General features: G+C 61.3%; 55 protein-coding genes, 1 tRNA gene and 1 other RNA gene (1 of these 57 only partly in view). 30 read left to right on the forward strand and 27 right to left on the reverse strand.

The features are described from left to right. From IB244_RS09630 to IB244_RS09660, 7 genes are all read left to right on the forward strand, one after another. A protein-coding gene (locus IB244_RS09630) for an ABC transporter substrate-binding protein (protein WP_025659755.1) crosses the window boundary here: on the forward strand, nucleotides 1–342 show its 3' end. 945 nt of this gene lie to the left of the window's left edge; only the last 342 of its 1,287 coding nucleotides appear in the window; the start codon falls outside the window, past its left edge; the stop codon is at nucleotides 340–342. Nucleotides 343–347: 5 nt separating this feature from the next. Next, nucleotides 348–1,304 (forward strand): carbohydrate ABC transporter permease, encoded by a 957-nt coding sequence (locus tag IB244_RS09635; protein WP_192304061.1) that lies wholly within the window; start codon nucleotides 348–350, stop codon nucleotides 1,302–1,304. Next, on the forward strand, nucleotides 1,297–2,181 hold the full coding sequence (locus tag IB244_RS09640) for a carbohydrate ABC transporter permease (protein WP_018855354.1): 885 nt from the start codon (nucleotides 1,297–1,299) through the stop codon (nucleotides 2,179–2,181). Before IB244_RS09635 ends, IB244_RS09640 begins: the two co-directional genes overlap by 8 nt. Nucleotides 2,182–2,202: 21 nt before the next feature. After that, entirely contained in the window at nucleotides 2,203–3,276 is a 1,074-nt protein-coding gene (locus IB244_RS09645) for a Gfo/Idh/MocA family protein (protein WP_192304063.1), read from the forward strand. A 24-nt stretch (nucleotides 3,277–3,300) separates the two neighbouring features. Continuing rightward, nucleotides 3,301–4,380, forward strand: coding sequence for an ABC transporter ATP-binding protein (locus IB244_RS09650; RefSeq protein WP_018855356.1), 1,080 nt, complete (start codon nucleotides 3,301–3,303; stop codon nucleotides 4,378–4,380). 66 nt (nucleotides 4,381–4,446) lie between these two features. Next, entirely contained in the window at nucleotides 4,447–5,322 is an 876-nt protein-coding gene (locus tag IB244_RS09655; protein WP_192240686.1) for a phosphotransferase, read from the forward strand. A 1-nt stretch (nucleotide 5,323) separates the two neighbouring features. After that, nucleotides 5,324–7,774: an FAD-dependent oxidoreductase gene (locus IB244_RS09660; RefSeq protein ID WP_192304065.1), complete on the forward strand. Its 2,451-nt coding sequence runs from the start codon at nucleotides 5,324–5,326 to the stop codon at nucleotides 7,772–7,774. A gap of 275 nt (nucleotides 7,775–8,049) precedes the next feature. On the opposite strand, the gene IB244_RS09665 is transcribed toward IB244_RS09660, so the two are convergent. Further along, nucleotides 8,050–9,504: a mannitol dehydrogenase family protein gene (locus tag IB244_RS09665; RefSeq protein WP_192304067.1), complete on the reverse strand. Its 1,455-nt coding sequence runs from the start codon at nucleotides 9,502–9,504 to the stop codon at nucleotides 8,050–8,052. Further along, nucleotides 9,501–10,916 carry a glucuronate isomerase gene (uxaC, locus tag IB244_RS09670; RefSeq protein ID WP_169679515.1) on the reverse strand — a complete coding sequence of 472 codons (1,416 nt, stop codon included), beginning with the start codon at nucleotides 10,914–10,916 and terminating at the stop codon, nucleotides 9,501–9,503. The genes IB244_RS09665 and uxaC overlap by 4 nt, the downstream gene beginning before the upstream one ends. A 181-nt stretch (nucleotides 10,917–11,097) precedes the next feature. Between uxaC and IB244_RS09675 the strand changes: the two genes are divergently transcribed. Continuing rightward, on the forward strand, nucleotides 11,098–11,307 hold the full coding sequence (locus IB244_RS09675; RefSeq protein ID WP_112658148.1) for a SlyX family protein: 210 nt from the start codon (nucleotides 11,098–11,100) through the stop codon (nucleotides 11,305–11,307). A 118-nt stretch (nucleotides 11,308–11,425) separates the two neighbouring features. After that, nucleotides 11,426–11,869 (forward strand): PACE efflux transporter, encoded by a 444-nt coding sequence (locus IB244_RS09680; RefSeq protein ID WP_169679517.1) that lies wholly within the window; start codon nucleotides 11,426–11,428, stop codon nucleotides 11,867–11,869. Nucleotides 11,870–11,941: 72 nt separating this feature from the next. On the opposite strand, the gene IB244_RS09685 is transcribed toward IB244_RS09680, so the two are convergent. Next, complete coding sequence (locus tag IB244_RS09685; RefSeq protein ID WP_192240689.1) at nucleotides 11,942–13,423, reverse strand: NAD-dependent succinate-semialdehyde dehydrogenase; 1,482 nt, start codon at nucleotides 13,421–13,423, stop codon at nucleotides 11,942–11,944. Between the two features lie 32 nt (nucleotides 13,424–13,455). Continuing rightward, nucleotides 13,456–14,733: a 4-aminobutyrate--2-oxoglutarate transaminase gene (locus IB244_RS09690; RefSeq protein WP_062375558.1), complete on the reverse strand. Its 1,278-nt coding sequence runs from the start codon at nucleotides 14,731–14,733 to the stop codon at nucleotides 13,456–13,458. Between the two features lie 200 nt (nucleotides 14,734–14,933). On the opposite strand from IB244_RS09690, the gene IB244_RS09695 reads away from it, so the two are divergent. The 3 genes from IB244_RS09695 to IB244_RS09705 all read left to right on the forward strand — a co-directional run bounded on the left by IB244_RS09695 (nucleotide 14,934) and on the right by IB244_RS09705 (nucleotide 18,211). Further along, the gene (locus IB244_RS09695; RefSeq protein WP_192304069.1) at nucleotides 14,934–15,740 is read left to right on the forward strand and encodes a MerR family transcriptional regulator; all 807 of its coding nucleotides are present in this window, start codon (nucleotides 14,934–14,936) and stop codon (nucleotides 15,738–15,740) included. Nucleotides 15,741–15,813: 73 nt separating this feature from the next. Beyond that, a complete protein-coding gene (locus IB244_RS09700) occupies nucleotides 15,814–16,437 on the forward strand; it encodes a ribonuclease D (RefSeq protein ID WP_025659742.1) in 624 nt (207 codons plus the stop codon). A gap of 229 nt (nucleotides 16,438–16,666) precedes the next feature. Further along, nucleotides 16,667–18,211, forward strand: coding sequence for a hypothetical protein (locus IB244_RS09705; protein WP_192304071.1), 1,545 nt, complete (start codon nucleotides 16,667–16,669; stop codon nucleotides 18,209–18,211). An 84-nt stretch (nucleotides 18,212–18,295) separates the two neighbouring features. Here IB244_RS09705 and rpsA read toward each other — a convergent pair whose 3' ends face one another. The 3 genes from rpsA to IB244_RS09720 form a co-directional block, all read right to left on the reverse strand. Further along, nucleotides 18,296–19,999, reverse strand: coding sequence for a 30S ribosomal protein S1 (gene rpsA / locus IB244_RS09710; protein ID WP_018855368.1), 1,704 nt, complete (start codon nucleotides 19,997–19,999; stop codon nucleotides 18,296–18,298). Nucleotides 20,000–20,165: 166 nt separating this feature from the next. Further along, nucleotides 20,166–20,813, reverse strand: coding sequence for a (d)CMP kinase (cmk, locus tag IB244_RS09715; RefSeq protein ID WP_192304073.1), 648 nt, complete (start codon nucleotides 20,811–20,813; stop codon nucleotides 20,166–20,168). A gap of 8 nt (nucleotides 20,814–20,821) precedes the next feature. Beyond that, entirely contained in the window at nucleotides 20,822–21,463 is a 642-nt protein-coding gene (locus tag IB244_RS09720) for an FMN-binding negative transcriptional regulator (protein WP_113162079.1), read from the reverse strand. Between the two features lie 227 nt (nucleotides 21,464–21,690). On the opposite strand from IB244_RS09720, the gene IB244_RS09725 reads away from it, so the two are divergent. From IB244_RS09725 to IB244_RS09740, 4 genes are all read left to right on the forward strand, one after another. Further along, nucleotides 21,691–22,077: a TIGR02300 family protein gene (locus tag IB244_RS09725; RefSeq protein WP_169679525.1), complete on the forward strand. Its 387-nt coding sequence runs from the start codon at nucleotides 21,691–21,693 to the stop codon at nucleotides 22,075–22,077. Nucleotides 22,078–22,227: 150 nt separating this feature from the next. Continuing rightward, nucleotides 22,228–22,303, forward strand: a tRNA-Ala gene (locus tag IB244_RS09730). Nucleotides 22,304–22,491: 188 nt separating this feature from the next. Continuing rightward, complete coding sequence (locus IB244_RS09735) at nucleotides 22,492–23,202, forward strand: YoaK family protein (RefSeq protein WP_192240692.1); 711 nt, start codon at nucleotides 22,492–22,494, stop codon at nucleotides 23,200–23,202. 64 nt (nucleotides 23,203–23,266) lie between these two features. Then, entirely contained in the window at nucleotides 23,267–24,052 is a 786-nt protein-coding gene (locus tag IB244_RS09740; RefSeq protein ID WP_192240693.1) for a YdcF family protein, read from the forward strand. 5 nt (nucleotides 24,053–24,057) lie between these two features. On the opposite strand, the gene IB244_RS09745 is transcribed toward IB244_RS09740, so the two are convergent. Beyond that, nucleotides 24,058–24,540 (reverse strand): hypothetical protein, encoded by a 483-nt coding sequence (locus IB244_RS09745; protein WP_018855374.1) that lies wholly within the window; start codon nucleotides 24,538–24,540, stop codon nucleotides 24,058–24,060. A gap of 123 nt (nucleotides 24,541–24,663) precedes the next feature. Here IB244_RS09745 and IB244_RS09750 point away from each other — a divergent pair, with 123 nt between their 5' ends. After that, nucleotides 24,664–25,299 (forward strand): trimeric intracellular cation channel family protein, encoded by a 636-nt coding sequence (locus tag IB244_RS09750; protein WP_025659736.1) that lies wholly within the window; start codon nucleotides 24,664–24,666, stop codon nucleotides 25,297–25,299. A 2-nt stretch (nucleotides 25,300–25,301) separates the two neighbouring features. Here IB244_RS09750 and irrA read toward each other — a convergent pair whose 3' ends face one another. Then, entirely contained in the window at nucleotides 25,302–25,721 is a 420-nt protein-coding gene (gene irrA, locus IB244_RS09755; protein ID WP_018855376.1) for an iron response transcriptional regulator IrrA, read from the reverse strand. Nucleotides 25,722–26,026: 305 nt separating this feature from the next. Between irrA and fabA the strand changes: the two genes are divergently transcribed. Genes fabA through fabI form a run of 3 tightly spaced genes read left to right on the forward strand, consistent with a single transcriptional unit; the run spans nucleotide 26,027 to nucleotide 28,635 of the window. Beyond that, complete coding sequence (fabA, locus tag IB244_RS09760; RefSeq protein ID WP_016552232.1) at nucleotides 26,027–26,542, forward strand: 3-hydroxyacyl-[acyl-carrier-protein] dehydratase FabA; 516 nt, start codon at nucleotides 26,027–26,029, stop codon at nucleotides 26,540–26,542. Nucleotides 26,543–26,600: 58 nt separating this feature from the next. Next, on the forward strand, nucleotides 26,601–27,824 hold the full coding sequence (gene fabB, locus IB244_RS09765; RefSeq protein WP_018855377.1) for a beta-ketoacyl-ACP synthase I: 1,224 nt from the start codon (nucleotides 26,601–26,603) through the stop codon (nucleotides 27,822–27,824). 4 nt (nucleotides 27,825–27,828) lie between these two features. Further along, the gene (fabI, locus tag IB244_RS09770) at nucleotides 27,829–28,635 is read left to right on the forward strand and encodes an enoyl-ACP reductase FabI (RefSeq protein ID WP_025659735.1); all 807 of its coding nucleotides are present in this window, start codon (nucleotides 27,829–27,831) and stop codon (nucleotides 28,633–28,635) included. Nucleotides 28,636–28,685: 50 nt separating this feature from the next. Here fabI and IB244_RS09775 read toward each other — a convergent pair whose 3' ends face one another. The 11 genes from IB244_RS09775 to rimP form a co-directional block, all read right to left on the reverse strand. Beyond that, nucleotides 28,686–29,093 (reverse strand): ester cyclase, encoded by a 408-nt coding sequence (locus IB244_RS09775; protein WP_025659734.1) that lies wholly within the window; start codon nucleotides 29,091–29,093, stop codon nucleotides 28,686–28,688. Nucleotides 29,094–29,123: 30 nt separating this feature from the next. Further along, nucleotides 29,124–30,140 (reverse strand): class I SAM-dependent methyltransferase, encoded by a 1,017-nt coding sequence (locus IB244_RS09780; RefSeq protein ID WP_192304075.1) that lies wholly within the window; start codon nucleotides 30,138–30,140, stop codon nucleotides 29,124–29,126. A 75-nt stretch (nucleotides 30,141–30,215) separates the two neighbouring features. Next, entirely contained in the window at nucleotides 30,216–32,366 is a 2,151-nt protein-coding gene (pnp, locus tag IB244_RS09785) for a polyribonucleotide nucleotidyltransferase (RefSeq protein ID WP_018855381.1), read from the reverse strand. A 319-nt stretch (nucleotides 32,367–32,685) separates the two neighbouring features. Then, nucleotides 32,686–32,955 carry a 30S ribosomal protein S15 gene (rpsO, locus tag IB244_RS09790; protein WP_025659731.1) on the reverse strand — a complete coding sequence of 90 codons (270 nt, stop codon included), beginning with the start codon at nucleotides 32,953–32,955 and terminating at the stop codon, nucleotides 32,686–32,688. Nucleotides 32,956–33,112: 157 nt separating this feature from the next. Then, a complete protein-coding gene (locus IB244_RS09795) occupies nucleotides 33,113–33,964 on the reverse strand; it encodes an alpha/beta fold hydrolase (RefSeq protein WP_169679533.1) in 852 nt (283 codons plus the stop codon). 124 nt (nucleotides 33,965–34,088) lie between these two features. After that, nucleotides 34,089–35,021, reverse strand: coding sequence for a tRNA pseudouridine(55) synthase TruB (truB, locus tag IB244_RS09800; RefSeq protein WP_018855384.1), 933 nt, complete (start codon nucleotides 35,019–35,021; stop codon nucleotides 34,089–34,091). 12 nt (nucleotides 35,022–35,033) lie between these two features. Continuing rightward, nucleotides 35,034–35,444, reverse strand: a complete 411-nt coding sequence (gene rbfA / locus IB244_RS09805) for a 30S ribosome-binding factor RbfA (protein ID WP_169679535.1) — start codon at nucleotides 35,442–35,444, stop codon at nucleotides 35,034–35,036. Between the two features lie 75 nt (nucleotides 35,445–35,519). Then, nucleotides 35,520–38,243: a translation initiation factor IF-2 gene (infB, locus tag IB244_RS09810; RefSeq protein WP_169679537.1), complete on the reverse strand. Its 2,724-nt coding sequence runs from the start codon at nucleotides 38,241–38,243 to the stop codon at nucleotides 35,520–35,522. A 101-nt stretch (nucleotides 38,244–38,344) separates the two neighbouring features. After that, nucleotides 38,345–39,034, reverse strand: coding sequence for an RNA-binding protein (locus IB244_RS09815; RefSeq protein WP_018855387.1), 690 nt, complete (start codon nucleotides 39,032–39,034; stop codon nucleotides 38,345–38,347). Continuing rightward, nucleotides 39,034–40,638 carry a transcription termination factor NusA gene (nusA, locus tag IB244_RS09820; RefSeq protein ID WP_007798988.1) on the reverse strand — a complete coding sequence of 535 codons (1,605 nt, stop codon included), beginning with the start codon at nucleotides 40,636–40,638 and terminating at the stop codon, nucleotides 39,034–39,036. The genes IB244_RS09815 and nusA overlap by 1 nt, the downstream gene beginning before the upstream one ends. A 60-nt stretch (nucleotides 40,639–40,698) precedes the next feature. Beyond that, entirely contained in the window at nucleotides 40,699–41,304 is a 606-nt protein-coding gene (gene rimP / locus IB244_RS09825; RefSeq protein WP_018855388.1) for a ribosome maturation factor RimP, read from the reverse strand. A gap of 228 nt (nucleotides 41,305–41,532) precedes the next feature. Between rimP and IB244_RS09830 the strand changes: the two genes are divergently transcribed. Next, a complete protein-coding gene (locus IB244_RS09830; protein ID WP_018855389.1) occupies nucleotides 41,533–43,164 on the forward strand; it encodes an MFS transporter in 1,632 nt (543 codons plus the stop codon). A gap of 8 nt (nucleotides 43,165–43,172) precedes the next feature. After that, nucleotides 43,173–43,628 (forward strand): GNAT family N-acetyltransferase, encoded by a 456-nt coding sequence (locus IB244_RS09835; RefSeq protein WP_169679539.1) that lies wholly within the window; start codon nucleotides 43,173–43,175, stop codon nucleotides 43,626–43,628. Between the two features lie 7 nt (nucleotides 43,629–43,635). Here the strand turns inward: IB244_RS09835 and IB244_RS09840 are convergent, their stop codons facing one another. Both IB244_RS09840 and recR read right to left on the reverse strand, forming a co-directional pair. Continuing rightward, nucleotides 43,636–44,889, reverse strand: coding sequence for a lytic murein transglycosylase (locus IB244_RS09840; RefSeq protein WP_169679541.1), 1,254 nt, complete (start codon nucleotides 44,887–44,889; stop codon nucleotides 43,636–43,638). 8 nt (nucleotides 44,890–44,897) lie between these two features. Next, the gene (gene recR / locus IB244_RS09845) at nucleotides 44,898–45,503 is read right to left on the reverse strand and encodes a recombination mediator RecR (RefSeq protein WP_112642260.1); all 606 of its coding nucleotides are present in this window, start codon (nucleotides 45,501–45,503) and stop codon (nucleotides 44,898–44,900) included. A 56-nt stretch (nucleotides 45,504–45,559) separates the two neighbouring features. On the opposite strand from recR, the gene IB244_RS09850 reads away from it, so the two are divergent. Continuing rightward, entirely contained in the window at nucleotides 45,560–46,183 is a 624-nt protein-coding gene (locus tag IB244_RS09850; RefSeq protein WP_113471381.1) for an MOSC domain-containing protein, read from the forward strand. On the opposite strand, the gene IB244_RS09855 is transcribed toward IB244_RS09850, so the two are convergent. Next, nucleotides 46,180–46,716 (reverse strand): RBBP9/YdeN family alpha/beta hydrolase, encoded by a 537-nt coding sequence (locus IB244_RS09855; RefSeq protein ID WP_192304077.1) that lies wholly within the window; start codon nucleotides 46,714–46,716, stop codon nucleotides 46,180–46,182. The two genes, IB244_RS09850 and IB244_RS09855, sit on opposite strands and share 4 nt — an antisense overlap. 109 nt (nucleotides 46,717–46,825) lie before the next feature. On the opposite strand from IB244_RS09855, the gene IB244_RS09860 reads away from it, so the two are divergent. Then, nucleotides 46,826–47,308, forward strand: coding sequence for an Lrp/AsnC family transcriptional regulator (locus IB244_RS09860; RefSeq protein WP_169679543.1), 483 nt, complete (start codon nucleotides 46,826–46,828; stop codon nucleotides 47,306–47,308). An 83-nt stretch (nucleotides 47,309–47,391) separates the two neighbouring features. Continuing rightward, nucleotides 47,392–47,919 carry a DUF992 domain-containing protein gene (locus IB244_RS09865; protein ID WP_169679546.1) on the forward strand — a complete coding sequence of 176 codons (528 nt, stop codon included), beginning with the start codon at nucleotides 47,392–47,394 and terminating at the stop codon, nucleotides 47,917–47,919. A gap of 1 nt (nucleotide 47,920) precedes the next feature. Here IB244_RS09865 and IB244_RS09870 read toward each other — a convergent pair whose 3' ends face one another. The 4 genes from IB244_RS09870 to ffs all read right to left on the reverse strand — a co-directional run bounded on the left by IB244_RS09870 (nucleotide 47,921) and on the right by ffs (nucleotide 50,962). Then, nucleotides 47,921–48,532 (reverse strand): LysE family translocator, encoded by a 612-nt coding sequence (locus IB244_RS09870; protein WP_018855397.1) that lies wholly within the window; start codon nucleotides 48,530–48,532, stop codon nucleotides 47,921–47,923. Between the two features lie 72 nt (nucleotides 48,533–48,604). Further along, entirely contained in the window at nucleotides 48,605–48,928 is a 324-nt protein-coding gene (locus tag IB244_RS09875; protein WP_018855398.1) for a YbaB/EbfC family nucleoid-associated protein, read from the reverse strand. 22 nt (nucleotides 48,929–48,950) lie between these two features. Then, a complete protein-coding gene (locus IB244_RS09880; RefSeq protein WP_192304079.1) occupies nucleotides 48,951–50,819 on the reverse strand; it encodes a DNA polymerase III subunit gamma/tau in 1,869 nt (622 codons plus the stop codon). Nucleotides 50,820–50,865: 46 nt separating this feature from the next. Further along, an RNA gene (gene ffs / locus IB244_RS09885) (signal recognition particle sRNA small type) lies at nucleotides 50,866–50,962 on the reverse strand. Between the two features lie 88 nt (nucleotides 50,963–51,050). On the opposite strand from ffs, the gene IB244_RS09890 reads away from it, so the two are divergent. The 5 genes from IB244_RS09890 (at nucleotide 51,051) to IB244_RS09910 (ending at nucleotide 53,897) form a co-directional block, all read left to right on the forward strand. Then, a complete protein-coding gene (locus IB244_RS09890) occupies nucleotides 51,051–51,461 on the forward strand; it encodes an HIT domain-containing protein (RefSeq protein ID WP_026371535.1) in 411 nt (136 codons plus the stop codon). Then, complete coding sequence (gene nudC, locus IB244_RS09895) at nucleotides 51,458–52,426, forward strand: NAD(+) diphosphatase (RefSeq protein WP_018855401.1); 969 nt, start codon at nucleotides 51,458–51,460, stop codon at nucleotides 52,424–52,426. Before IB244_RS09890 ends, nudC begins: the two co-directional genes overlap by 4 nt. A gap of 18 nt (nucleotides 52,427–52,444) precedes the next feature. Next, the gene (locus IB244_RS09900; protein WP_018855402.1) at nucleotides 52,445–53,128 is read left to right on the forward strand and encodes a helix-turn-helix transcriptional regulator; all 684 of its coding nucleotides are present in this window, start codon (nucleotides 52,445–52,447) and stop codon (nucleotides 53,126–53,128) included. A gap of 69 nt (nucleotides 53,129–53,197) precedes the next feature. Then, the gene (locus IB244_RS09905; RefSeq protein WP_018855403.1) at nucleotides 53,198–53,425 is read left to right on the forward strand and encodes a hypothetical protein; all 228 of its coding nucleotides are present in this window, start codon (nucleotides 53,198–53,200) and stop codon (nucleotides 53,423–53,425) included. A gap of 103 nt (nucleotides 53,426–53,528) precedes the next feature. Beyond that, entirely contained in the window at nucleotides 53,529–53,897 is a 369-nt protein-coding gene (locus IB244_RS09910) for a VOC family protein (RefSeq protein ID WP_018855404.1), read from the forward strand. Nucleotides 53,898–54,167 lie beyond the last annotated feature (270 nt).

Here is a 54,167-nt window from a genome sequence, read left to right on the forward strand (position 1 = left end):
CAGTCGAAGGTGATCGACCAAGCTGTCGACTACGTCAACTTCTTCGTCACCAACCCCGATGCCGCTCTCGCGCTCGACGTCGAACGCGGTATTCCGGAATCGAAGGCGATGCGCGACGTCGTGGCTGCCAAGCTTGATGCAACAGGCAAGATCGCGCTCGACTATGTCAGCGGCCTTGGTGACCTTGCCGGCAAGTTGCCGCCGCCGCCGCCCTCCGGTGCCGGTGAAGGCCAGGTCGTGCTTCGCACGATCGCCGAGCAGATTGCCTTCGGCCAGCTTTCGCCGAGCGACGGTGGCAAGCAGTTGGTCGACGAACTCAGCCGCATTCTCGCCAAAGGCTGACGCGGATGAGTGATGTGATGCGCACGACCGCCCCGGACGGTATCAAGAGTGAATATGGGGCGGCAGCCCAGGGGCGTTTCCAACGCCTCTGGACCGCCAATGCCCCAGGCTATCTCTTCCTTTTGCCGTGGCTGATCGGCTTCTTCGGGCTGACGCTCGGACCGGCCGTCATCTCGCTCTACCTCTCGTTCACGGATTTCGACATGATCCGGTCGGCCGAGTGGGTGGGCGCGGCAAACTACGTGCGCATCGCAACCGCCGACCCGAAATTTGCCGCAGCGATGCGGGTCACGCTGACTTATGTGGTGCTGTCGGTGCCCTTCAAGCTGACCTTCGCGCTCTTGGTCGCAATGGCCCTTAACAAGGGCGTTCGCGGCCTGCCGCTCTACCGCGCGATCTTCTATCTGCCGTCGTTGTTGGGCGGCAGCGTGGCGATCGCCGTCCTCTGGCGGCAGCTGTTTGCCGGCGACGGACTGGTCAATGCCGCACTTGCCCACTTGGGCATCCAGGGACCGAGCTGGATCTCGCATCCGAGCTACTCGCTCTACACGCTCGTGGCACTCAGCGTCTGGCAGTTCGGCTCTCCGATGATCATCTTCCTGGCTGGTCTGCGGCAGATTCCGACCGACATGTATGAGGCGGCCAGCCTCGACGGAGCATCCAAGTTCCGGCAGTTCTACAAGATCACCCTGCCGCTCCTGACGCCTGTCATCTTCTTCAATGCCGTCGTCCAGACGATCGACGCCTTCAAGGCCTTCACGCCGGCCTTCATCATCTCGGGTGGGACGGGCGGGCCGATCAATTCGACGCTGTTCTACACGCTCTATCTCTATCAGGAGGCTTTCGGAAATTTCCGCATGGGCTACGCCTCGGCGCTTGCCTGGATCCTCGTGCTGATCATCGCGATCTTCACTGCCTTCTCCTTCCTGACCTCGCGTTATTGGGTGCACTACGATGACTAACGGGATCACCACTGCTGTCACGGCGCCGCCGTCTGATATCACCAAGCGCAGCTTTCCGACGTCAATCGCGATCCACACGCTGCTGATCCTTGGTTCGCTGCTGATGCTCTATCCGCTGCTGTGGATGGTGTCCGCTTCGGTCCGCCCAGAAAACGAGATCTTCTCGTCTACGTCGCTTATTCCGTCGTCGATCGACTTCTCGTCCTACCTGCGCGGCTGGATCGGGCTCGACATCACTTTCGGCCGCTTCTTCTGGAACTCGCTCGTCATCTCGATTTTGACAGTCATCGGCAATGTCGTTGCCTGCTCGCTGGCAGCCTATGCCTTTGCACGCCTGCGCTTTGCCGGCCGGAACTTCTGGTTTGCGATCATGCTCGGCACGCTGATGATCCCGTATCACGTGACGCTCATTCCGCAGTATGTGCTGTTCCTCAACCTCGGGTGGGTGAACACCATCCTGCCGCTTGTCGTGCCGAAGTTCCTGGCAAGCGATGCCTTCTTCATCTTCCTGATGGTTCAGTTCTTCCGCGGTATCCCGCGCGAGCTCGATGAGGCCGCCATGATGGACGGCTGCAGCGCCTGGCGCATCTATTGGAAGATCATGCTGCCGCTGTCGCTGCCGGTGCTTGCGACCGCCGCGATCTTCTCCTTCATCTGGACCTGGGACGACTTCTTCGGGCCATTGATCTACCTCAACGATATGAACACCTACACGATCCAGCTCGGTCTGCGCACATTCGTCGACTCGACCAGCGCATCGGATTGGGGCGGCCTGTTCGCCATGTCCACGCTGACGCTGGTGCCGGTGTTCTTCTTCTTCCTGTTCTTCCAGCGCCTGCTGATCGAGGGCATCGCCACGACCGGCATGAAGCGCTGATGCAATTACGGACATAGGTCAATGAGTATCAAGCGAGTTGCGATCGTCGGCTGCGGCATCGGCCGTTCACACATCGTCGAAGGCTACCTGCCGCATCCCGACAAGTTCAAGGTCGTGGCGATCTGCGACCTGAACGAGGAACGCCTGCGGGAAATCGGCGACGAATTCGACATCGCCAAGCGCACGACCTCGTTTGCCGATGTGCTTGATGACGCGAGTGTCGACATCGTCGATATCTGCACTCCGCCCGGCATTCACCTTGAGCAGGTGGTGGCAGCTCTCGCCGCCGGCAAGCACGTCATCTGCGAGAAGCCGCTAACCGGATCGCTTTCCGGCGTCGACACGATCATAGAGGCGGAGAAGACGGCCAAGGGCACGCTGATGCCGATCTTCCAGTATCGCTACGGCGACGGCATCGAGAAGGCGAAGCGGATCATCGAGGCGGGTATCGCGGGCAGGCCTTATCTGGGCTCGGTGGAGACTTTCTGGCGCCGAATGCCCGAATATTACTCCGTGCCCTGGCGCGGCAAATGGGCGACAGAGCTTGGGGGCGTGTTGGTAACCCATGCGCTGCACCTGCACGATATGCTGTTGCATCTGATGGGGCCGGTATCGAAGGTGTTCGGTCGCGTTGCAACTCGCGTCAACGACATCGAGGTCGAGGACTGTGCGTCGGCAAGCCTATTGATGCAGAGCGGCGCCTTCGTGTCTCTCTCCTGCACGCTGGGCTCCCAGGAGGAGATCAGCCGTTTGCGGCTGCACTTTGAAAACGTCACCTTCGAAAGCAATCATGAACCTTACTCGCCAGGCAAAGATCCATGGAAGATCATCGCCGCGAATGACGATGTGCAGGCGCGCATCAATGCCATCATCGGTCATTGGCGACCGGTCGCGCCGCGCTTTACCACGCAGATGGAGCATTTCCACGCCTTTCTCAGCGGCATTGGACCGCTGCCGGTGACAACAGGGGACGCGCGCCGCGCGCTGGAACTCGTGACCGCCATCTACCAATCGTCCGATACCGGCAGCGAAGTCATCCTGCCAATCGGATCGGACAGCCCGAAGTACGCCGACTGGCGTGCTCGCACGAAATAATGGACCAGGGAGGATCCTGAGATCATGGCAACAAGCGTCGTTCTCCAGAAGGTCGAGAAGCGGTACGGCTCCCTGGACGTCATTCACGGTATCGACCTGAAGATCGATCCCGGCGAGTTCGCGGTCTTCGTCGGCCCGTCAGGCTGTGGCAAGTCCACCCTGCTGCGCATGATCGCGGGGCTCGAGGAGATTAGCGGCGGCGCACTTCTGCTCGACAACGAGCGGATGAATGAAGTGGCGCCGGCCAAGCGCGGCATCGCGATGGTCTTCCAGTCGTATGCCCTCTATCCCCATATGTCGGTTTACAAGAACCTTGCCTTTGGATTGGAGACTGCTGGCTACAAGAAAGCCGAAATCCAGCCGAAGGTGAAGCGCGCCGCCGAAATCCTGCAGATCGAAAAGCTGTTGGAGCGCAAGCCGAAGGCACTCTCCGGCGGCCAACGCCAGCGCGTGGCGATCGGCCGCGCGATCGTCCGCGAGCCGCGCATCTTCCTATTCGACGAACCGCTCTCCAACCTCGACGCGGAACTGCGCGTGCAGATGCGTGTGGAGATTTCCCGGCTGCACCGCAGCCTCGGCAACACGATGATCTACGTCACCCACGATCAGGTGGAAGCCATGACCATGGCCGACAAGATCGTCGTGCTGAACGCTGGCCGCATCGAGCAGGTCGGTGCACCGCTCGATCTCTACAACAATCCGGCCAACCGTTTCGTGGCAGGCTTTATCGGCAGCCCGAAGATGAACTTCCTGCAGGCGCGCGTCGAGCAGGTCGGCGAAGCCGAGACGACCATCAACGTCTGCGGCAATTCCGTTCGCCTGCCGCGCAGGCTCAAGGCCGACGCCGGACAAACCGTCACTTTCGGCATCCGCCCGGAGCATCTCTCCGTGCTTGAAAACAGCGGTATCACGCTCGCGACCGTCAACGTGGATCTTGTCGAGAACCTCGGCGGCGCGACGATGCTCTATGCAACGACGCCGGATGGGCAGCAACTGACGATCGCGCTCGACGGGCAGCAGAAGGTCGAACGGGGGACGAACGTGAAGGCCTCGTTCGACCCGGCGCGGTGTCACGTCTTCGACGCCTCGGGTGCTACCATCTAGCACGCTTGACAGCCGATCCCGCTCTGGCCATGATTTCAATAGGATAGGCCGCGAGGGGAGACTAGCGTGACGCCTGAAGATCGGATTTATGCACTCGGCATCTGGCAGGGTCCGATCGAGATTGAGCCTATCACCGGCGGCATCACCAACCGGAATTATCTGGTGCGGGATCGCGCGGTTCGCCGTGTCGTTCGGCTCGGAGAAGACATTCCCGTTCATCACATCAGCCGGCAAAACGAGCTTGCCGCCAGCCACGCCGCACACGCAGCCGGGCTTTCGCCGGCCGTAATCCATCATCAGCCCGGCGTACTGGTCCTTGATTTCATCGAAGCCAGGGCGCTGACACCTGACGACATAAAGAATCCCGCAATGCTCAAGCGCGTGGTGCCGCTCGTGCTCGCTTGTCATCGGGAGATCGCCCGACACTTCCGCGGCCCCGCCGCAATCTTCTGGGTGTTTCACGTCATTCGAGACTATGCGGCGCATCTCGCTGCCACCGGCAGCACCTATGTTGCGCGCCTGCCAGCCGTGCTTGAAAAAGCGGAGCGGCTCGAGAAGGCGGCCGGTCCCTTTGACATAGCCTTCGGCCACAACGATCTACTTGCGGCAAACTTCCTCGATGACGGCAAGCGCCTCTGGCTGATCGATTGGGACTATGCCGGCTTCAATACACCGCTCTTCGATCTCGGGGGGCTCGCCTCCAACAACCTGCTTGGCGAGGAGGACGAACACCAAATGCTGGAGATCTACTTCGGTCAGGCAGTGACGAGCGATCTCTGGTACCGCTACACGGCGATGAAATGCGCTTCGCTGTTGCGTGAGACGCTGTGGAGCATGGTCTCCGAGATCCATTCCACCATCGATTTCGACTATGCCGGCTATACGGCCGAGAATCTTGCGCGCTTCGAGCGCGTCTACGACCTTTTTGAACAGGATCGATAATATGACGAAGGAATTGCCAAAGACCGCCAAGGCGGTCGTCATCGGCGGCGGCATCATCGGCTGCTCGACGGCCTACCATCTCGGCAAGCTCGGTTGGACGGACACGGTTCTCCTCGAGCGCAAGAAGCTGACCTCGGGTACGACCTTTCATGCCGCCGGCCTCGTCGGCCAGCTGCGCACCAGCGCCAACATCACCCAGCTGCTCGGCTATTCCGTCGATCTCTACAAGAAACTGGAAGCCGAGACGGGGTTGGGCACCGGCTGGAAAATGAATGGCGGTCTCAGGCTTGCCTGCAACGAGGAACGCTGGACCGAAGTCAAACGGCAGGCGACAACGGCGCAATCCTTTGGGCTCGATATGCAGCTGCTGACACCGCAAGAGGCTTTCGACCTCTGGCCGCTGATGACGATAGACGACCTCGTCGGCGCCGCCTACCTGCCGACCGATGGCCAGGCCAATCCGTCCGATATCACGCAGGCGCTTGCCAAGGGCGCACGCATGTCGGGCGTCTCGACATTCGAGGATACCGAGGTTCTCGATCTCGAGATAGACAACGGCCGGATCCGCGCCGTGATCACCGAGCACGGGCGGATCGAGTGCGAGCGCGTCGTTGTATGCGCTGGCCAGTGGACGCGATCCTTTGCTGCGCGCTTCGGCGTCAACGTGCCGCTCGTCTCCGTCGAGCACCAATACATCATCACCGAATCCTTCGGCGTTCCGTCGAACCTGCCGACGCTGCGCGATCCGGACCGGCTGACCTATTACAAGGAAGAAGTCGGCGGCATCGTCATGGGCGGATATGAGCCGAACCCTATCCCCTGGGCGGTGAAGGGCATTCCCGAGGGCTTCCACTACACCCTGCTCGACAGCAATTTCGACCATTTCGAGCAGATCATGGAGCAGGCGCTTGGCCGCGTTCCGGCGCTCGAGTCTGTCGGTGTCAAGCAGCTGCTGAACGGACCGGAGAGCTTTACGCCTGATGGCAACTTCATTCTCGGCGAGGCCCCGGAGCTGAAGAATTTCTTCGTCGGTGCCGGCTTCAATGCCTTTGGCATCGCATCCGGCGGTGGTGCCGGCATGGCGCTGGCCGAATGGGTCGCCAGGGGCGAGCCGCCCTACGATCTCTGGCCGGTCGATCTCCGCCGCTTCGGCAGGCCGCATTTCGATACCGACTGGGTGCGAACCCGCACGCTCGAGGCCTATGGCAAGCATTACACGCTGGCCTTCCCCTTCGAGGAATATTCGAGCGGCCGGCCGTGCCGCAAATCGCCGCTCTACGACCGGCTCAAGGCACAGGGCGCCTGCTTCGGCGAAAAGCTTGGCTGGGAAAGGCCAAACTGGTTTGCCGATCTCTTCGCCAACGAGGAACCGAAGGATGTCTACACCTATGGCCGCCAGAACTGGTATGATGCCGTCGGCCGCGAGCACGAGGCTGTGCGCGAGGCCGCCGTCATCTTCGACCAGACCTCCTTCGCCAAGTTCGTGCTGAAGGGGCGCGATGCCGAGGCGGCGCTGTCGTGGATCGCCTCCAACGATGTTGCCAAACCGATCGGATCGCTGATTTACACGCAGATGCTGAACGACAAGGGCGGGATCGAATGCGACCTGACCTGTGCGCGCATCGCCAACGACGAATACTACATCGTCACCGGCACTGGCTTTGCGACCCACGATTTCGATTGGATAGCGCGCAGTATTCCGAGCGGAATGCATGCGGAACTTGTCGATGTCACCTCAGCCTACTCCGTGCTGTCTCTGATGGGGCCGAATGCGCGCGCAGTGTTGGAGAAGGTGACCAGCAGCGATGTTTCCAACGCGGCGTTCCCGTTCGGCCGCGTCAAGACGATCGGCATTGCCGGCTGCCCGGTCCGGGCGCTGCGCATCACCTATGTCGGCGAACTCGGCTACGAACTTCATATGCCGATTGAATATGCGACGACCGTTTATGATGCGCTGATGGCGGCGGGCGGTCCGCTACAGCTTGTCAATGCCGGCTATCGCGCCATCGAGAGCTGCCGTCTTGAGAAGGGCTATCGCGCCTGGGGCTCGGATATCGGTCCGGATCATACACCTGTTGAAGCCGGGCTTGGCTGGGCCGTGAAGACGAGGAAGAACACGCCGTTTCGTGGCCGCGAGGCGATCGAACGGCAGCTCGCGTCGGGCGTCAAGAAGATGCTCGCCTGCTTCGTGCCCGAGGATCCCGATGTCGTGCTGCTTGGCCGCGAGACCATCTATCGCGACGGCAAACGTGTGGGTTGGCTTTCCAGCGGCGGCTTCGGCTACACGATCGGGAAGCCGATCGGCTACGGCTATGTGCGCAACCCGGACGGTGTGAGCGAAGACTTCGTGCTGTCCGGCAGCTACGAACTCGACGTGGCACGCGAGCGCGTGCCATGCAGCGTCTCGCTGCAGCCGCTCTACGATCCTGCTATGGCGCGCGTGAAGGCATAGGCATAGGCGTAGGCACTGAGCCTAATAGACCGTCATTCCTGCGCTTGTCACAGGAATCCATTCACCGCGCGTCGGCGCGGTGAATGACCATAACCCGTGGAAAGAGTCTCCTGCGCCCAAAGGATTGGGCGCGCTGGATTCCTGTGACAAGCGCAGGGATGACGGGTTAGGAAAGGGCAACGCGCGCCAAAACCCAGCCCTCGCCGCAGATGCAAGGGCCTCGATGGTCCTGTAAGATCCACACTGCGACAGCCACATCCGTCACAGCACCCTTCTCAGAACAGCGGCAGCTTGTTGTCCTGGATCAGGATCTCAAGCTTGTTCGCCACATCCTCGGTCCAGCCGATATTGCCAGTCAGCGCCGCCGGGAAAAGGCCCGCCAGCCCGAACAGGGCTTTCGACACCGCGCCGCCATTGCACGGCACGTCGGCCAAGAGCGCAGCAATTTCCCCCGCGCGGGGATCGCGCAATTCGTAGCGTTCGCCATCCCGGTTAACGCCAAGGGCATAGCGCATCCAGGCAGCCACTGCGATCGCATAGGTTTCCGCCTTGCTGCCGTTCGCCAAGGCTTCGGCGGCCGGCTCGAGGAGGCGCTGCGGCAGCTTCTGCGTGCCGTCCATGGCGATCTGATAGGTGCGGTGGGCAATCGCCTTGTTCGCAAAGCGCGCTATCAACTCGTCGGCATAGACTTCAAGATCGATACCGGGCACGGGATCGAGCGTGGCGGCGGCCGCGTTCATGTGGCGGCGCGCAAGCGCCGCAAGGCCGACGTCATCCATGACGTCGCGGATAAATTCATAGCCGCCTATGTAACCGAGATAGGCGAGCAGCGAGTGCGCGCCGTTCAGCATCCGCAGCTTCATCTTTTCGTAAGCGGAGACTTCCTCGACCATCAGCGCGCCGGCCTTTTCCCACTCCGGACGGCCGTTGGCGAAGTGATCCTCGATCACCCATTGCGTGAAGGGTTCGGTCTCGATCGCCACCAGATCCTGCCTGCCGGTGAGTCTTTCGGCATCGCGATAGGTGGCATCGGTACTTGCCGGCGTGATGCGATCGACCATGGTCGATGGGAAGGGCACGTTCTTTTCGATCCACTCGCGAAGCTCCGGATCGATGCAAGCGGCGAACTCGAGCACGAGCCGCTTCAGGACGGCGCCGTTGCTCGGCAGGTTATCGCAGCTGAGCGGTGTGAACGGCGCGATACCCTTGGCGCGGCGGCGTGCAAGCCCCTCGACGATGTAGCCGATGACGCCACGGGGCGCATGGCGGTTGGCAAGGTCGGCGGCAATGTCGGGATGCTTCAAGTCCAAGCCGCCGGTCGCGGAATCGAAGCCATAAGCCTTCTCCGTGACCGTCAGACTGACGATCTTGATCGCGGGATCCTCAAACCGGGCAAGGAGATCGCCGGGATTGCGGGTCGCCACATGCGCGCGCAGGATCGGACCGATGACATTCGCCGTCGTGCCCGATGTATCGCGCACGAGCATCGTATAGAGGCCGTTCTGCTCATTCAGGTGATCGGCGACGTCGGCTGTCCGCAGGCTCGCAACCTCGATGCCCCAATCGCCACCGGCGGCCGCAATCGCGGCATCCGTGAACGGCGCGAAATGGGCGCGAAAGAATGCGCCGGGACCGAGATGCAGGATACCCGGCTTCAACCCGTTGCGATTATAGCCGGGAAGCTTGGCAGTCGGCGCGAGGTCGGAAAGGCTCGTCAGACGTTCGGTCACAGCTTGTATGCCTTCTTCGCATTTCCGTAGGAGAGCTCGCCGGCGACGATCTCGGCTTCCTTGCGGGACATGCGGTGTTCGGTCACGAACTGCGCCAGGAAGCGGCAGACCTCGCGGCGCCAGACATCGTGGCGCGCCGGGATCGACAGAAGCGCGCGCGTATCGTCGTTGAAGCCCGCCAGGTTGGCGAAACCGGCCGTCTCCACCACCTGGTCGAGATAGCGGCGAATGCCGTTCGGGCTGTCGTGGAACCACCAGGGCGGACCGATCATCAGGCAGGACCAATGGCCGGCCATCGGTGCCAGCTCGCGGGCATAGGTCGTCTCGTCGAGAGTGAAGAGGAGCACTCGCAGGCCCGGCGCATTGCCATACTTGGCGAGCATTGCTGAAAGCCCGCCGACCCAATCGGTCGGCGTCGGGATATCCGCGCCCATGTTCGGGCCGCGGGTCTGGAACAGTTCGCGATCGGTGTTGCGGCGCGAGCCGGCATGGATCTGCATCGTCATGCCGTCTTCGGCTGAAAGCCCGGCCATTTCGGTCAGCATCTGGCCGCGGTAAAGCTCCGTTTCCTCGGCGCTCAGCGTCCCCTTGTGCGCCTTGTCGAGCAAGCGCTGCTTGTCAGCCAGCGGCAGGTCGGCCGTGAAGGCCGTCGGCACGCCATGGTCGGTGGCAGTCGCGCCGTACTGGCGGAAATAGGCGCGGCGCTTGCGGTGGGCATCGATCAGCCCATCCCACTTTGTCACGTCGCAATCGGTCAGTTCGCCAAGCCGAACCAGGTTTTCGCGGAAGCCGACGGCATCCGGGTCGGTGACGCTGTCCGGCCGGTAGGTGGTGCGGACGCGGCCGATCCAGCCGTCTTCCGCCATCTTCTGGTGATGCACCAGCGGGTCGAGCGCGCCCTCGGTCGTGGCGATCGTCTCGATACCGAAGCGCTTGTGCAGGGCGCGCGGGCGGAACTCCGGCAGCGCCAGCTGCGCATTGATATGGTCGTAAAGCGCATCCGCATTTTCAGGCGTCAGCGGCTCTTCACAGCCGAGGACGGCCGACATCGCATGATCGACCCAGAGGCTGGAGGGCGTACCGCGGAAGAGATGGTATTGCGCGGCGAAAGCGCGCCAGATGTCACGGCCCTTGGCGACCGGCTTGCCGTCGAGGCGAGGCACGCCGAGATCGTCGAGTTTGACGCCAACGCTGTGCAGCATCCGGAAGAGATAATGGTCCGGAATGACAAGCAGCGAGGACGCATCCTCGAACGGCTTGTCGTCGGCAAACCACGAGGGTTCCGTATGCCCGTGTGGGCTTACGATCGGCAGGGCCCGAACCGTCTCGTAGAGGTCCCGCGCGACCGTGCGGGTTGCCGGATCGGCCGGAAAGAGCCGGTCTGGATGAAGAAAGCCGTTACCAAGATCCATGAGAATTCCTCCCTGAAGGGCTACCGCCCTACCCCACAACGTGGGGCGCGGCAAGGGCTTTTAGTAACCAAACGGTTCACTTTTGCAAATCGCACGTCACCGCCCTCGAAACGATTGACCGCGCGGACTATTTCCGCTTTTCAGATGGCATGACATTGGCCGGTTGCGGCGAGGAGGTTCCATGTCCGAAGAGACGAACCGCATTACAAAGCTCGAGGAAATCGTTGCCCATCAGGCAAAGACGATTGAGGAGCTGTCCGACCAGCTGGCCGAACAATGGAAGGCCGTGGAGCAGACGCGGGCCAAGCTGGACAGGCTGACGGAACGGTTTCTGTCGCTTGAGGAGCAATCGCTGGAAGCGCCGGCGAATACACGGCCGCCGCACTACTGAGCAGGGTGCCGCCCTTGTCTTCGGCTGCCAGAATACCTATTAAAAGGGAGTGAGGACGACCTCCCCCTCTATGGGCATCAACTCGGGACGACCCGAACATTCCCACTAAGGGTAGACCATGCGTAAAACCGCAGACCGTGTCCGTCACGCCATCAGCTTCGAAATCATTGGACTTTCCCTTGTCACGCCGCTCGGCGCGCTGGCCTTCGGCATGCCTATGGCCGATATCGGCGTGATCGGCGTCGCCGGCGCGACGCTCGCGACAGCCTGGAACTATCTCTACAATCTCGGCTTCGACCATCTGATGCAATACCTCACCGGCGGCACGCAAAAGAGTGTTGCGGTCCGCGTCCTGCATGCGGTCATGTTTGAGGTCGGGTTGCTGCTCGCGCTACTGCCGATGATCGCCTGGTACCTCGACATCAGCGTCATCCAGGCGCTGACGATGGATGTGTCCTTCGCGCTTTTCTACGTGGTATACGCGTTCGTTTTCAACTGGGCCTATGATCGCATCTTCCCGCTGCCGGATTGGCAGCTGGGAGGGCAAGCACAGCAAAGCTAACCGAAAAAGACGGGACCGCCGCGGCCGGCGATCCCGTTTGCAATGCCTCAACTGTCGTGAGCGACGTGTCGCTCAGACATTGCCCATGCAGAGATACTTCATCTCCAGATAGTCATCGGCACCGTGGCGCGAGCCTTCGCGGCCGAGGCCAGACTGCTTGATGCCGCCGAAGGGTGCCGTTTCCGTCGACATCAGGCCGGTATTGATTCCGACCATGCCGTATTCCAGCGCCTCTGCGACACGCCAGACCTTTTTCAGGTCGCCGGCGAAGAAGTAGGCGGCGAGGCCGAACTCGGTGTCGTTGGCCTGGGCGATCACATCCTCGACCGTATCGAAGCGGAAGAGCGGCGCGACGGGACCGAACGTTTCTTCGCGCGCGACCTTCATCTCGCGGGTGACGCCGGTGAGCACGGTCGGTGTGAAGAAGGTGCCGGCACCCTCGACGCGCTTGCCGCCCGTCAGAATCCTCGCTCCCCTCGAAACAGCATCTGCAACGTGGCTCTCCACTTTGGATAGGCCCTGCTCGTCGATCAACGGGCCGATCGTCACGCCAGCCTTGAAACCGTCACCGACGGCCATCGTCTCGACTTTGGCCGCAAGTTTGGCGGCGAAGGCATCATAGACTCCTGACTGGACATAAAGGCGGTTTGCGCAGACGCAGGTCTGGCCGGCATTGCGATACTTGGACGCCAGAGCGCCCTCGACCGCTGCGTCCAGATCCGCATCGTCAAAGACGATGAAGGGCGCGTTGCCGCCAAGCTCGAGGCTGATCTTCTTGATCTGATCGGCGCACTGGCGCATCAGAATGCGGCCGACCTCCGTCGATCCGGTGAAGCTGATCTTGCGCACCTTGTCGTTGCCGCAAAGCTCCTTGCCGATTGCCGGGCCGTCTTCTCCGACGATGACGTTGAAGACGCCGGCCGGAATACCGGCCTGCTCGGCGAGAACGGCAAGTGCCAGCGCCGACAGCGGCGTCTGCTCGGCAGGCTTTGAGACGACCGCGCAGCCGACAGCCAGCGCCGGGGCGATCTTGCGAGTGATCATCGCGGCCGGAAAATTCCAAGGCGTGATCGTGCCGACGACGCCAACCGGCTGCTTGATGACGATCATGCGCTTGTCGCTCGACGGCGCAGGGATTGTCTCGCCATAGATGCGTTTGGCCTCTTCCGCATACCATTCGACATAGGCTGCAGCGTAAAGGATCTCGCCGCGGGCCTCGGGGAAAGGCTTGCCCATTTCAGCGGTCAGGATGGCGGCCAGTTCATCGGCATGAGCGACCATCAGGTCATGCCATTTGCGCAGAATCCCGGCGCGCTCCTTTGCGGGCCGCGCGGCCCAGGCCGGCTGAGCAGCGTAGGCGGCGTCGATTGCTTCCCGCGTCTCGCCAGCCCCCATGTCGGGCAGCGAGGCGAGAACCTCGCCGGTGGCAGGATTGAGGACGTCAAAGGTCTTGGTCGCGCCGCCGGCCGTCCAGCTACCGTTGATATAGCCGGCATCGCGCAGGAACGGCGAGGAAAAGGGAACGTGTTTTGTCAATGCAGTTGTGAATGCCATGTCATGTAACTCCAGGCAAAGAAGGGCTGGCCCTACTTACCGCTTGCTTCGAGGATCGAGGCTTCCAAAATGTCGAGCGCTTCGCCAAAGACACTATCCTGGATCGTGATCGGGGCGAGGAAACGGATGACGTTTCCATGCACGCCGCACGTCAGCAGGATCAGGCCTTTCTCAAGCGCAATCAGGCGAACCTTGTTGGCGAAATCGGCGCTCGGCAGCTTCGTCGTCTTGTCGTTGAACTCGACAGCGTTCATGAAACCCGGACCGCGGATATCGACGATTTCAGGCACCTTTTCGCGCAGTGATTCCAGGCGCTGCTTCAACCGGTTGCCAAGCTGATTGGCGCGATCGCAGAGATCTTCGTCCTTGATGACGTCGAGGACTGCGTGAGCCGCAGCTATGCCAAGCGGATTGCCGCCATAGGTACCGCCGAGACCGCCCGGTCCGGGCGCATCCATGATCTCGGCACGACCCGTGACGGCGGCCAGCGGGAATCCGCCAGCGAGGCTCTTTGCCATCGTCATCAAGTCGGGTGCGACCTCATGATGATCCATCGCGAACATCTTGCCGGTACGAGCAAAGCCGGTCTGCACCTCATCGGCGATCAGGAGGATGCCGTGTTGGTCGCAGAGTTCGCGCAGCGCCTTCATGAAGGCGACCGGCGCCGGGTAGAAACCACCCTCGCCCTGAACTGGCTCGATAATGATGGCGGCAACGCGCTGCGGATCGACATCGGCGGCAAACAGCTTCTTCAGCGCGGCCAGCGACTGATCCGGCGTCACGCCATGCAGCTCGACCGGGAACGGGACATGGAAGACATCGCCCGGCATTGCGCCGAAACCGACCTTGTAGGGCACGACCTTGCCGGTCAGCGCCATACCCATGAAGGTGCGGCCATGGAAACCGCCGCCAAAGGCAATCACGGCGGAGCGGCCGGTCGCGGCACGGGCGATCTTCACCGCATTCTCGACGGCTTCGGCACCTGTTGTGACGAAGATCGTCTTCTTCTCGAAGTTGCCGGGCGTCAGCGCATTCAAGCGCTCGGCCAGATGCACGTAACTCTCGTAAGGCACCACCTGGTGGCAGGTATGGGTGAAATGATCGAGCTGATCCTTGACGGCGGCGATCACGCGCGGGTGACGGTGACCGGTGTTGAGGACGGCAATGCCGGCCGCGAAGTCGATATAGCGTCGACCTTCCTTATCCCAGATCTCGGCATTTTCTGCGCGATCGGCATAGATCTGCGTCGTCATGCCAACGCCACGCGAGATTGCGGCATTCTTTCGGTCTGTGAGGGTGGTCGCGGCCATCGGTGCGTTCCTGCTCTGGAATGGATGAACTATCTTGCATAACTTCGGCAAGACATGTAGAAAATTCCTACATTTTTCCTGCAAGAAATCAAGCGGCATTTGCCGCTTCAAACTGCTGTCGTTTTCAGCGATGGTCGTTCAAGAAAAATCAGGGTCGGATAAGGCCTGAAGAAGACAGACGAACCGGGATTATTTGGCTTATGAACAACGGTACGCCCGTGCGCTACAAAGTGGCGGAGGCGGCAAAATCAGCAGGCGTTTCCGCATCGACCTTGCGCCTTTGGGAAAGCCAGGGCCTCGTCGTTCCGGACCGGTCGGAAACCGGGCACCGGCAATACAGCGCCGAGGACGTCGCACGGTTAAAAAAGATAGCCTGGTATCGAACCGAGCGCGGACTCAATCCGGCCGCCATTCGCGAGGCATTGGAAAGCGAGGAACCATCTGAAAATTCGGATGCGTCTGACGCCTCGGATCTAGGTCGGCGGCTGCGCAGTCTGCGCCACGGCGCCGGCAAGACACTGGATCAGGTTGCCGGTGACATTGGCATTGCTGCCTCGACACTGTCGACGCTCGAACGCACCTCCCAGGGGGTGAGTTTCAAGACGTTGCACGACCTTGCGGCATATTATGGCACCACGGTTTCCAGGCTTTCTGGGGAAGAGCGCGACGACATGCCCGAGGTCGTCCGCGCCGGCGCTTGGCGCACATGGCCGGAAACGACGCCAGGTGTCACGGTGCAGCTTCTGGCCGAGGGCCGCACGATGATGGATTGCCACCGTTTCGTGCTCGCACCCGGTGCGGCGAGCGAAGGCGCCTACCGACACGAAGGGGAGGAGTTCATGCACGTACTCTCCGGGAGGCTGGAGCTGGTCCTCGATTCCGATCAGTTCTTCGATCTCGGACCCGGCGATTCGCTCTATTTCGAAAGCCGTCGCTATCACTCCTGGCGCAACCGTCACGATGGCGAAACCGTCCTCATCTGGATCAATACACCGCCGACATTCTGAGCCTTGGCGGTATCGCCCGCCATGGCTTTGCGCTATAGGCCACAAGTGACAGTTCGAGTGTGAGATGAGATCGATGGCAGCCATCATACGTTACCATGAAGGTGATATTTCCGCGGCAGATGCCGCCCGCTATACCGGAGCGATTGCCATCGACACCGAAACGCTGGGCCTTGTGCCGCGCCGCGACCGGCTGTGCGTGGTGCAACTCTCACCGGGCGACGGCACGGCCGACGTGATCCGCATCGCCGCCGGGCAGAAGGAAGCGCCGAACCTCGTGGCGCTGCTTGCCAATGGGCAACAGAAGATCTTCCACTATGGCCGCTTCGACATTGCCGTCTTGTTCCACACCTTCGGCGTCACCATGCAGCCGGTGTTCTGCACCAAGATCGCCTCACGTCTCTGCCGAACCTATACCGATCGGCATGGACTGAAGGACAATCTCAAGGAAATGCTCGACGTCGATATTTCCAAGACGCAGCAATCCTCCGACTGGGCTGCCGCAACTTTGTCCCCTGCGCAGCTGGAATACGCGGCCTCTGACGTGCTTTACCTGCACGCGCTGCGCGACAAGCTGACCGAGCGGCTGGTGCGAGACGGCCGCATCGATCATGCCAACGCCTGCTTCCAATTCCTTCCGACGCGCGCCAAGCTCGATCTGCTCGGCTGGGAAGAAGCCGACATTTTCGCCCACAGCTAAGACGTTTCTGGATTTTGCACGTATTGAACCGGGCGCGGCGATGCGCGTACCGGCCATTAGTAATTCGTTAACGCCGCTTCGATAGATTATTTGCCAATTTTTATGCATTCGACGGCGCGATGGAGCGCCGCGTCGGGCAGACCGAACTGCCGGGGAATGCAACGGGCCGGATGAGCGCGGCCTTCTTGTAGCCTGCCTTCACCGCACTTTACGAAAGAAGGAGCATGACATGTTGTCTCCGGTTCGTGCAGCGTCAAATGGAAGCCTTTCCTCCCAGAGCCAGACCGCGGCCGTCAGTACCGATGGCCTGGTGCGCGCGGCCAGCGCCGTTGCTCCCGTGCATCAGATTCAGGGCGCCGATCTCAATTCTTCTGTTGCCGGCAAGCTCAGCATTCTTCTGCTAGCTGTCCGGGCGCGGATGGTCGACGCCCTTCTCGATGTGCTCAGTGCCACGAGCGAGGCGCTTGCGATCCCGCGCGAGGACGACGAAACCGACCTAGCCTTTGCCTCCCGCATGGCAGCTGCGATCGAGAAGCTGCCGCCGGCGAAGATCGAAAAAGTCGAGCGGCAGCTTGCGATGCAAGGCCACGCAGTTCCGCTTCGCCTGCTTGCAGAGGCGCTCCGGAACCCGGCTGGACCGGAGGCTGCCCGCATCGCCACCTATCTTGAAACGATCCGCGACAAGGATCGCGATCTCGCCGCCCGCGCCGTGGTTCGCTCCTACGGCCAGAACGACGCCTCGCCGACGCGCCAGGAACAGCGGACGGAAATTCGCATCCATCGGGACAATCTTGCTGGGACTGCGCAGGTACCTCTGCCGACAAAGCAGGAACCGGAATCTGCACGGCCGCAGACCGCACTGGTTGCCGCGGCCCATATCGATGGCGGCGACGAGCGGACCGAACTCATCAAGAACGATGCAGTCGCTGACGAGCCGATCGTCAATCCGACCGCCAAGGCGTCCGCCGAAGAAACGCTCGCGGAGCCTAATCAAGATGTGCAGGAGAGCGTGCCGCCCAGGCACGCCGCGGATCCGGCACGGGAAACCGTGCAAGCCGAGACCGCTCGGACAACGTCCAAGGGCGACCCGATCATTCCGAAGAGCTGGCCGGCGATATCAGCCTCGCTGTCGAACGATACCACGAAGCTGATCGTTACAATCATTCAGGACCAGGAAACAGAAGTGCTGCTGGAAGCCGCCGATCCCGATCCTGCGGTCGAGATCGATATCATCCTCGACGAAACGGTCCTCGCCGATCTGCCGGAGGAATTGACCACCCTGCCCGATCTACATCCATTGCCGGAGGGCATTGCGCGCCAATCGCCCCTCATCGCGGTACAGCCGGCAACCGAAGCGGCCGCAGCGGCTGCAAAAAGACACCCTGCCGCGGAACCGCCAGCACCCTTGACGGTGCAGCAGGCGATCGACGAGACCTATGCGCCGGTGCTCATGAAAATCGTCGAGGGCGTGCCGTACGCCACGCAGCCTTACGAGTTCTCGAAGGACGAGGCCGACGATAGTGGCGCCCACGCGATGTACCGCGAGGACCACAACGGCGGCGAGCCGTCGGAAGAGGAAGAGCGGCAGGGCGAGCCGTCGGACGACGACGAAACGGACATCCTGATGGACAGTGAGGCGGCTGCAGCGATTGCCGCCCGAGAAAGTCTGATCAAGGCCGGCACGCCGCCTCACCGCCCGGCGCCGGCCCTGCCAATCGCCGTGAGTGGCGACGAAGCCTATTCGCTCTACCGACGCAAGGTCGACTGGGAATAGCTCGCCATTGCAACGACAGTACAGAAACGAAGAACCCGCCGGATCGCTCCGGCGGGTTCTTTTGTTCTTCAAGCCTGCTGGCGATTATTCGCCGCCGCGGTTCTTCAGAGCCGCGCCGAGAATGTCGCCGAGCGAAGCGCCGCTGTCGGACGAACCGAACTGAGCAACAGCTTCCTTCTCTTCCGCGATTTCCAGAGCCTTGATGGACAGCATGATCTTGCGGTCCTTCTTGGAGAAGTTGGTGACGCGGGCGTCAACAACCTGGCCAACCGAGAAGCGTTCCGGACGCTGCTCGTCGCGATCGCGCGACAGGTCTGCGCGGCGGATGAACGACGTGATGTCTTCGTGGTCGACGAGCTTCACTTCGATGCCGCCGTCGTTGACTGCGATGACTTCGCAGGAAACGACTGCATTCTTGCGCAGGTCGCCCGAAGCTGCGGCTTCGCCGACAGCGTCCTTGCCGAGCTGCTTGATGCCGAGCGAGATGCGCTCCTTTTCGACGTCAACATCGAGAACGACCGCCTTAACGACGTCGCCCTTGTTGAACTCTTCGATGACCTGTTCGCCTGGACGGTTCCAGTCGAGGTCGGAGAGGTGCACCATGCCGTCAACATCGCCGTCGAGGCCGATGAACAGGCCGAATTCGGTCTTGTTCTTGACTTCGCCTTCGACTTCAGTGCCAGCCGGATGGTTGCGAGCGAATGCCGCCCACGGATTTTCCAGCGTCTGCTTGAGGCCGAGCGAAATACGGCGCTTGGACGGATCGACTTCGAGAACGACGACTTCGACTTCCTGGCTCGTGGACAGGATCTTGCCGGGGTGTACGTTCTTCTTGGTCCAGGACATTTCCGAAATGTGGATCAGGCCTTCGATGCCCGGCTCCAGCTCGACGAACGCACCGTAGTCGGTGATGTTCGTGACGGTACCGGAAATCTTCTTGCCTTCCGGATACTTGGCCTGGATGCCATCCCACGGATCCGACTCGAGCTGCTTCATGCCGAGCGAGATGCGGTGGGTTTCCTGGTTGATGCGGATGATCTGAACCTTGACCTGCTGGCCAATGGACAGGATTTCCGACGGATGGTTCACACGGCGCCATGCCATGTCGGTGACGTGCAGCAGGCCGTCAATGCCGCCGAGGTCAACGAACGCACCGTAATCGGTGATGTTCTTGACGACGCCGTCAACAACCTGGCCTTCTTCGAGGTTCTGAACGATTTCAGAACGCTGCTCGGCACGGGATTCTTCCAGAACCGTACGACGCGAAACGACGATGTTGCCGCGGCGCTTGTCCATCTTGAGGATTTCGAAGGGCTGCGGGTTGTGCATCAGCGGGGTAACGTCGCGGATCGGACGGATGTCGACCTGCGAACGCGGCAGGAAGGCAATCGCGCCGTCGAGGTCAACCGTGAAGCCGCCCTTGACCTGGTTGAAGATAACGCCTTCAACGCGCTCACCAGCTTCAAACTTGGCTTCGAGCTTGACCCAGCTTTCTTCGCGGCGAGCCTTCTCGCGCGACAGAACTGCTTCGCCAAGAGCGTTTTCGATGCGCTCGACGTAAACTTCGACTTCGTCGCCGACCTTGAGCGAGCCGTCCTTGGCCTTGGCGCCGAATTCCTTGAGTAGGATGCGACCTTCGACCTTGAGGCCGACGTCGACAACGGCAGAGTCCTTCTCGATTGCCGTTACGATGCCCTTGGTGACATAGCCTTCAGCCAGGTCGTGCTTGGCAAAGGATTCTTCGAGAAGGGCCGCGAAATCTTCGCGAGAGGGAGTAGCTACTGACATGTAATCTCCTGCATATCCGAATCCGGATACGTATGCGCCGGTTGGTTCGTGTTGAACGGGCCTGAACCCAGTCCGCTTCCAGTCGGGAAGCAATCCGGCGCTTGGACGGAATTTCAGGCTTAGTCTTCGGAAGCAGCCCAGGCAAAGCTTGGGCAAATCGCTCGAATTAGGTATTTCGGCTCAAAGCTGCATCGATGATCGATTTCGCAGCTTGAAACGCGGCCTCTATACTCATTTCCGACGTATCAAGCAAGTGCGCGTCTTCGGCTGGTTTCAAAGGGCTGTCGGCCCGTCCCATGTCGCGTTCGTCGCGGCGCTTGACGTCGTCGAAAATGGCATCGAAATCGGCAATTCCTCCCTTGCCTGTTACTTCGTCGTAGCGGCGTTTAGCCCGAACCTCGGGACTTGCCGTTACATAGAGCTTTACCGGCGCCGCCGGGCAGACGACGGTTCCGATATCACGGCCGTCGAGCACCGTTCCGGGCGCCATTTCAGAAAACCGCCGCTGCGCCTCCACCAGTGCACGCCGCACCGAAGGCATGACCGCGATCTTCGAGGCAGCCTCGCCAATCTCATGCTTCGAAAGTATATCGCGATCGAGACCTGCCAGTTCAACCTCGCGCGCCATCTTTTCTGCCACCGCCTCGTCGTCGAGCGTCAGGCCGGCATCGAGCAAAGCCTTTGCCGTCGCGCGGTAGGTCAGCCCCGTGTCGAGATGATGAAAGCCGTAGGTCTCCGCGATGCGGCGCGAGAGCGTTCCCTTTCCTGCGGCTGCGGGTCCATCGATGGCGATCGTAAACTGTTTGGAGCTCATCTGTCCGTTCATTTCTCCGCCAATCCGCCGTAGCGGCGGACGAGATCGACCATGTCTTCCCGACCGGACTCTTCACCGAGACCGGCAACAACACCTTCGCGATCAGCAACCGGTCGGTTCTGGCTGACCTTCCACTTGCCTTCAATCGCTGCAATCTCGATTTCGACGCCGATGATGCCTTTCATCTGCGCGCGGATGAAATCATCAGGCGCATCACCCACTGCCCAAGGCCTGTCGCGTGGGCCTTCCTGTTGCGTGGTGATCGCGTTGATCTGCTGAAGCAGCCAGTCCGCGTCGTCGATGACACGGGCCCTGCCCCTGACCTGTACGATCGCGTAGTTCCAGGTCGGCACGACTTTACCGGTCTCCTGCTTCGTCTGGTACCAGGATGGCGTGATGTAGGCATCGGCGCCCTGGAACACGGCGAGCACATCCGCGCCGGCGTCGATATCGCGCCACTGCGGATTGGCCTTGGCGAGGTGAAGGCGCAAGATCCCCTTTTCGGAGGCTGCGGCATCCAGATGGAAAGGGACCGAATTCGCCATCAAGCCGGAAGCACCCGCAGTGATCAGCATGCCGAGCGGATGTGCCCGGATCAAGGCGTGCTGGACACCCAAGTCTTCCTCACGAAAATGCGGCGGCTGGTACATTTCTCGCACCTATCCCGGCAGCCGGCCACGCGCCGATCTACCCTGCAAATGAACAATCGCCGGCTCACTATCACAAATGGCGGCGCCGGTCATCTGGCGCGCATGAAGTTTGGCTTTGACATGCCGTGCTGCAACGATTATGGGGACCGGCTTATAAATTCCGAATAGAACGCCGGGTTTCACGGCATTTGCCGAATCTTGATTCGGCCATTCTCACGAGGCTAACAGTGGCGAAAGCTGAACTTGGAACGAAGCGTACCGATCCGGAAACCGGCAAGAAGTTCTACGACCTGAACCGGGATCCGATCGTTTCTCCCTATACGGGCAAGTCCTATCCGCTCTCCTTCTTCGAGGAAACCTCTGCTGCCGCAGCGGCTGAAGCCCAGGATGAAGAGGAAGTGGCAGAAGTCGATACCGAAAGCACGGAAGTCGAACTGGTGTCGCTCGAGGACGCAGAAGAAGGCGCATCCGGCGACGAGATTCCAGATATGGGTGATGACGACGTCGAAATCGAAGGCGACGACGACGACACCTTCCTCGAAGCCGACGAAGACGACGATGACGACGACATGAGCGACATCATCGGCGTCACCGGCGACGAAGACGAAGTCTGATCGGATTAAGTCTCGGCCCGGACGAGAAAATTTCGCCGGGCCGATTTTTTTGGCTTGCTATCTCCAAAAACCGGAAGTAAGAAGCCGCCACTCCGCGAGGCAAGCGCTTCGCGAAGCATCCCAGGACCGGCCTAGCCGGACCGCCTTGATGGGGCTATAGCTCAGCTGGGAGAGCGCTTGCATGGCATGCAAGAGGTCAGCGGTTCGATCCCGCTTAGCTCCACCAAATTTCTCCCGACACGAATAACACTGGCTGTTCGACGCGTTTGGAACCACTTTCGTCTTAACGGCTGTCGCGCCCGAGGACTGTTCGCTCGCGGTCATTTCCTCATACACTGCTTTGCCAATTTTTTAGCAACTGCGGGTATGTATGGTTCCGATGCCGACTGATCGGCAGCCTGGAGCCTTGGTTCAATGACACGAGAAAGACGGCGGCGCATCATACACACGCGCAGAACGACGACCGGCCTGGTGCTTGCCGGCGCGATTTCCTTTCTGGCGGGTATGACCGATGCGACCGGACTGGCGCTGACCGGTGATTTCGTGTCGTTCATGACGGGCAACACAACGCGCGCCGCCCTGTCGCTCGGCGGCGGCGATCTACGGCATGCGGCCATTCTACTCTCGGCGATCATGGTCTTCGTGCTTGGCAATGCGGCCGGGATCGTGATCGCGCATTTCGCGGACCGGCGCACCTTCGCCGTGCTTTCCTGCGTCAGCATCGCGCTGGCTACCGCCTCTCTCATGATGGGCGAGAGCGTGGCGATGCCGCGCTTCTATCTCATCGTCGCTTCGATGGGGATGGTGAACGCGGCCGTGGAGCAGATCGAGGGGCTGCCGATCGGGCTGACCTATGTGACCGGAGCGCTCTCGCGTTTTGGGCGTGGCCTTGGGCGCTGGATTATCGGCGACAAGCGATTGGAGTGGACGATCCAGATCGTACCGTGGGCCGGCATGTTTGCGGGCGCGGTGATGGGCGCGCTGCTCACACAGATCGCGGGTGCGGCGGCCCTGTGGGTGATTGCCGTCTTTGCGATGCTGGTTGCGCTCGCCTCTCTGCTCATACCCAAACGCCTGCAACGTCGGTTTAACGCCACGCCACGTTCGGAGGTACGCACGAAATGAAGTCGCAATAGAAGCCTATCGAATCAGATAGATGGCGGGCGGAAACCGCTGAAGGAAGACATCCTTGTTTCTCTTTTCAAAGCTCATCTGGATCTTCGGGCAGCCATTGTCGCTCGCTTTCCTTTTCGTCCTGTTTGCCCTGGTGACGGGCCTTGTCCGCTGGCGTGCGACAAGTCTCGTTTCCTCGGCGGTTGCGGGCCTGATTTTGTTCGTCACGCTCTACACCACCGTCGGCAACTACCTTCTACAGGGTCTCGAGGATCGGTTTGTCAAACCGCAGGATCCGGCAAGCCTGCAGTGCATGATCGTCTTGGGCGGTGCATTCGAGAACGAGGTGAATACCGCCCGCCACGGAATAGAGCTCAATGCCGGGGCCGATCGCTTCGTCGAAGCGCTGCGCCTGGCGCAGAAATTTCCGCAGACGCGAATCCTGATTTCCGGCGGCGATGGGTCGATCTCCGGCATCTACGAAGGTGACGCGGCGATATCGGCGCGCTTCTTCCCGATGTTCGGCATTGGCCGAGACCGCCTGGTCGAAGAAACGACATCGCGCACGACCTTCGAAAACGCGATGAACACCAAGGAGCTTCTGGCAAGCCAAGGTCTTTCGAACTGCCTGCTGATCACCTCCGGCTACCATATGCCGCGATCGGTCGGCATCTTCCGTAAACTTGGAATCGACGTCGTGCCGTGGCCGACGGACTACCGCACTGACGGGCGAGAAAGCCTTGGCTTCGATTTCACGCAGCCGAGCCGGAATTCCCAGAACCTGGCAACGGCAATCCGCGAATGGTTCGGGCTCGTCGGCTACTACCTCGCCGGCCGCACTTCAGAGCTCTATCCGGGCTGAACTAGCTATTTCTTGGAGATCGTCACGAACTTGGTGCCGCGCACACGGGCTGTGACGACACAAGGCTCCTTCGCCTTGTCGGCATCCGGACGATCGCAGAAACGCGGGTGCATCTTCATTGCCAGCACCATGTTGCCGAAGCGCTTCACGAAGTCATAACCGTAGACCTGGGCGGTCGCGATCATGAAATAGCCACCCTCGGCGACCTGCAGATAGAAATTATAAGTGCAGCCGTCATCATTGCACTGCGGACCCTTCTCGCCGTCGCAGGTGAGCTCACCCTCGTTGACGACGGCGTCGATCAGACCGTCATTGTTGATATCCTGGCGGAGGACGAAGCCGTCCGAAAATTCCGCCTTGGTGCACTGCTCCTGAAAGTGCTTCTTCTCATAGACCTCCGGATCCGAGATAAGCGATTGCTGTGCGAAGGCCGCAACTGGGGCGACGAGTAGCGCGGCAAGGTTCAGAGCGATCAGGAGCGTTTTCACGAAGGGTTTCTCTTTTGGTCGAATAAGGACGCTGTTGGCCGGACAGTTTGCTTGATCCGGCTTGCGCCGCCCTTGCCGCCGTGATTCATATTCGAAAGATACGCGCCGGTTCTGGAGGACTGCATGCCGCTGTTCGTCTATGTGGATTATGCCGGCGTTGCGCTTTTTGCGGCAACAGGCGCGCTCGCGGCCTCGCGGAAACAGCTTGACCTGATCGGCTTCCTGTTCTTCTCCATCGTCACGGGGACGGGTGGCGGTACGGTGCGCGACATTGTCCTTGGCCGTGTGCCGGTGTTCTGGGTTCTGAACCCGACTTACGTCATCGTCTGCTGCGCCATCGGCGTCCTGGTGTTCTTTACCGCCCACCTCGTTGAATCGCGCTATCGCTTGCTGATCTGGCTCGATGCCGTAGGGCTGTCGGCTTACTGCGTGATGGGTGCCGCGAAGGGCCTCGCCGCCACGGGCTCGCCAACGATCGGCATCGTGACCGGGACGTTGACGGCGACCTTCGGTGGCATCCTGCGCGATCTACTGGCCAACGAGCCGTCCGTGCTGTTGCGGCCCGAAATCTACATCACGGCAGCACTGGTCGGCGGCGGCATATTTACGGCTGCGAACGCGCTCGACCTGCCGCTCTATGCGGCCTCTGCCGTCGGTGTCGTCGCGGCATTCTCAGTGCGCGGCGGCGCGCTCTATTTCGGTTGGACCTTTCCGACCTACAAGGCAAAGCCCGGCCGGCATCCTGACGATGTGATGTGAAATCAGCGCCGCTTCGCGCGCAGGCGGATCACGACGTCGACGTGGGCGATTTCCAGCCCTTCCGGCGGCTCCGGCAGATTACCGATCGTCAGATTACTGACCGGGATATCCAGCACGTCGTTTTCACCTTCGACGAAGAAGTGATGGTGGTCGGAGACGTTGGTGTCGAAATAGGTCTTGGCGCTTTCGACCGCGAGAACGCGGATCATCCCTGCTTCGGTAAACTGGTGCAGCGTGTTGTAGACGGTCGCCAGCGACACCGGCACTCCCGCCTGCACGGCCTCCTCGTGGAGTTCCTCGACCGTCAGGTGCCGATCGCCTTTGGCGAAAAGCAGGTCACCGAGCGCGACGCGCTGGCGCGTCGGACGAAGGCCGGCGTGTCTCAGCCGTGCCTCAATGGTAAGCGGGGCCTCTGCCACCATCCGACGAACTCCGGTTTAATCTAGCGTCAAGCAATCAGGTTTCATTAGCCATATAACTTTTGCGCAAAAGCGTTTCAATAGTTTCAATGGGGACAAAGAGTGCGAAAACGCCGCAAAATCGGGCTTTTGGCGCAATTAGTGCTGGCCGGGGGCTTGGCCTTCCTGTATGCGACCACCAAATAAGGCGCGCAGCCGGTCCTCCGGAGGTTGGATGAAGCTCAGTCATGCTTATGCTTCATTTTCCGCTGAACTTGGACTAAACGTTCACATCCATCGGCATAGTTGCGGGGGGAATTAGAGTTTTCATGGCGACGAAACAATCCAGCTTCAACTACGAGGAAATTCTGGCCTGCGGCCGCGGCGAACTGTTCGGTCCGGGCAACGCACAGCTTCCTCTCCCGCCGATGTTGATGGTTCATCGCATTACCGACATTTCCGAAACCGGTGGCGCCTTCGACAAGGGCTACATTCGCGCTGAATACGACGTGAAACCCGACGACTGGTATTTTCCCTGCCACTTCCAGGGTAACCCGATCATGCCCGGCTGCCTCGGCCTTGACGGCATGTGGCAGCTGACCGGCTTCTTCCTCGGCTGGCTGGGCGAGCCCGGTCGCGGCATGGCGCTTTCAACCGGCGAAGTGAAGTTCAAGGGCATGATCCGCCCGACCACGAAGCTGCTTGAGTACGGCATCGATTTCAAGCGCGTCATGCGCGGCCGCCTGGTTCTCGGCACCGCCGATGGCTGGCTGAAGGCCGACGGCGAAACCATCTACCAGGCAACCGACCTGCGCGTCGGCCTGTCCAAGGACAAAGAAGCCTGATTGCACCGGGCGTAGTTGCCCGGTTTCCAAGTTAGAAAAAACGAAAAGGTCGAAACACATGAGACGGGTAGTTGTTACGGGTCTGGGTGTTGTCTCCTCGATCGGCAATGATGCCGCCGAGGTCACTGCGTCGCTGCGCGACGCCAAGTCCGGCATTTCCTTCTCCAACGATTTTGCTGAGCACGGCTTCAAGTGCCAGGTCTGGGGTCGCCCCTCGCTTGATCCGACGGATCTGGTCGACCGCCGCGCCATGCGCTTCCTGAGTCAGGGCGGCGCCTGGAACCATGTGGCAATGAAGCAGGCGATCGCCGATTCCGGTCTGGAAGAGAGCGACATCAGCAACAACGAGCGCACCGGCATCATCATGGGCTCCGGCGGACCTTCGACGCGCACGCTGATCGAAGCTGCCGAGATCACCATCAAGAACAACAGCCCGAAGCGCATCGGCCCGTTTGCCGTGCCGAAGGCGATGTCCTCGACGGCATCGGCAACGCTCGCCACCTGGTTCAAGATCCACGGCGTCAACTACTCGATCTCGTCGGCCTGCTCGACCTCGGCACACTGCATCGGCAATGCCGCAGAGATGATCCAGTGGGGCAAGCAGGACGTGATGTTCGCTGGCGGCCACGAAGACCTTGACTGGACGATGTCGAACCTCTTCGATGCCATGGGCGCCATGTCCTCCAAGTACAACGAGACGCCGGCAACGGCGTCGCGTGCCTATGATGTCAGCCGCGACGGCTTTGTCATCGCCGGCGGCGCGGGCGTTCTCGTCCTGGAAGAGCTGGAGCGTGCCAAGGCGCGCGGTGCAAAGATCTACGCTGAAATCGTCGGCTACGGCGCGACCTCGGATGGTTACGACATGGTCGCTCCGTCGGGCGAAGGCGCGATCCGCTGCATGCGCCAGGCGCTCGCGACGGTGAAGGGCGATGTCGACTACATCAACACGCACGGCACCTCGACCCCTGTTGGCGACAGCAAGGAAATCGGTGCAATCCGCGAAGTCTTCGGCGACAAGATCCCGCACATCCAGTCGACCAAGTCGCTGACGGGCCATTCGCTGGGCGCAGCCGGCGTGCAAGAATCGATCTACTCGCTGCTGATGATGCAGGCCGGGTTCATCGGCGAAAGCGCGCATATCACTGAGCTCGACCCTGAATTCGACGGCGTTCCGATCGTTCGCAAGCGCATCGACGATGCCAAGATCGACATTGCCCTTTCCAACTCCTTCGGCTTCGGCGGCACCAACGCCACGCTCGTCTTCCAGCGCTACAACGGATAATAATATGACGGGAATCATGCAGGGTAAGCGCGGCCTCATCATGGGTGTCGCGAACAACCATTCCATCGCCTGGGGAATTTCGAAGGCGCTGGCAGCACAGGGAGCGGAACTTGCCTTCACCTATCAGGGCGATGCTCTCGGCAAGCGTGTCAAGCCGCTGGCCGCCGAAGTCGGTTCAGAATTCGTTCTGCCGTGCGACGTCGAGGACATCGCCTCGGTCGACGCCACCGTCGATGCCATCAAGGAGCGCTGGGGCACACTGGACTTCGTCGTTCACGCCATCGGCTTTTCCGACAAGAACGAGCTGAAGGGCCTTTACGCCGACACCACGCGCGACAATTTCAGCCGCACGATGGTGATCTCCTGTTTCTCCTTCACCGAGATCGCCAAGCGCTGCGCGCCGCTCATGAATGCCGGCGGTTCGATGCTGACGCTGACCTACAATGGCTCGACGCGCGTCATCCCGAACTACAACGTCATGGGTGTTGCAAAGGCTGCTCTCGAGGCGTCGGTGCGTTATCTGGCTGCGGATTACGGGCCGAGCGGGATCCGCGTCAATGCGATCTCTGCTGGCCCGATCCGGACGCTCGCGGGCGCTGGCATTTCCGATGCACGCGCAATCCTCTCCTGGAACCAGCGGAACTCGCCGCTGCGCAAGACGGTGACGATCGATCAGGTCGGCAATTCCGCCCTTTATCTGCTGTCGGACCTGTCGGCAGGCGTTACCGGCGAAATCCATTTCGTAGATGCAGGCTTCAACATCACCTCGATGCCGACACTGGACGCACTGCGCACGGCAGACGTGGAATAAGGACCGAAGCCGGGCTTGGAAACGAGCCCGGCTTTTCCGAAACGCATCCCCTAGGGATGCGTGACCTGCCGCAGAATAGCAGCCGAATCTCTGGCGCCCCAGCGGGTCGCAATCTTTCCGTTTTCGACGACAAACCACTCCATCGCGGTGAGCTCGTAGCTCTTGTCAGTCGGGTCGTGACCCACGAGACCGCGGAAGAAGCCGGAATAACGCCCGCTTTCCCGGTAGCGGACGACGACGTTCTTCCCCTCGGCGGCGATATCGAGGATCTCGAGGTTGATGTTCATCCCCTCGTGGAGCTCACGCCAGATAGGCTCGACCTCATCGAGACCGCCATATCCCAGAACACCGTAAATCCGCGCATCGGCGGCAAAGAGCTCGCGCAACGCCGCCATGTCGAAGCGGTTGAACGCCTCGACATAGGCCGTCACGAGTTGCTTGTTTGCTTCCGTATCCATAGCTCCCCCTCCCTTTGGGCTGTTCCGCGGCTACTTCTTCGCCCACAGCACCTTGAAGCGCGCATTGCGGCAAGTTTCGCCGCTCTCCTTGAAGTTTGCGGCAAGCACCGGCTCGTAGGGCAATCCGCGATTGGCAACCAGCAAGAGACGCCCGCCTCCGCGCAGCGCTGAGGCAGCGGTCTTGATCATCGCCTGACCGAGTGACGGCTCCGCCGCATGTCCTTCATGGAAGGGCGGGTTCATGATGATGAGGTCGTACCTGTCCTTGACCGGTTCGCTCGCCAGGTCATGCCAGAAGAAGCGCGCCGGCACGTCGGGGCAGTTCTCCGCCATGTTGCCCTTGGCGGCTTCAAGAGTCGCGTGGTTGGCCTCGTAGAGGTCGAGGCGACTGACACCCGGCGAGCGCTCCGCCAGTTCGACGGACAGATAACCCCAGCCGGCGCCAAAGTCGGCGACATCACCGGTGAAATCGGCAGGCAGACGCGAGGCGAGCAACTCCGAGCCATCATCGACGCGGTCGTGCGAGAACATGCCGGCCGCGGCCAGGAAACGGCCATCCACGCGCACGGACGGCTTGGAAAACTTGCTGACGACCTCACCAACGTCGGCCGGCCGTCCGAACCAGAGCGCCACGCCGTGATATTTCGGCATGTGTTCGATCTCGAGGCCGAAGCCCTCCATACGCTTACGGAGCGACTGGACGCCATCCTCCTTGCCGCCGGCGATGACGATCAGGCCGCCCACCTTCACGTGCTGAAGCGCGGCAGCGATGCTCGCCTCGTTCTCGCCCTTGTGCTTGTTGCAGAGAACCAGCGCGGCATCGTAGTCCTCGCCTTCGATCTCAGGCGTGGTTTCGATCCGCTGCGAGAGGAGTTGCCTAAACAGCGGCCGGAAGCCCTGTACGGCGCTCAGCGAGGCGGCAAAGCCCTCCGGCAGGGCAAAGCCTGCCTCGGCGCCGAGGAAGAGCACACGCTCGCCCTCGCCGGGCGCTTCAACGGTGCCGCTGGCAAAGGGATGGAACAGGGTCTTCAGGGTTTCGCGGCTCATGATCTCTTCTCGCCTTCGGATACAAAAAGGGCGCGGGAAAACTCCCACGCCCTCGAACGGTTTGAAAGGCGCGGCTTATTCAGCCGCTTCCTCCTTCTTCTTGTCGGACTTTTCGGCAGCCGGGAGTTCCTGGCCAGTTGCCTGGTCGACAACCTTCATCGACAGGCGGACCTTGCCACGCTCGTCAAAGCCGAGGAGCTTGACCCAGACCTTCTGGCCCTCCTTGACGACGTCCTGCGTCTTGGCAACGCGCTCGGAAGCAAGCTGCGAGATGTGGACGAGGCCATCGCGGGCGCCGAAGAAGTTGACGAAGGCGCCGAAGTCGGCGGTCTTGACGACCGTGCCTTCGTAGATCTGGCCAACTTCCGGTTCAGCAACGATCGAGTGGATCCACTTGCGGGCCGCTTCGATTTCCTTGCCGGACGAGGACGCGATCTTGACCGTGCCGTCGTCTTCGATGTTGATCTTCGCGCCGGTCTTTTCGACGATTTCGCGGATGACCTTGCCGCCGGAGCCGATGACTTCGCGGATCTTGTCGACTGGAATGTTCATGACTTCGATGCGCGGTGCAAACTCGCCGAGCTGGCCACGGCTCTCGGTGATGGCCTTGGCCATTTCGCCGAGGATGTGGGCGCGGCCACCCTGAGCCTGGCCGAGAGCGACCTTCATGATCTCTTCGGTGATACCAGCGATCTTGATGTCCATCTGCAGCGAGGTGATGCCGTCTGCGGTACCCGCAACCTTGAAGTCCATGTCGCCGAGGTGGTCTTCGTCACCGAGGATGTCGGAGAGAACCGCGAAGCGGTCGCCTTCGAGGATCAGGCCCATGGCGATACCGGCAACCGGCTTGGCGAGCGGAACACCAGCGTCCATGAGTGCAAGCGATGTGCCGCAAACGGTCGCCATCGAGGACGAGCCATTCGATTCGGTGATCTCGGAGACGACGCGCAGGGTGTAAGGGAACTGCTCAGCAGACGGCAGCATCGGACGGATGGCGCGCCACGCGAGCTTGCCGTGACCGATTTCGCGGCGACCTGGGGAACCCATGCGGCCGGTTTCGCCAACCGAGTAGGGCGGGAAGTTGTAATGGAGCAGGAAGCGCTCCTTGTACATGCCCGTCAGGCTGTCGACGTACTGCTCGTCTTCGCCGGTGCCGAGCGTGGCAACGACGATCGCCTGCGTTTCACCGCGGGTGAAGAGCGCCGAACCGTGAGTGCGCGGCAGGAGGCCGACTTCCGAGACGATCGGACGAACGGTTTCGAGGTCGCGGCCGTCGATACGGCTCTTGGTGTCGAGGATGTTCCAACGAACGATCTTCGCCTGCAGGTGCTTGAAGATCGCGCCGACTTCTTCGGCCGTGTACTTGGCTTCGCCTTCTTCCGGCAGGAAGTGTGCCTTGACCTTCGCCTTGACGGCGTCGACGGCAGCGTAGCGTTCAGCCTTCTGCGTGTTCTTGTAGGCGGTGCGAAGCTCGGCTTCGAAATGCTTCAGCATCTCGCCTTCGAGTTCGGAGTAGTCTTCCGGCTGGAAGTCACGCGGTTCCTTGGCAGCCACTTCAGCGAGCTTGATGATCGCATCGAGGACCGGCTGGAAGCCCCGGTGGCCGAACATGACGGCGCCGAGCATGACTTCTTCATTAAGTTCCTTGGCTTCGGATTCAACCATCAGAACGGCGTCGTGCGTACCTGCTACAACGAGGTCGAGGATCGACTCTTCCATCTCGTCGAGATGCGGGTTCAGAACGTATTCGCCGTTTATGTAGCCGACGCGGGCGCCACCGACCGGGCCCATGAAGGGAACGCCCGACAGCGTCAGAGCTGCCGACGCAGCAACCATCGACAGGACGTCGGGGTTGTTTTCAAGGTCATGCTGGATGACGGTGACGACGACCTGCGTGTCGTTCTTGTAGCCTTCCGGGAAGAGCGGACGGATCGGGCGGTCGATCAGGCGGGAAACGAGGGTTTCGTTTTCCGACGGACGGCCTTCACGCTTGAAGTAGCCGCCGGGGATCTTGCCGGCTGCGTAGGTCTTTTCCTGGTAGTTGACGGTCAGCGGGAAGAAGTCCTGGCCCGGCTTCGGCGCCTTGGCGGAAACGACGGTGGCGAGAACCACGGTTTCGCCGTAGGTCGCGAGAACGGCACCGTCAGCCTGACGGGCGATCTTGCCGGTCTCGAGCTTCAGCGGGCGGCCTGCCCACTCGATTTCCACACTATGAGTATCGAACATATGTCTTGTCCTTCAATGCGGGAACATGCGCCTCGCCTTCCAAGGCACGGTGCACGGTCAACCGCAATCGGTGTGACGCATCATGGGCAAGACAACGGGAGGCTTTACATTCATCGGTCCATAAGAGACCGGGCCAAAGCTTGTGAGGCTCTGGCCAAAAGCATCCGGCAATCCTGCCCCATGACAGGTCAACGGTTGGTTTGGCAGAACCGGCCCATCCGGGTCTGCCGGGCAATCCGCCACGCGTGGCGGGATAGGGAAGTCTCTCCCCGAAAAAATCCGGCGGGCGTCCCAAGGGGAACGCCCGCCGAAAAAAGCCTTAGCGGCGGATACCCAGGCTGGTGATCAGCTTGGTGTAACGGCCTTCGTTCTTCTTCTTGAGGTAGTCAAGAAGCGAGCGGCGGCTGGAAACCATCGTCAGCAGACCACGTCGGGAATGGTTATCCTTCTTGTGGTCCTTGAAGTGGCCGGTCAGGTTGTTGATACGCTCGGTCAGGATGGCAACTTGAACTTCCGGAGAACCGGTGTCGCCTTCGAACGTTGCGTATTCCTTGATCAGAGCCGTCTTGCGCTCAGCAGTAATCGACATCGGATGTTCCTTTCTATGAGAGGAGATTAGGTCGCCAAAAGCCGGGATGTCGTCCAGCTTCGGCCGCGAATGCATCCGGGCAGAGCCCGATTGCTGGCGCTGCGTATAAACCAAATGCGCTGCAATTGAAAGAGGCATGCCGCAGATGGCCGATTCGTCACTTTCCAGCTATGGCATCGCGGATCATGGCATTGTAGCCCTCTGGATCCTGCAGCATGGCGAAGTGGCTTGCGTCCTTGAGGATCACCAGCTTCGAACCTGGAATTTGTTTGGCCATCATCTCGGTATGGTCGAGCTTGATTGCCTCGTCGTGGTCGCCGATCGTCAAGGTGACGGGTACCTTGATCTTGCCGAGGTCGTCGGCTGTCCAGGCAGGCTGGCTTCCCCACATCGCGGAGATCTGGGTGACGAAAGCATCATACTCGTTCGGCGTCGGCGACAGCTTCTTGTAGGTCTCGCCGGCCGCATCGATGTAACCGCTGAAGGTCTTGTTGGTCATGACGTCGGCTTTGACGCCGTCCGTCGTCACATTCGCCGCCTGCGCGATCACGCGCGTCAGCTTCTCCGGGTTCTTCATCGCCATGTCGATGCCGATGATGCCGCCATCAGACCAGCCGACCAGGGTCACCTTGTTTAGCTTCAGATAATCGAGCAGAGCGACATAGTCGGAAGTCATCAGATCATACCCGAACGGCTGCTCGCTGCGCGTCGAGCGGCCATGCCCGCGGCTGTCGGCGACGATCACCAAATGATCCTTGGCAAACTCGGCCACTTGATAGCCCCAGACATCGGCGCTGCCGAGTCCGCCGTGGATGAACAGCATCGGCTCACCCTCGCCGTATTCGGCGTAGTACATCTTGATGTCGTTGACGGGGGCCATGCCGCTCGTCTTTGCGGTCGGCATTGGCGGGAAGGCTGGCAACGTTGCCCAGCGCTCCGAGGAATAAGCGTTGGCGGCTATCAAAACCGCCGAGAAGAACATCAGGATGCCGGCTGCAAGTCTGCGCATAACTGTCTCCCTGATCTGAAGGACCCGACGGCCCAGATCAGGGAAACATATCCCAATGCCGAACATTGACAATTGCTATCTGTGGTTTGGCCGACCCACCGCAAAACCGGAGGTTTAACGACCCTCAGCCAAAGACCCGCTTTGGGCGGAACTCGCCCTGACCGATCTCGCCGATCGCGATCAGCTTGCCGCGGGACGTGGCATAGGCTTCGCTTTCGGCAACCGGCGCATCGCGACCCCGCACGAGGATCGGATTGCCCATCTTCAAACGATGCGCCTGGTCGTCATTGACAACGAGGTGCGGCAGTGAGGAGAGCGCTTCGCTGGTGTCGATCAGCAGGGCATCCAGCGCTGCAAGCCGTTCGTCCGCGTCTTCGACTGCCTCGATCGCGACGAGATCGGCAAGCGGTATCATGGTCTCTTCGGCAAAGGGCGCGACAAAGCTGCGACGCAGGCCGGAGATATGGCCATAGCAGCCGAGCTCGCGGCCGAAATCGCGCGCCAGCGCACGCACATAGGTACCCTTGCCGCATTCGACTTCGAAATGCGCCGTATTGGCATCCTGGCAGGACAGCAGCGTCAGGCGGAAGATCTCGACTTCGCGAGAGGGGATTTCCACTGCCTCACCGTCGCGCGCCAGATCGTAGGCGCGCTCGCCTGATATCTTGATGGCGGAAAACTGCGGCGGAACCTGGCTGATCACACCTGTGTACTTCGGCAGGAGGTCGCGGATCTGCTGTTCGCTCGGGCGCTTGTCGGAGCTCTGCGTTACATCGCCCTCAAGATCGTCGGTTGCGCGCTCCTCGCCCCAGGTCACGGTGAATTCGTAGATCTTGCGACCGTCCATCACGTAGGGAACGGTCTTTGTCGCATCGCCAAGGGCGATTGGCAGCATGCCCGAGGCCAGCGGGTCAAGCGTGCCGGCGTGACCGCATTTCTGCGCCTTGAACAGCCATTTGATCTTGGAAACGGCTTCGGTGGAGCCGAAATCGACCGGCTTATCAAGGATCAGCCAACCCGAGATCGGGCGGCCCTTCGGTTTACGTGGTTTGGACATCAGTCTCTTCTACTAATCTTCTTCGGTATCGCCGTGATCGAGATCGCGGCTCACCTCAGGCGAGCGCAGCAACTCGTCGATCTTCTTGTAATTGTCGAAGCTCGTATCGTCGCGGAAGCGGACCTCCGGCATGTATTTCATCTGCCGAAGCTGGGACCCGAGGCGGCCGCGAATGTATTTTGCATTGCGGTTCAGCGCGCCAATCACCGCATCATGATCCGTCACACCAAGTGGCGTCACATAGGCCGTCGCGATCTTCAGATCGGGCGACATGCGGACTTCGGAGATGGAAATGACGGTCTTCTCGATCACGTCATCGCGCACTTCGCCGCGCTGCAGAACCTGCGTGATCGCGGCGCGAACCTGCTCGCCGACGCGCAGCATGCGCTGCGAAGGTGCGGAGGTTGTTGGTCTTGTTGCCATTTTTCTTTGCCTCAAAAGGTTCGGGCGCCGGCCTCAGTTGATCCGGCGCCCGTCCAAATTTCCAATATCACACGATCAGAGCGTACGGGTGATGTGCTCGACGCGGAAGCACTCGATCGTGTCGCCGGCGCGGATGTCTTCGTAATTCTCGAAAGCCATACCGCATTCCTGGCCGGAATGCACTTCCGAGACTTCATCCTTGAAGCGCTTGAGCGTCTTGAGCTTGCCTTCGTGGATGACGACGTGGTCGCGGACGAGGCGAACGCCGACACCACGTTCGACCTTGCCTTCGGTAACGCGGCAACCCGCGACCTTGCCGACCTTCGTGATGTTGAACACCTCGAGGATCTCGGCATTGCCGAGGAAGGTTTCGCGACGCTCTGGCGACAGCAGGCCCGACATCGCTGCCTTCACGTCATCCACCAGATCGTAGATGATGTTGTAGTAGCGGATTTCGATGCCCTGGCGCTCTGCCAGCGTACGAGCCTGTGCGTTCGCACGGACGTTGAAGCCGATGATCGCGGCGCCAGACGCCTCGGCAAGCGAGATATCCGATTCCGTCACACCGCCGACAGCCGAGTGAACGATGCGGGCACGAACTTCGTCCGTACCGAGCTTTTCGAGTGCGCCGGCGATCGCTTCAATCGAACCCTGCACGTCGCCCTTGATGACCAGCGGGAACTCCTTGACGCCTGCAGACTGCAGCTGCGTCATCATCTGTTCCAGCGAGCCGCGCTGGCCCGAATGGCGGGCGGCAGCCTTGTCGCGAGCGAGGCGCTGACGATATTCCGAGATCTCGCGGGCGCGGCTTTCGTTTTCGACGACGGCGAACTTGTCACCTGCCTGCGGCGTGCCGGAAAGGCCGAGCACCTCGACCGGCATGGCCGGCGGGGCTTCCTTGACATGATCGCCCTTGTCGGTGACGAGAGCGCGGACACGACCCCAGACATCGCCGGCAACGATGATCTGGCCGGGCTTAAGCGTACCGTTCTGAACCAGAACGGTGGCAACCGAACCACGGCCGCGGTCGAGCTGGGCTTCGATGACCGTGCCTTCCGCGGTGCGGTTCGGGTTGGCCTTGAGGTCCAGGATTTCGGCCTGCAGCAGGATGGCTTCCAGCAGCTTGTCGAGGTTCAGGCCCGTCTTGGCGGAAACTTCGACGTCAAGAACTTCACCGCCCATCGATTCCACGAAGACTTCGTGCTGCAGGAGTTGCGTGCGCACCTTCTGCGGATCGGCGGTCGGCTTGTCGACCTTGTTGATCGCCACGATGATCGGAACACCAGCGGCCTTAGCGTGGTTGATCGATTCAATCGTCTGCGGCATGACGCTGTCGTCAGCGGCAACGACCAGGATCGCAATGTCGGTCGCCTGCGCACCACGGGCACGCATCGCCGTGAAGGCGGCGTGGCCGGGGGTGTCGATGAAGGTGATCTTCTGACCGTTCTGCTCGACCTGATAGGCGCCGATATGCTGCGTGATGCCGCCAGCTTCGCCGGCAACCACGTTGGCATGGCGGATGGCGTCGAGCAACGAGGTCTTGCCGTGGTCAACGTGGCCCATGATGGTCACAACAGGCGGACGCGAAACGCGATCGCCCTCTTCGTCGGCAACGTTGAAGATACCGAGTTCGACGTCGGATTCCGAAACGCGCTTGACGGTGTGGCCGAATTCGCCGGCGATGAGTTCAGCGAGGTCGGCGTCGATGACGTCGCCCGGCTTCATCATCTGGCCTTCCTTCATCAGGTACTTGATAACGTCGACCGCACGTTCGGACATGCGCTGCGACAGTTCCTGGATGGTGATGGTCTCCGGCAGGATGACTTCGCGAACAACCTTTTCGCGGGTTTCCTGCATCTGGCTGCGGCGGAACTTTTCCTGGCGGCGGCGCATGGCGGCCATGGAACGGCCACGTGCCGTGCCATCTTCGTCGACGCCGGCAGTACCGATCGTCAGCTTCCCGCGGCGACGTTCGTCGTCGGTCTTTGGACGTGTCGTCACCGGCTTTGCCGGTTCCGGGCGTACGACGCGACCACGAGCGGGTACGCCGCGCGGGGCGCCGCGGTCCTCATCTTCGCTGTCACGGCGACGAGCGCCCGGCGCTGCGGCCGCGGCCGGAGACGGCCTCGCGGGAGCCGCGGACGGCGCCGCATCGGGGCGGCGTGCGGGCGGAGTCTGGGCCTGAACACGCGGCGCTTCAGTGCGCGCCTCGACCGCAGCGGGTGCGGGAGTTGCAACGGCCGTGGCAGCTTCGGCAACGCGCTGAGCCTCTTCGGCAGCGCGACGCTTAGCCTCTTCCGCTTCCGCGGCCTGGCGCACAGCCTCTTCGGCGGCGCGGCGCTTTTCTTCCTCGGCGCGGCGAACCGCATCCTCGGCATCGCGAACTTGTGCCATGGCAAGCGCGCGCCGGCGGGCATCCATTTCTTCCGGCGAGAGGTGGTTCAAGACTACCGGACGCGGACGATCCTGCTGGCGCGGCTGCGAAGACGGCTGCTGCGGACGTGACTGCTGGCCACCGGACGGATGAATGCGTGGGGCAGGGGCCTGCGGTGCGCGCGGCTGATGCGCGACCGGGACCGGCTCGGCGGCACGGGCGGGCGCCGCCGCAGTGCCCGGCGTAATCGGGCGCTCGTCTTCCGGACGCATCGGACGCCGCTTGCGGGTCTCGACAACGACCGCCTTGGTGCGGCCGCGGCCCATATCCTGGCGCACGGTGCCCTGGCTCATGCCCGACGGCTTCAGGGTCAGAGTCTTCTTGCCCGGTCCGTTCAGTGTCTTGTCGTCATTGCTATCGGTCATTCGTTCCCGTTCCTTCGGACAGGGAGCGATGACGTCATCAGGCCCTGTCAATCAAATATGTCGATCAATGATCTGGGGACCGGACAAGTCCGGTGACCGCATCATTGTTTTTGCCGGCCAGCGCCGCCCGCTGCCCGGGACTGACCGCCATTGCGGTACTGTTCGAGCATCTTTGCGCGCTTCACTACACCCTCACCCGCCTGCCCTGCAAGCACTGCAGCATGGATAAAAGCGTTCTGGCCCATCAGGCCTTCCATTTCGCTCTCCGAGAAGAGACGGTAGGAAGGTACTTCCTCCTCGGTCTCCATTCCGAGGTGCCAGGCCTTGCGGGCCTGGTCGATTTTTCTCACGCCATCTTCGGCGGCATTCGTTGCGTGGAACACGGCGATCGCGGCTCCACTCCTGACTGCGGCATCCACTTTCGCGGAGCCGGTAACGAACTGCCCCGCCTTGCGAGCCATGTTCATCATCTGCATCAGCTGCTGTACGAGCAGCGTATCGACGGTTTCGCCGAGCTCGGCTGCCGCCTTCACATCCGCTTTCAAGGCACGCGCAAAGAGCTTCTTCGCCACGGCCTTGTCGACCAGCGAGCGATCGATCTTGACCCAACATCCGCGTCCCGGAAGCTGGCGCTTCAGGTCGGCGACCACAGTCCCATCAGGAGCAGCAACGAAGCGGATCAGCTCATCCTGCGATCCGCTTTCGCGTGTCACGATGCACATGCGACCATTCACGTCATATCCTGCAAGATCGTCGTCCTCAGGAGAGACGCTCGGCTCACGCGCGGACATTATACTTCCTGCTCGGCCTCGGGAGCTTCTTCAGCTTCCGCGTCCTTTGCGAGGTCTTCCTCGGTGATCCAACCAGCCGCGAGGCGGGCCTGGACAACCATCTGCTCGGCCTCGACGCGCGAAACGTCGAACTTGGAGAACAGGCCTTCGAACTTCTTGGTCTCGCCGTTCTTGCGCTCGCTCCAGCCGACGAGATCGTCAGCGGCGCAGCCGGCGAAGTCCTCGATCGTCTTGATGCCGTCTTCGCCGAGCGCGACCATCATCTGAGCGGTCATGCCGTCGATTTGACGCAGTTCGTCGGAAACACCGAGCGCCTTGCGCTTCTCGTCCATTTCGGCTTCCAGGCGCTCCAGATATTCGCGGGCGCGCGTCTGGATTTCCTGTGCGGTGTCTTCGTCAAAACCGTCGATCGAGGCAATTTCGTCGAGATCGACGTAAGCCAGTTCTTCAACTGCCGCAAAGCCTTCCGACGCCAGAACCTGGCCGACCATTTCGTCAACGTCGAGCGAATCCATGAACAGGTTGGTGCGCTCGTTGAATTCCTTCTGACGGCGCTCGGATTCCTCGGCTTCCGTCATGATATCGATGTCCCAGCCAGTCAGCTGCGATGCCAGGCGGACGTTCTGGCCGCGGCGGCCGATGGCCAGCGACAGCTGCTCGTCCGGAACCACGACTTCAATGCGCTCTGCATCTTCGTCGAGAACGACCTTGGCGACTTCAGCCGGCTGCAGGGCGTTGACGACGAAGGTCGCCGGGTCCTGCGACCACGGAATGATGTCGATCTTTTCGCCTTGGAGTTCGCCGACGACGGCCTGAACACGCGAACCGCGCATACCGACGCAGGCGCCGACCGGATCGATCGAGCTGTCGTTCGAGATCACGGCGATCTTGGCGCGCGAACCCGGATCGCGGGCAACCGACTTCACCTGGATGATGCCGTCGTAGATTTCAGGCACTTCCATCGTGAAGAGCTTGACCATGAACTGCGGATGCGTGCGCGACAGGAAGATCTGCGGGCCGCGCTGTTCACGACGAACATCATATACGTATGCGCGGACGCGATCGCCATAGCGGACGTTCTCGCGCGGGATCATTTCGTCGCGGCGGATGATGCCTTCGCCGCGGCCGAGGTCGACGATGACGTTGCCATATTCGACGCGCTTGACGGTGCCGTTGACGATTTCGCCGACGCGATCCTTGAACTCGTCGAACTGGCGGTCGCGCTCGGCTTCACGAACCTTCTGAACGATAACCTGCTTGGCGGACTGAGCAGCGATACGGCCGAAATCCATCGGCGGCAGCGGATCGGCAATGAAATCGCCAAGGGCTGCATCCGGGTTGCGGTCGCGGGCCAGCTCAAGTGGAATCTGGGTCGAATAGTCTTCGGCCTTGTCGACAACTTCGAGCAGACGCTGAAGACGGATTTCACCGGTCTTCGGGTTGATGTCGGCGCGGATGTTGGACTCGGTGCCGTAGCGGGAGCGCGCTGCCTTCTGGATCGCGTCTGCCATTGCGGCAAGTACGATCTCGCGGTCGATGACCTTTTCGCGCGCCACTGCATCTGCGATCTGCAGAAGTTCGAGCCGGTTCGCACTGACTGCCATTGTCTTATCTCTCCGTCTTGGCGTCCCGGGTTCCCGTCCCTGGAGCCACAAGTTGATCGGTTATTCTTCGTCTTCCGCTTCGTTCTGGTTCGCGGCCTCTGCCTTCGCCAGCTTGTCGGCGCGCAGGGCATCACGGATCAGATCGTCGGTCAGAATGAGCTTTGCATCGGCGAGAGCCGTGAACGGAATAACGATATTCTGCTCTTCACCCTCGGAAACCTGGTCACGCTCGAGCGTGAAACCGTCTGCGTCGGTCGCAACGATCTTGCCACGGAAGCGCTTGCGGTTGCCGACCATGATCGACGTTTCGCACTTCAAAAGGTGTCCCTGCCAGCGCACGAAATCGGATTTCCGCACCATCGGGCGGTCGATACCCGGCGAAGACACTTCGAGATGATACTCTCTATCGATCGGATCTTCCACATCGAGAACCGGAGAAACGGCCATCGAGACCTCTTCGCAGCCTTCGACATCCATCGTTCCATCATTACGTTCGGCCATGATCTGCATGGTGGCGCCGTTCTGGTTGAGCATGCGTACACGGACCAGGCGATAACCCAGGTCGATGAGCACAGGCTCGACGATGTCGGCAAGGCGCTGGTCGAGACCGGTCTCGGTGATCAGCCGCGGCTCAAGTTCATTGTCTGCTTTCGTCGGATCCGACAAGCGATACGCTCCTCGCAATTTCATGCTTTTTGGATGATCGCGGTAATAAAAAAGAGCGGGTCCTTGCGGCCCACTCTTCATCAAAACGATCAAGATTTGAGAGCCATATAGGCCCGTTTTCAAAAAATTGCAAGGTCCGTCGCCAACCTTCGGCCTAACGGGCGCCCGAGGTAGCCAGCGGCGTCATTCAGCATATATTGGCTCCGAGGACCGTCATCGGGAGGGATCGTGCCTTACACTTCGTCGACACTGGCGCCGCTACGGCACGAAACCTACCGAAGGATCTGGTTTGCAAGCCTCGCTTCGAACTTCGGGGGACTGATCCAGGCGGTCGGCGCCGCCTGGATGATGACGACCATCACGGCATCGGACAATATGGTTGCGCTCGTGCAGACATCGACGGCACTGCCAATCATGCTCTTTTCGCTTGCATCGGGCGCCCTTGCAGACAGCTTTGATCGCCGTCGGGTGATGCTGATTGCGCAATACTTCATGTTTGCGGTTTCGGCCGTGCTCAGCATCTCCGCCTACTTCGGCTGGCTTTCGCCCTGGCTGCTCCTCTTTTTCACCTTCCTCATCGGCTGCGGCACGGCGTTGAACAACCCGTCCTGGCAAGCCTCGGTCGGCGACATGGTGCCGCGCGTGGATCTGCCGGGTGCGGTGACGTTGAACAGCGTCGGCTTCAATATCACCCGCAGTGTCGGACCCGCGATCGGCGGCGCCATCGTCGCCGCTGCCGGCGCGGCTGCAGCCTTTGCCGTCAATACAGTGAGCTACTTCGCGCTGATCTATGCGCTGCGGCGCTGGAAGCCGACCCCGCCGGCCTCGACCCTCCCGAGGGAGACGCTCGGCAGCGCCGTCTTTGCCGGCCTTCGTTACGTGTCGATGTCGCCCAACCTGCAAAAGGTGCTGCTGCGCGGGCTCGTCTTCGGGATCAGCGCCAGCTCGATCCTCGCACTGCTGCCGATCGTGGCGATCAACCTTGTTGTCGGCGGTCCGCTGACCTACGGCCTCATGCTCGGCTCTTTCGGCATCGGCGCCATCGGCGGGGCTATCCTGAACGACCGGCTGCGCGAACGCTTTTCGAGCGAGGCGATCGTGCGGATTTCCTTTACCGGCTTTGCGCTGAGCGCAGTGATCGCCGCTTCCAGTCCGATTGCCGCGCTGACCTGTGCCGGGCTGGTGATCGCAGGCGCATGTTGGGTGCTGGCGCTCTCGCTGTTCAATACGATCGTGCAGCTGTCGACGCCGCGTTGGGTCGTCGGCCGCGCCCTGTCGCTCTATCAGACGGTGACCTTCGGCGGCATTGCCGGCGGCAGCTGGCTCTGGGGCGCGGCAGCCGACCGCTATGGCGTTGCCAATGCCCTGCTCATCTCGGCCTTCGTCATGCTCTTCGGCATCGTCATCGGCCTGCGCTTTGCCATGCCGGCCTTTGCCTCGCTCAACCTGGACCCGCTGAACCGCTTCATCGAACCGGCGCTCGGCCTCGATATCACGCCGCGCAGCGGTCCAATCGTCGTCCAGATCGATTACGAAATCGCAGACGCGGACATTGCAGACTTTCTGGCCCTGATGGGCGAGCGGCGGCGCATCCGCATTCGCGACGGCGCGCGCAATTGGGCGCTGATGCGCGATCTCGAAAAACCGGGCCGGTGGACGGAGACCTACCACGCGCCGACCTGGGTCGAATACATCAGGCACAATCAGCGCCGCACGCAGGCCGATGCGGAAAATATCGAACAGTTGCGGGCGCTCCACCGGGGCGAAGAACTGCCGCAGGTGCATCGACTGATCGAGCGCCAGGCCATTCCGCCCAGCGATGACGTCTTCTACAAGGCACCGATCGACCTGCATCATTGAGGCAAGACATGCATTCCTTCCGCCCCGCGCGCCGTTCGGATCTGGCTGATATCATTGGCTTGCTCGCCGAGGACGACCTCGGCAGCGCGCGCGAAATCGTTTCGGATCCGCCGGATGCGAGATATGTCGCTGCGTTCGATGCCATCGAAGCCGACGCCAATCAGCTGCTGGCGGTCGCGGTGGATGGGCGCGATCGCGTCCTCGGCTGCTTGCAGCTGACTTTCATTCCCGGCCTGTCCCGAACAGGTGTTTGGCGTGGGCAGATCGAAAGCGTGCGCGTCGCCAAGAGCGCGCGTTGCACGGGCCTAGGCTCCGATTTCATTGAGTGGGCTGTTGCACGCTGCGCCGAGCGCGGTTGCGGTTTGGTACAGCTGACCTCGGACAAATCACGGCGCGACGCCATCCGTTTCTACGAGAAACTGGGATTTGTCTCGAGCCACGAGGGGTTGAAGCGCAACCTCTAGGATCTAGCTACTTCAACCTTCCGATCATCGATGCCTCGGGATAGCAGGTCGGCGTCAAGCCGTTCTTCTCCTGCCACTGGCCGATGGAACGGCGGGTCTTGTAGCCGGGGAGACCATCGGAGCCGCCGACGTCGTATCCCTTTTTCTCCAGCGCCTTCTGCATCGTCGCGACGTCGGAGCGCAGCATTTTGCCGACATCGCCCCACGGCCCCTGGAAAGCCCCGGCCCCATAGGCGATGCGATCGGCCAGGTTGCCGATAAAAAGCGCATAGAGGTCGGAGTTGTTGTATTCCTTCAGCACGTAGAAGTTCGGCGTGACGACAAACTCCGGACCGTCGCGCCCAGCAGGGACGAGCATCATGCCGGACGCCTTGCCCTCGCCGGAAGGGAAAGCCTTGCCTGATATGCGCGTGATACCGAGTGAGGCCCAGTGCGACACGGGCTTGGCGAGGTCCGGCCCCTCTTGCGCGCAGGATACGCCATCGGGGATGCTCACTTCGTATCCCCAGCCACGACCGCGCTGCCAGCTCTTCTGGGCAAGGAAGTTCGCAATAGAAGCAAGCGTATCGGGAACCGATGTCCAGATGTTGGGGTGGCCGTCGCCATCGAAATCGACCGCATATTTCAGATAGCTGGTCGGCATGAACTGCGGCTGGCCGAGCGCGCCGGCAGATGACCCCTTGAATTCGGCCGGCGTCGCGTCACCGCGATCGATGATATGCAGAGCGGCGAGCAATTCGGTGCGGAACATGTCCTTGCGCGTCGACATAAAGGCCTTGGTCGCCAGCACCTCGATGGCGGAATTCGGGATCTTGGCAGCCCCGAAGCCGGTTTCGCGCCCCCAGACGGCAAGGACGATCGAGCCGGGAACCCCGTAGGCTTTTTCAATCTTCTTCAGCGTCGAGGCATATTGCGCGGCAAAGCCGCGGCCGGTGCTCCCCAGCCGCTTCAGCCGATCCTCGTTGAAGTACGGCGCGGGCGAGGAGAATTCGGCCTGCGTCTGCTTCTGTTCCTTGGCAGGTGGGAAGCCGGGAGGGGCGAGATCGGTCAAGGTCCAGTTCAGCTCGACGCCCGCAAAGGCTGCTTGAAACGCCTTCTCGGAAATGCCATTGCGCTGCGCCTCCGGCCAGAGATCGGCCCTGACCCACTTTTCGAACTGCGCTTCAACATCGGCCTTGGAAGCGGAAAAAGCTGGCGGGCCTGACAGTGCCAGCAGCGCCGCCGTCGCGATCAAGAGGCGCCCGAAAATGCGCTTGCTCATGCTTCCCCCTAGATTGCCGTGCGGGCTCTGAGCGCCGCCTGCAGCGTTCCTTCATCGAGATAGTCGAGTTCGCCACCGACCGGGACGCCATGGGCAAGGCGCGTGATCTTGACGTCCAGTCCGGTCAGCTGGTCGGTTATATAGTGTGCTGTTGTCTGCCCCTCGACGGTGGCGTTGACCGCGATGATCAGTTCGCGGATGCCGCCGGCCGTGACGCGCTCGATCAGGCCGCGAATGTTGAGATCATCCGGGCCGACGCCATCCAAGGGAGACAAGGTGCCACCGAGGACATGATAGGCGGCGTTCAGCGCGCCGGCGCGCTCCAACGCCCATAGGTCGGAGACATCTTCGACGACGATGATGACGGACTGGTCGCGCCGGTCGTCCGTGCAGACCGTGCAGGGATCTACCGTATCGACATTGCCGCAGAGAGAGCAGATCTTGACCTTGTCGTAGGCCTCGCCCATCGCGTTCGACAGCGGGCCGAGCAGTTGGTCTTTCTTCTTGATGAGATGCAAGGCAGCGCGGCGCGCGGACCGCGGACCGAGGCCGGGGACCTTTGCCAGAAGCTGGATCAGTTTTTCGATTTCGGGGCCGGTGACTCGCTTTGCCATGAGCGGTTATTAGCCCATATGCTGCAAAAACGGAAACATGTTGGGAGCGCCGCTTGATGAAAATCCTCGCCGTCTGCATCGGCAGTGCCGAGCGGCTGCCCGGCAAGAGCTACAAGACGGGCATCTACAAGCATCCCATCACCGGCAGCGTGCTCGTCGATGCGGAGGGCGTGGTCGGTGATGCGATCTGCAACCGGAAGCATCATGGCGGCGTCGACCAGGCCGTCTATCTCGAGGGGTCGCTGACGCTCGACTGGTGGTCGAAAGAGCTTGGGCGGCCGATCGTGCCAGGCACATTCGGAGAAAACCTGGTGATCGACGGTCTCGACAACCGCTCCGTTTCGGTCGGCGATCGATTCATAGCCGGCGATCTTGTTCTGGAGGTTACCAGTGCGCGCATTCCCTGTGCGACCTTTGCCGCCCGGATGGGCGACCCGCGGTTCGCCAAGCGCTACGCGCGAGCTGCCCGGCCGGGCATCTATTGCCGGGTGCTTCACGGTGGAGCAATCACCGCCAGATCAACGGTCGACTATCAGCCTTATGACGGCGAAAAGGTTACGATGCCGGAGATGATCGCCACCTTTGGCAAGACCCTCGCCGCCCAAGATCGCAACCGCTATCTGGCGGCTCCGATCCACTACAAACTTCGGAATATTCTGGAAGTGCAGGCCGGCGCCTAGCGCAAGCGCACCTCAAGGGCCGCCAAAGCCGCCCGTCCCTCCGGCCAATCGCCAAGCCCACTGGCTCCGTTGATGTGACCGCGGGCACCAATATTTGTGAATTGGCTACCCCACTCATCAGCCCTGGCACGTGCGTAGTCGAGCGAACCGTACGGGTCGTCGCTGCTGGCTACGACAAGCGAGGGGAACGGAAGCGCCCCGAGAGGTGTTTCGGCAAAGCCGGCTGCTTCCGGCGGGTAGGCTGCGGCGCGCGGGTCCGGCGGCGCGACGAGCAAGGCGCCGCTGGCGCGATGCCTGGCCCGCCGTGCCCAATGCGCCACCAGCAGGCAAGAGAGACTATGGGCAACGAGAAGCGGTTCGGCCTCCGCCTGCCCGACTGCCCTGTCCAGCGCCTCAATCCAGTCCTCAAGGTCCGGCTGATCCCAACTCGAGGGTGAAAAGCGCCGAATGCGACGGTCGGTCGTCTCCCATCGGGACTGCCAATGGGTTTCGCCAGACCCGCCAATGCCGGGCACCGTGATGATTTCTCTCATCGCTTCCTTCCTGTTGCTCGACGGACAAGTTGCGCGAGAGGGGCCGCAAATGACATAAGAAATCATCGGCAAAGTCATCGCTCAGCCGATAGATTAAAGGCGGACATTCATGGCCGATTTCATGAGCCGACAACTCGACCCAACTGACATGATGATTATCGAGATCATGCAGGCTGATGGGCGCATTTCCGTTTCCGAGCTGGGGCGCAAGGTCGGCCTGTCGCAGCCGGCAGCCTCCGAGCGGCTGAAACGCCTGGAGGAACGGGGGATCATCAAAGGCTACGGCGCCCGTATCAATACCGCGGCGCTCGGGCTGGGCATGATGGCCGTGATCCGGCTACGCACCACCCACGAACATATCCGCACCTGCCTCAAGCAATTTGCCGACATGCCGCAGATCATCGAAGTTCTCAGGCTGACAGGAGAGGATTGCTTCGTCTTGAAAGTCCTCGTCCCCTCGCCCTCCGAGCTTGAAGTCATCGTCGATAGCATCGCGCGCTATGGTGCAGTCACCACCTCGCTCGTCTTGCGTGGGGAGCCGACCAAACCCGTCGGTCGCGAACTGATGAAATTGGCGCGAAACCACCTCTGAGGTGATTTCAACGGCTGCCACTTGCTGACGAGAAGGAGCCTCCTAGTTTTTCATCCACGGGGTGCAAATCGAAGGAGGCTCGCATGTCCATCGCAAGACTTATCGCGGCGGCAGTCATCGCCGCAACGGCCACTACCTTCCTATCAGCAACGCCGGCTTCAGCCCGCGTCAAGGTCGGCTCGTTGGGCTGTGATATTTCTCCCGGATTCGGCGTCATCATCGGCTCGAAACGGACGCTAAACTGCATATTCACGCCGTCCTCGCCCGATCGACCAAGCGAACGCTACACCGGCACGATCACCAAGTTTGGTGTCGATATCGGCGCTCTCGCTGGCGGCGGATTGATCTGGCTCGTCTACGCGCCGACAAACCGGCTCGACGGCGCCCTGCAGGGCAGCTACTCCGGCGTCGCAGCCAATGCGACGGTCGGCCTCGGCGTCGGGGCGAATGTCCTGATCGGCGGTTTCGAGGGCTCGATTGCTCTGCAACCTGTCTCGGCTGAGGGCACGTCCGGTCTCAACATCGCGGCAGGCGTTGCCAATATGATCCTGACCTGGGTGCCGCCGGCACCACCGCCACCAGCTCCCAGGCGGCATGTGTCACAGCGATAGCCTAGCGCATCGCGATCGCCAAAGCGGCGCCGGCCATCGTTCCGGCGCTGGCGCGGTTGGCCGCGCGAATAGCACGACGGCTCCTCAGGAAGCGCCGGGCTTTGGCAGCAAGCAGCGTCCAACTGAAGTCGATGAAGATCAGCACGAAGAGCATGGTGGCCACGAGTTCTGCCCAACCGACGATCGTTACCCCGCGAACGTCGATGATCGAGGGCAGCAGCGCCATGTAGAACATCATGATCTTCGGGTTGCCGAGCGTCACCGTCATGCCGGCGAGGAAAAGCCTTGTGGGTGATTGCGCCTCGGGCAACGCTTCGCCATCACTATCGGGCGACGCGAACCACATTTTCCAGGCAAGATAGAGCAGGTAGCAGACGCCGAGCCACTTGATGGCAACGAAGGCATAGTGGAAGGTTTCGGCGATCGCCGCCAAGCCGGCGACGGCGCAGGTCAGCCAAATTGCTTCGCCGAGCCACATAGCTGACAGGAAAGGCAGAACGTCACGGGCGCCCTTGGAAATCACCCGGGCGACGAGTGCGGCAACACTCGGACCGGGAGAGCCGGCGGCCACGAACAATGCGCAGGCAAAGACAAACAGACTGGTCAACGTCATCGGCAATCCTCCTGTTGCGTGACGGAAGCGATGCCAGCGCAGCTGACACCGCTCTCTTGGTCTACCGGCTGGTCAGAACGGCATCTTGAAGCCAGGAGGAATCGGCAGGCCGGCGGTCAGCGCCTTGGTCTTTTCGGCAGCGGCGGCTTCCGCCTTGTCCTTGGCATCCTTATGCGCGGCAACGATCAGGTCTTCGAGGATTTCGACATCGTCTTCCTTGAAGAGGGACGGGTCGATCTTCAGGCTCTGCATCTCGCCCTTGCCATTGAGGATCACGGTGACGAGACCGCCACCCGACTTGCCTTCCGCCTGGAGTTCGGCGATCTCCGCCTGCATCTTCTCCATCTTGGCCTGCATTTCCTTGACTTTGCCCATCATGCCCATGATGTCGCGCATCGTCTCGCTCCTTCTCGATACTCTAGAAAATTATGTCGTCGCCGGGCAAGATGTCGCCCTCTTCGGATTCGGCAGCGGCAGGCGCCTTGACTTCCTCTTCCTCTTCCGGCTCGGGCGCCCTTACGCGGACGTCGATGATCTTGGCGCCCGGAAACTGGGCGAGGATCGCCGCCACATCCGGATCTTGGCGCGCGTCGCTGACCTGCTGCGCCTTGGCGTTGGCTTCGGCCTCGACGATCGTCGGCTGAGCTTCCTCGCGGCTGAGGCTGACGATCCAATGGATGCCTGTCCAGTCCTTGAGCTTGACAGCCAGTTCGTTCAGCAGCGTACCGGGGGCGCCTTCAGTCAGATTGACGTCGAGGCGGCCGGGCTCGATGCGAACCGGGCGTACGAAGTTGCGCACCAGCGCCTTGACCTTCACATCGCGCTTTTCACCGGCCAGATTGGCGATATCGGTGATCGAGTTTACCGAAACCAGTGGTTTCGGCGCCTCGGCCGGCTTCGTCTCGACGCGGCCGACCGGCACGTTCTGCGGGTCGGGATTAGGGACGGCGCGCAGCATCGCGGTCGGGCCGGCGGGCTGCGGGCGCGGGATCGACTCGGTCGATCGTGCCGCCAGATTGCCTTGATAGTTCACCGTTGCGCCGCCACCGCCGTTGCCCGATGGGACGGATGGACGGCCGCCACCGTTCGCCTCGGAAAACTCCGCGAGGCGACGGGCGGCGTCTTCCGGCGCCGGCAGATGGGCGGCATGTGTCAGTCGGATCAGCACCATCTCAGCGGCGCCGGCCGGGCGCGAGGAGCCTTCGGCTTCCGGAATGCCCTTCAGTAACATCTGCCAGATGCGCGACAGCGTCGTTACCGCCACGCTCTGCGCGAATTCGGCGGCCTTGGTACGTTCGATTTCGCTGAGCGAAGGATCGTTCGCGGCATCCGGCACGTATTTCAACCGCGTGACCAGATGCGTGAAATCAGCGAGATCGGTCAGCACGGCAACGGGATTGGCACCGGCTTCATACTGGCTTTCGAATTCGCCGAGCGCTGCTGCGACATCACCTTTTACGATATGATGAAAGAGATCGACGATGCGGGCGCGGTCGGCAAGGCCGAGCATCCCGCGCACCGTTTCCGCCAGCACCGCGCCGCCGCCATGGGCGATCGCCTGGTCGAGCAGCGAGAGACCGTCGCGCGCCGAACCTTCGGCGGCACGGGCAATCATCGCCAGCGCATCCGGCTCCGCCTCGATGCCTTCCTTCGATGCGATCGTGGTAAAGAGCCCAACGAGATCGGAGGCACTGATGCGGCGCAAGTCGAAACGCTGGCAGCGCGACAGGACGGTGATCGGGACCTTGCGGATTTCGGTGGTAGCGAAGATGAACTTCACATGCTCCGGCGGCTCTTCGAGCGTCTTCAGCAGGCCGTTGAAGGCCTGTGTCGAGAGCATGTGCACTTCGTCGATGATGTAGACCTTGTAGCGCGCCGAAACCGGGCGATAGCGCACCTGCTCGATGATCTCGCGGATATCGTCGATACCCGTGTGGGATGCAGCGTCCATCTCGATGACGTCGACATGCCGGCCTTCCATGATCGCCTGGCAATGCTCACCCGGGATCCGCAGATCGATCGTCGGCTTGTCGATGTCAGCGGTCTTGTAATTCAGCGCGCGAGCGAGGATGCGGGCGGTCGTCGTCTTGCCGACCCCGCGCACGCCGGTCAGCATGTAGGCTTGGGCAATACGGCCGGTCTCGAAGGCGTTGGTCAGGGTCTGAACCATCGGCTCCTGGCCGACCATCAGATCCGTGAAATCCTTGGGGCGGTATTTGCGTGCCAGCACCCGGTATCCGGTGCCCGTCGAGGCGGCATCTTGTGACTGTCGCTCGGTGTCGCTCATCGCCCTGCTTATCACCCGGACTGCCCGAGCAAGAATGGAGAGAAAGGTGGGAGGCTGGCACGATGACCCGTGCCGGGCTCGTTAGGGCTGCTTCCTTCCGGACCTGACCCGGTTGGCGAGTGGCTCGTCCACCACCAACCTCCCGGATGCACATATCGGCAATATCGCCATCAAAAGCAAGCCAAGCTCAAAAAAAACTGCTAGCCTCAGGAAAACATGGAGGAATGCCTGTTGGACGAATTCAAACTCGACCGTCGGCTGGAGAGCGATAGCGACCGAGTTATTCAGACCGGGCTCTGCGATCTCAGGCTGTCGAAGGACGCCCGCTGGCCGTGGCTGATTCTCGTGCCACGCAGAACGGATATCAGCGAAGTCTTCGAACTGACGCCCCTCGATCAGGTGTTGCTGACATTCGAGACGGAGATGGTCGCCTCCGCCCTGAAGAAGATCACCGGCGCCACAAAAATCAATATTGGGGCCCTTGGCAACATCGTCCGTCAGCTTCATGTTCATGTCATTGCCCGCTTCGAAGGCGATGCCAATTGGCCAAATCCCGTCTGGGGTTTTGGCAAGGCTGAACCTTACGCGGCGGATAAGAGAGATGACCTTATAGAGAAGTTGCGGGAAGCCCTTTCATCATGAGCCGTTCGCTTTTCGATTCGGATGTTCCGCATCCGGAACCCAGTAGCCTGACTGCCTTCGCAGCCAATGACCTGATCCGTGATTCCGAACATCGCGACGAGACATCCGTCGACAAGGCGCTTGCCAAGGAAGGAACGCATATCTTCGCCTTTGCCGGCGACAAGCTGGTCTTGAAGCATGACGGGCAGGTGCTTGATCCGCTGTTTGCACGCTACGAGCTGAAGGACCTGCGGCCCAACTGGGATGAGACCGTCCTGCTCGGCTATCGAAAAACCGGGGAGCCGCGCCTTGCCGTGCCGGTGGGTGTTCCGGAAGAAGAGTTGGCCAGCCATTACAAGCCTTCGGATGGCCGTTCGCTATTTCGCGAGATGCTGATCGACGAGGTTCTACTCGGGGAGTTTGCGCAGGGAGCGAGCCTCATCCGCTGGAACCGCGACAACAAGTTCTGCGGCCGCTGCGGCTCGACCATGGAGATCCATATCGGCGGCTACAAGCGCGTCTGCACAGCCTGCGGACATGAAATCTTCCCGCGCACCGACCCCGTCGTCATCATGCTCACGATCGACGAGGAGCGCGATCTCTGCCTTCTTGGCCGCAGCCCGCATTTCGCTCCGGGCATGTATTCCTGTCTTGCCGGTTTCGTAGAACCGGGTGAGACGATCGAGAACGCTGTGCGCCGTGAGACGCTGGAAGAATCCGGAATTCATACCGGACGGATCCGCTATCACGCTTCGCAACCCTGGCCGATGCCCCATACGCTGATGCTTGGCTGCTTCGCCGAAGCCAAGTCCAAGGACGTCAAGTACGATACCCAGGAGCTGGAGGACTGCCGCTGGTTCACGCGTGAAGAAACGCTTGAGATGCTTGAACGCCCCGGCGTGACCGGCAAGGCACCACCGCCCAAGGGGGCGATCGCCCATCGGCTGATGCGCGATTGGATAGAGTGGAAAAGCAATAAGGCCTGACAGAACGAGGCCCCTGACATGGCACGCTCCGAACGCCTTCTGACGTTGCTGCAAACCCTGCGGCGCTATCGCCGGCCGGTCAGCGGCGCTGTGCTTGCCACCGAAACTGGCGTCAGCATCCGCACGCTTTATCGCGATATTTCGAGCTTGCAGGCACAGGGCGCCTTGATCGAAGGAGAGCCAGGTCTCGGCTACGTGTTGAAGCCGGGTTTCATGCTGCCACCGATGATGTTTTCGCAGGACGAGATCGAGGCGCTCGTCCTCGGTTCGCGATGGGTTGCGCGTGCCGCCGATCCACGCCTTGCCGCCGCCGGCGCCGATGCCCTCGCCAAGATCGCCGACGTGCTGCCGCAGGAGATGCGAGACGAGATCGAGACCTCGACGCTGCTCGTCCATCTCCGACCGCCCGTTGCCGACAAGGCTGATCTCAGTGCCATTCGCAAGGCGATTCGCGCCGAACGAATCCTCAAGTTGACCTACTCGGATGAGGGCGGAACCGTCTCCGTCCGCAATATCTGGCCTTTCGCGCTGAGCTATTTCGAGCAGGTGCGGGTTGTCGTTGCCTGGTGTGAATTGCGTCAGGATTACCGCCACTTCCGCACCGACCGGATCGTCGAAATGATCCCTCAGGACGGCCGTTATCCGCGCCGGCGCGCGGTCCTGCTCAAGGAATGGCGAGACCAGCAAGATATTGCATCCTGACCGCGACACTACTGCCATAAACTGACAGTGGTCAGCGCTATTATCGGTACCAATCCAATAGGAGGACCGATGATGATGAGCCTGAACCTGAGCCGATCTACGCGCGGCAACCATGCTGTCGACGAGACCTCTTCCGATGCAGGATATCCGCAATCCACGCTGCTGCGCATGATGCTGAACGCGTCGCGCCAGATGGCGCATCGCAGGTGTTCGCGCCTCGATCCGGACACCATGCCCGAGTGGAAGAAACGCGATCTCGGCTTCGTCGATTGGGGCAGCCCCTGCCACGAAGGCTAGCCGCACACGACACAACTCCCAAGACGCATGACCGACCGCCGCCGCTGCCAACGAGGCGGCGGCGTTTCTTCGCCTGCCACCCTGTCACAACGAGGACGACCCGATGAACAGCCCGAACCTCATCATTCTCTACGTCAAGGACCCGGCCACAAGTGCCGGTTTCTACCGGTCCTTGCTCGGCCGAGAGCCTGTCGCCGAAGCCCCGAACTTTGTCGCCTTCGCGCTTGATGGCGGCTTCACGCTCGGCCTCTGGCGGCTGAGCAAGGTTACCCCGCAGCCATCCGCTACGGGCAGCCGCGCCGAGATCGCCTTCATGGTTCCCGGCGAGAACGGCGTGTCGACGCTTTACGAGGATTGGCGCAAGCGCCAGTTGCCGATCGCGCAGGACCTTACGGACATGGATTTCGGCCCGACCTTCGTCGTGCTCGACCCGGACGGCCATCGCCTGCGGGTGTGTGAGCCGGACAAGTAAATCACAAAGAAAAGGGCGCCCGAAGGCGCCCTCAGACTGCTGACGAACCCGTCGATATTTTCGGCGGGTTTGTTTTTTGGACGTTGGTTGTTTTAGTTGGGTTCTGAGGCGGGGCGAAGTTGGCGGCCTCTGGCCCTCATGCCATGGCTGGTCTGGGTGGCTTGGTGAGCGCCATGGCGATCTTCTTGATGTTTTGGGCGGCTGCAGCCAGCAGGCACTGGCATGCGACGCGGGTGAGACTTCGAAAGCGGGCATAGCGATGCCCGTGAA

Source organism: Rhizobium sp. RHZ02 (assembly GCF_014851575.1).
Taxonomy (GTDB): Bacteria; Pseudomonadota; Alphaproteobacteria; order Rhizobiales; family Rhizobiaceae; genus Rhizobium; species Rhizobium altiplani.

What these genes read in the sequence shown, in the direction of transcription:
- IB244_RS09635 (WP_192304061.1), top strand. Translation starts at nt 348, where the DNA reads ATGAGTGATGTGATGCGCACGACCGCCCCGGACGGTATCAAGAGTGAA.
- IB244_RS09640 (WP_018855354.1), top strand. Translation starts at nt 1,297, where the DNA reads ATGACTAACGGGATCACCACTGCTGTCACGGCGCCGCCGTCTGATATC.
- IB244_RS09645 (WP_192304063.1), top strand. Translation starts at nt 2,203, where the DNA reads ATGAGTATCAAGCGAGTTGCGATCGTCGGCTGCGGCATCGGCCGTTCA.
- IB244_RS09650 (WP_018855356.1), top strand. Translation starts at nt 3,301, where the DNA reads ATGGCAACAAGCGTCGTTCTCCAGAAGGTCGAGAAGCGGTACGGCTCC.
- IB244_RS09660 (WP_192304065.1), top strand. Translation starts at nt 5,324, where the DNA reads ATGACGAAGGAATTGCCAAAGACCGCCAAGGCGGTCGTCATCGGCGGC.
- uxaC (WP_169679515.1), bottom strand. Translation starts at nt 10,916, where the DNA reads ATGGATCTTGGTAACGGCTTTCTTCATCCAGACCGGCTCTTTCCGGCC.
- IB244_RS09675 (WP_112658148.1), top strand. Translation starts at nt 11,098, where the DNA reads ATGTCCGAAGAGACGAACCGCATTACAAAGCTCGAGGAAATCGTTGCC.
- IB244_RS09680 (WP_169679517.1), top strand. Translation starts at nt 11,426, where the DNA reads ATGCGTAAAACCGCAGACCGTGTCCGTCACGCCATCAGCTTCGAAATC.
- IB244_RS09685 (WP_192240689.1), bottom strand. Translation starts at nt 13,423, where the DNA reads ATGGCATTCACAACTGCATTGACAAAACACGTTCCCTTTTCCTCGCCG.
- IB244_RS09690 (WP_062375558.1), bottom strand. Translation starts at nt 14,733, where the DNA reads ATGGCCGCGACCACCCTCACAGACCGAAAGAATGCCGCAATCTCGCGT.
- IB244_RS09695 (WP_192304069.1), top strand. Translation starts at nt 14,934, where the DNA reads ATGAACAACGGTACGCCCGTGCGCTACAAAGTGGCGGAGGCGGCAAAA.
- IB244_RS09700 (WP_025659742.1), top strand. Translation starts at nt 15,814, where the DNA reads ATGGCAGCCATCATACGTTACCATGAAGGTGATATTTCCGCGGCAGAT.
- IB244_RS09705 (WP_192304071.1), top strand. Translation starts at nt 16,667, where the DNA reads ATGTTGTCTCCGGTTCGTGCAGCGTCAAATGGAAGCCTTTCCTCCCAG.
- rpsA (WP_018855368.1), bottom strand. Translation starts at nt 19,999, where the DNA reads ATGTCAGTAGCTACTCCCTCTCGCGAAGATTTCGCGGCCCTTCTCGAA.
- cmk (WP_192304073.1), bottom strand. Translation starts at nt 20,813, where the DNA reads ATGAGCTCCAAACAGTTTACGATCGCCATCGATGGACCCGCAGCCGCA.
- IB244_RS09720 (WP_113162079.1), bottom strand. Translation starts at nt 21,463, where the DNA reads ATGTACCAGCCGCCGCATTTTCGTGAGGAAGACTTGGGTGTCCAGCAC.
- IB244_RS09735 (WP_192240692.1), top strand. Translation starts at nt 22,492, where the DNA reads ATGACACGAGAAAGACGGCGGCGCATCATACACACGCGCAGAACGACG.
- IB244_RS09750 (WP_025659736.1), top strand. Translation starts at nt 24,664, where the DNA reads ATGCCGCTGTTCGTCTATGTGGATTATGCCGGCGTTGCGCTTTTTGCG.
- irrA (WP_018855376.1), bottom strand. Translation starts at nt 25,721, where the DNA reads ATGGTGGCAGAGGCCCCGCTTACCATTGAGGCACGGCTGAGACACGCC.
- fabA (WP_016552232.1), top strand. Translation starts at nt 26,027, where the DNA reads ATGGCGACGAAACAATCCAGCTTCAACTACGAGGAAATTCTGGCCTGC.
- fabB (WP_018855377.1), top strand. Translation starts at nt 26,601, where the DNA reads ATGAGACGGGTAGTTGTTACGGGTCTGGGTGTTGTCTCCTCGATCGGC.
- fabI (WP_025659735.1), top strand. Translation starts at nt 27,829, where the DNA reads ATGACGGGAATCATGCAGGGTAAGCGCGGCCTCATCATGGGTGTCGCG.
- IB244_RS09775 (WP_025659734.1), bottom strand. Translation starts at nt 29,093, where the DNA reads ATGGATACGGAAGCAAACAAGCAACTCGTGACGGCCTATGTCGAGGCG.
- IB244_RS09780 (WP_192304075.1), bottom strand. Translation starts at nt 30,140, where the DNA reads ATGAGCCGCGAAACCCTGAAGACCCTGTTCCATCCCTTTGCCAGCGGC.
- pnp (WP_018855381.1), bottom strand. Translation starts at nt 32,366, where the DNA reads ATGTTCGATACTCATAGTGTGGAAATCGAGTGGGCAGGCCGCCCGCTG.
- rpsO (WP_025659731.1), bottom strand. Translation starts at nt 32,955, where the DNA reads ATGTCGATTACTGCTGAGCGCAAGACGGCTCTGATCAAGGAATACGCA.
- IB244_RS09795 (WP_169679533.1), bottom strand. Translation starts at nt 33,964, where the DNA reads ATGCGCAGACTTGCAGCCGGCATCCTGATGTTCTTCTCGGCGGTTTTG.
- truB (WP_018855384.1), bottom strand. Translation starts at nt 35,021, where the DNA reads ATGTCCAAACCACGTAAACCGAAGGGCCGCCCGATCTCGGGTTGGCTG.
- rbfA (WP_169679535.1), bottom strand. Translation starts at nt 35,444, where the DNA reads ATGGCAACAAGACCAACAACCTCCGCACCTTCGCAGCGCATGCTGCGC.
- infB (WP_169679537.1), bottom strand. Translation starts at nt 38,243, where the DNA reads ATGACCGATAGCAATGACGACAAGACACTGAACGGACCGGGCAAGAAG.
- IB244_RS09815 (WP_018855387.1), bottom strand. Translation starts at nt 39,034, where the DNA reads ATGTCCGCGCGTGAGCCGAGCGTCTCTCCTGAGGACGACGATCTTGCA.
- nusA (WP_007798988.1), bottom strand. Translation starts at nt 40,638, where the DNA reads ATGGCAGTCAGTGCGAACCGGCTCGAACTTCTGCAGATCGCAGATGCA.
- IB244_RS09835 (WP_169679539.1), top strand. Translation starts at nt 43,173, where the DNA reads ATGCATTCCTTCCGCCCCGCGCGCCGTTCGGATCTGGCTGATATCATT.
- IB244_RS09840 (WP_169679541.1), bottom strand. Translation starts at nt 44,889, where the DNA reads ATGAGCAAGCGCATTTTCGGGCGCCTCTTGATCGCGACGGCGGCGCTG.
- recR (WP_112642260.1), bottom strand. Translation starts at nt 45,503, where the DNA reads ATGGCAAAGCGAGTCACCGGCCCCGAAATCGAAAAACTGATCCAGCTT.
- IB244_RS09850 (WP_113471381.1), top strand. Translation starts at nt 45,560, where the DNA reads ATGAAAATCCTCGCCGTCTGCATCGGCAGTGCCGAGCGGCTGCCCGGC.
- IB244_RS09855 (WP_192304077.1), bottom strand. Translation starts at nt 46,716, where the DNA reads ATGAGAGAAATCATCACGGTGCCCGGCATTGGCGGGTCTGGCGAAACC.
- IB244_RS09860 (WP_169679543.1), top strand. Translation starts at nt 46,826, where the DNA reads ATGGCCGATTTCATGAGCCGACAACTCGACCCAACTGACATGATGATT.
- IB244_RS09865 (WP_169679546.1), top strand. Translation starts at nt 47,392, where the DNA reads ATGTCCATCGCAAGACTTATCGCGGCGGCAGTCATCGCCGCAACGGCC.
- IB244_RS09870 (WP_018855397.1), bottom strand. Translation starts at nt 48,532, where the DNA reads ATGACGTTGACCAGTCTGTTTGTCTTTGCCTGCGCATTGTTCGTGGCC.
- IB244_RS09875 (WP_018855398.1), bottom strand. Translation starts at nt 48,928, where the DNA reads ATGCGCGACATCATGGGCATGATGGGCAAAGTCAAGGAAATGCAGGCC.
- IB244_RS09880 (WP_192304079.1), bottom strand. Translation starts at nt 50,819, where the DNA reads ATGAGCGACACCGAGCGACAGTCACAAGATGCCGCCTCGACGGGCACC.
- nudC (WP_018855401.1), top strand. Translation starts at nt 51,458, where the DNA reads ATGAGCCGTTCGCTTTTCGATTCGGATGTTCCGCATCCGGAACCCAGT.
- IB244_RS09900 (WP_018855402.1), top strand. Translation starts at nt 52,445, where the DNA reads ATGGCACGCTCCGAACGCCTTCTGACGTTGCTGCAAACCCTGCGGCGC.
- IB244_RS09905 (WP_018855403.1), top strand. Translation starts at nt 53,198, where the DNA reads ATGATGATGAGCCTGAACCTGAGCCGATCTACGCGCGGCAACCATGCT.
- IB244_RS09910 (WP_018855404.1), top strand. Translation starts at nt 53,529, where the DNA reads ATGAACAGCCCGAACCTCATCATTCTCTACGTCAAGGACCCGGCCACA.